The 55741-nt window shown below is 69.7% G+C and carries 55 protein-coding genes, 1 tRNA gene and 2 pseudogenes (2 of these 58 only partly in view); 31 read left to right on the top strand and 27 right to left on the bottom strand.

Annotated elements, in window-relative coordinates:
* Positions 1 to 382, bottom strand: the beginning of a protein-coding gene (gene folP, locus OO69_RS05515) for a dihydropteroate synthase (RefSeq protein WP_234444343.1). The gene continues 590 nt to the left of window position 1, outside the view; the window shows 382 of its 972 coding nt (coding positions 1-382); it begins with the start codon at positions 380 to 382; its stop codon lies off the left edge, out of view.
* A 725-nt stretch (positions 383 to 1107) separates the two neighbouring features.
* Between folP and OO69_RS05520 the strand changes: the two genes are divergently transcribed.
* Together OO69_RS05520 and OO69_RS05525 are read left to right on the top strand one after the other, a co-directional pair.
* Entirely contained in the window at positions 1108 to 2040 is a 933-nt protein-coding gene (locus tag OO69_RS05520; protein ID WP_033279272.1) for a LacI family DNA-binding transcriptional regulator, read from the top strand.
* A 524-nt stretch (positions 2041 to 2564) separates the two neighbouring features.
* Entirely contained in the window at positions 2565 to 3908 is a 1344-nt protein-coding gene (locus OO69_RS05525) for an aminomethyltransferase family protein (protein ID WP_033279273.1), read from the top strand.
* A 235-nt stretch (positions 3909 to 4143) separates the two neighbouring features.
* Here the strand turns inward: OO69_RS05525 and OO69_RS05530 are convergent, their stop codons facing one another.
* Entirely contained in the window at positions 4144 to 5121 is a 978-nt protein-coding gene (locus OO69_RS05530; protein ID WP_234444344.1) for a sugar ABC transporter substrate-binding protein, read from the bottom strand.
* Between the two features lie 701 nt (positions 5122 to 5822).
* On the opposite strand from OO69_RS05530, the gene OO69_RS05535 reads away from it, so the two are divergent.
* Complete coding sequence (locus OO69_RS05535; RefSeq protein ID WP_033279274.1) at positions 5823 to 6212, top strand: ATP-binding protein; 390 nt, start codon at positions 5823 to 5825, stop codon at positions 6210 to 6212.
* Positions 6213 to 6304: 92 nt separating this feature from the next.
* On the opposite strand, the gene OO69_RS49940 is transcribed toward OO69_RS05535, so the two are convergent.
* The gene (locus tag OO69_RS49940; RefSeq protein WP_078652302.1) at positions 6305 to 6481 is read right to left on the bottom strand and encodes a CsbD family protein; all 177 of its coding nucleotides are present in this window, start codon (positions 6479 to 6481) and stop codon (positions 6305 to 6307) included.
* A 181-nt stretch (positions 6482 to 6662) separates the two neighbouring features.
* Here OO69_RS49940 and OO69_RS05540 point away from each other — a divergent pair, with 181 nt between their 5' ends.
* The 3 genes from OO69_RS05540 to OO69_RS05550 all read left to right on the top strand — a co-directional run bounded on the left by OO69_RS05540 (position 6663) and on the right by OO69_RS05550 (position 8328).
* Positions 6663 to 6833 carry a hypothetical protein gene (locus tag OO69_RS05540; protein ID WP_033279275.1) on the top strand — a complete coding sequence of 57 codons (171 nt, stop codon included), beginning with the start codon at positions 6663 to 6665 and terminating at the stop codon, positions 6831 to 6833.
* A gap of 86 nt (positions 6834 to 6919) precedes the next feature.
* Positions 6920 to 7273, top strand: a complete 354-nt coding sequence (locus OO69_RS05545) for a PRC-barrel domain-containing protein (protein WP_033279276.1) — start codon at positions 6920 to 6922, stop codon at positions 7271 to 7273.
* A gap of 200 nt (positions 7274 to 7473) precedes the next feature.
* Positions 7474 to 8328 (top strand): RNA polymerase sigma factor SigF, encoded by an 855-nt coding sequence (locus tag OO69_RS05550; protein ID WP_033279277.1) that lies wholly within the window; start codon positions 7474 to 7476, stop codon positions 8326 to 8328.
* Between the two features lie 132 nt (positions 8329 to 8460).
* Here the strand turns inward: OO69_RS05550 and OO69_RS05555 are convergent, their stop codons facing one another.
* The 4 genes from OO69_RS05555 to OO69_RS05570 form a co-directional block, all read right to left on the bottom strand.
* Positions 8461 to 9627, bottom strand: coding sequence for an AI-2E family transporter (locus OO69_RS05555; protein WP_234444345.1), 1167 nt, complete (start codon positions 9625 to 9627; stop codon positions 8461 to 8463).
* Positions 9628 to 9748: 121 nt separating this feature from the next.
* Positions 9749 to 10765, bottom strand: coding sequence for an iron-containing redox enzyme family protein (locus OO69_RS05560; protein WP_051800787.1), 1017 nt, complete (start codon positions 10763 to 10765; stop codon positions 9749 to 9751).
* Positions 10762 to 10974 (bottom strand): CDGSH iron-sulfur domain-containing protein, encoded by a 213-nt coding sequence (locus OO69_RS05565; RefSeq protein ID WP_033279278.1) that lies wholly within the window; start codon positions 10972 to 10974, stop codon positions 10762 to 10764. The genes OO69_RS05560 and OO69_RS05565 overlap by 4 nt, the downstream gene beginning before the upstream one ends.
* Positions 10955 to 11644, bottom strand: coding sequence for a HemK2/MTQ2 family protein methyltransferase (locus OO69_RS05570; protein WP_199810888.1), 690 nt, complete (start codon positions 11642 to 11644; stop codon positions 10955 to 10957). The genes OO69_RS05565 and OO69_RS05570 overlap by 20 nt, the downstream gene beginning before the upstream one ends.
* 232 nt (positions 11645 to 11876) lie before the next feature.
* Here OO69_RS05570 and OO69_RS05575 point away from each other — a divergent pair, with 232 nt between their 5' ends.
* From OO69_RS05575 to OO69_RS05585, 3 genes are all read left to right on the top strand, one after another.
* The gene (locus OO69_RS05575; RefSeq protein WP_033279279.1) at positions 11877 to 12365 is read left to right on the top strand and encodes a flavin reductase family protein; all 489 of its coding nucleotides are present in this window, start codon (positions 11877 to 11879) and stop codon (positions 12363 to 12365) included.
* 130 nt (positions 12366 to 12495) lie between these two features.
* Positions 12496 to 12666, top strand: coding sequence for a hypothetical protein (locus OO69_RS05580; RefSeq protein ID WP_033279280.1), 171 nt, complete (start codon positions 12496 to 12498; stop codon positions 12664 to 12666).
* Positions 12667 to 12703: 37 nt separating this feature from the next.
* Complete coding sequence (locus OO69_RS05585) at positions 12704 to 12901, top strand: hypothetical protein (RefSeq protein WP_033279281.1); 198 nt, start codon at positions 12704 to 12706, stop codon at positions 12899 to 12901.
* Between the two features lie 8 nt (positions 12902 to 12909).
* Here OO69_RS05585 and OO69_RS52880 read toward each other — a convergent pair.
* Positions 12910 to 12996: pseudogene (locus OO69_RS52880) on the bottom strand (ATP-binding protein); the annotation flags it as partial.
* Positions 12997 to 13220: 224 nt separating this feature from the next.
* Here OO69_RS52880 and OO69_RS05590 point away from each other — a divergent pair.
* From OO69_RS05590 to OO69_RS05615, 6 genes are read left to right on the top strand one after another with little or no spacing between them, the layout of a single operon-like run.
* The gene (locus OO69_RS05590) at positions 13221 to 14072 is read left to right on the top strand and encodes an STAS domain-containing protein (protein ID WP_033279282.1); all 852 of its coding nucleotides are present in this window, start codon (positions 13221 to 13223) and stop codon (positions 14070 to 14072) included.
* Positions 14069 to 14440 (top strand): STAS domain-containing protein, encoded by a 372-nt coding sequence (locus tag OO69_RS05595; RefSeq protein WP_033279283.1) that lies wholly within the window; start codon positions 14069 to 14071, stop codon positions 14438 to 14440. Before OO69_RS05590 ends, OO69_RS05595 begins: the two co-directional genes overlap by 4 nt.
* Entirely contained in the window at positions 14437 to 14859 is a 423-nt protein-coding gene (locus tag OO69_RS05600; RefSeq protein WP_033279284.1) for an anti-sigma regulatory factor, read from the top strand. The genes OO69_RS05595 and OO69_RS05600 overlap by 4 nt, the downstream gene beginning before the upstream one ends.
* Positions 14856 to 15914, top strand: coding sequence for an ATP-binding SpoIIE family protein phosphatase (locus tag OO69_RS05605; protein WP_063744414.1), 1059 nt, complete (start codon positions 14856 to 14858; stop codon positions 15912 to 15914). The genes OO69_RS05600 and OO69_RS05605 overlap by 4 nt, the downstream gene beginning before the upstream one ends.
* 18 nt (positions 15915 to 15932) lie before the next feature.
* Positions 15933 to 17387: a sensor histidine kinase gene (locus tag OO69_RS05610; protein WP_051800788.1), complete on the top strand. Its 1455-nt coding sequence runs from the start codon at positions 15933 to 15935 to the stop codon at positions 17385 to 17387.
* Complete coding sequence (locus OO69_RS05615) at positions 17377 to 18981, top strand: fused response regulator/phosphatase (protein WP_033279286.1); 1605 nt, start codon at positions 17377 to 17379, stop codon at positions 18979 to 18981. Before OO69_RS05610 ends, OO69_RS05615 begins: the two co-directional genes overlap by 11 nt.
* A 103-nt stretch (positions 18982 to 19084) precedes the next feature.
* Here the strand turns inward: OO69_RS05615 and OO69_RS48765 are convergent, their stop codons facing one another.
* The 4 genes from OO69_RS48765 to OO69_RS05635 all read right to left on the bottom strand — a co-directional run bounded on the left by OO69_RS48765 (position 19085) and on the right by OO69_RS05635 (position 20595).
* Positions 19085 to 19459: a hypothetical protein gene (locus OO69_RS48765; RefSeq protein WP_051800789.1), complete on the bottom strand. Its 375-nt coding sequence runs from the start codon at positions 19457 to 19459 to the stop codon at positions 19085 to 19087.
* Between the two features lie 134 nt (positions 19460 to 19593).
* Complete coding sequence (locus OO69_RS52885) at positions 19594 to 19761, bottom strand: hypothetical protein (RefSeq protein ID WP_033279566.1); 168 nt, start codon at positions 19759 to 19761, stop codon at positions 19594 to 19596.
* Positions 19762 to 19877: 116 nt separating this feature from the next.
* A tRNA-Leu gene (locus OO69_RS05630) sits at positions 19878 to 19962 on the bottom strand.
* A gap of 189 nt (positions 19963 to 20151) precedes the next feature.
* A complete protein-coding gene (locus tag OO69_RS05635; RefSeq protein WP_033279287.1) occupies positions 20152 to 20595 on the bottom strand; it encodes a MarR family winged helix-turn-helix transcriptional regulator in 444 nt (147 codons plus the stop codon).
* 72 nt (positions 20596 to 20667) lie between these two features.
* Between OO69_RS05635 and OO69_RS05640 the strand changes: the two genes are divergently transcribed.
* Positions 20668 to 21597, top strand: coding sequence for an LLM class flavin-dependent oxidoreductase (locus tag OO69_RS05640; protein ID WP_033279288.1), 930 nt, complete (start codon positions 20668 to 20670; stop codon positions 21595 to 21597).
* A gap of 32 nt (positions 21598 to 21629) precedes the next feature.
* On the opposite strand, the gene OO69_RS05645 is transcribed toward OO69_RS05640, so the two are convergent.
* The 3 genes from OO69_RS05645 to sucC form a co-directional block, all read right to left on the bottom strand.
* Complete coding sequence (locus OO69_RS05645; protein ID WP_033279289.1) at positions 21630 to 23216, bottom strand: aldehyde dehydrogenase family protein; 1587 nt, start codon at positions 23214 to 23216, stop codon at positions 21630 to 21632.
* Between the two features lie 187 nt (positions 23217 to 23403).
* Positions 23404 to 24285, bottom strand: coding sequence for a succinate--CoA ligase subunit alpha (gene sucD / locus OO69_RS05650; RefSeq protein WP_033279290.1), 882 nt, complete (start codon positions 24283 to 24285; stop codon positions 23404 to 23406).
* Between the two features lie 11 nt (positions 24286 to 24296).
* A complete protein-coding gene (gene sucC / locus OO69_RS05655; protein WP_033279291.1) occupies positions 24297 to 25427 on the bottom strand; it encodes an ADP-forming succinate--CoA ligase subunit beta in 1131 nt (376 codons plus the stop codon).
* 145 nt (positions 25428 to 25572) lie between these two features.
* On the opposite strand from sucC, the gene OO69_RS05660 reads away from it, so the two are divergent.
* The 5 genes from OO69_RS05660 (at position 25573) to OO69_RS05680 (ending at position 33556) form a co-directional block, all read left to right on the top strand.
* Entirely contained in the window at positions 25573 to 27255 is a 1683-nt protein-coding gene (locus tag OO69_RS05660) for a thiamine pyrophosphate-binding protein (protein ID WP_033279292.1), read from the top strand.
* An 11-nt stretch (positions 27256 to 27266) separates the two neighbouring features.
* A complete protein-coding gene (frc, locus tag OO69_RS05665) occupies positions 27267 to 28499 on the top strand; it encodes a formyl-CoA transferase (RefSeq protein WP_033279293.1) in 1233 nt (410 codons plus the stop codon).
* Between the two features lie 4 nt (positions 28500 to 28503).
* Complete coding sequence (locus OO69_RS05670; protein WP_033279567.1) at positions 28504 to 30648, top strand: acetate--CoA ligase family protein; 2145 nt, start codon at positions 28504 to 28506, stop codon at positions 30646 to 30648.
* A 120-nt stretch (positions 30649 to 30768) separates the two neighbouring features.
* Complete coding sequence (locus OO69_RS05675) at positions 30769 to 32157, top strand: OFA family MFS transporter (protein ID WP_033279294.1); 1389 nt, start codon at positions 30769 to 30771, stop codon at positions 32155 to 32157.
* Position 32158: 1 nt separating this feature from the next.
* The gene (locus OO69_RS05680) at positions 32159 to 33556 is read left to right on the top strand and encodes an OFA family MFS transporter (RefSeq protein WP_199810889.1); all 1398 of its coding nucleotides are present in this window, start codon (positions 32159 to 32161) and stop codon (positions 33554 to 33556) included.
* A gap of 116 nt (positions 33557 to 33672) precedes the next feature.
* On the opposite strand, the gene OO69_RS05685 is transcribed toward OO69_RS05680, so the two are convergent.
* From OO69_RS05685 to OO69_RS05700, 5 genes are all read right to left on the bottom strand, one after another.
* Positions 33673 to 34350: a GntR family transcriptional regulator gene (locus OO69_RS05685; protein WP_078652304.1), complete on the bottom strand. Its 678-nt coding sequence runs from the start codon at positions 34348 to 34350 to the stop codon at positions 33673 to 33675.
* A gap of 188 nt (positions 34351 to 34538) precedes the next feature.
* Entirely contained in the window at positions 34539 to 35477 is a 939-nt protein-coding gene (locus tag OO69_RS05690; RefSeq protein WP_033279296.1) for a beta-ketoacyl-ACP synthase III, read from the bottom strand.
* A gap of 150 nt (positions 35478 to 35627) precedes the next feature.
* Positions 35628 to 35762, bottom strand: a complete 135-nt coding sequence (locus tag OO69_RS53475; RefSeq protein WP_019065011.1) for an MFS transporter small subunit — start codon at positions 35760 to 35762, stop codon at positions 35628 to 35630.
* Complete coding sequence (locus OO69_RS05695; protein WP_033279297.1) at positions 35731 to 37068, bottom strand: OFA family MFS transporter; 1338 nt, start codon at positions 37066 to 37068, stop codon at positions 35731 to 35733. The genes OO69_RS53475 and OO69_RS05695 overlap by 32 nt, the downstream gene beginning before the upstream one ends.
* A 179-nt stretch (positions 37069 to 37247) precedes the next feature.
* Positions 37248 to 37772: an ATP-binding protein gene (locus OO69_RS05700; RefSeq protein ID WP_033279298.1), complete on the bottom strand. Its 525-nt coding sequence runs from the start codon at positions 37770 to 37772 to the stop codon at positions 37248 to 37250.
* 223 nt (positions 37773 to 37995) lie between these two features.
* Between OO69_RS05700 and OO69_RS05705 the strand changes: the two genes are divergently transcribed.
* The 3 genes and pseudogenes from OO69_RS05705 to fdhD all read left to right on the top strand — a co-directional run bounded on the left by OO69_RS05705 (position 37996) and on the right by fdhD (position 39970).
* Positions 37996 to 38967: a 2-dehydropantoate 2-reductase gene (locus OO69_RS05705; RefSeq protein WP_033279299.1), complete on the top strand. Its 972-nt coding sequence runs from the start codon at positions 37996 to 37998 to the stop codon at positions 38965 to 38967.
* 24 nt (positions 38968 to 38991) lie between these two features.
* Positions 38992 to 39114 (top strand): annotated as a pseudogene (locus OO69_RS51215) (Fe-S-binding domain-containing protein); the annotation flags it as partial.
* A gap of 7 nt (positions 39115 to 39121) precedes the next feature.
* Positions 39122 to 39970, top strand: coding sequence for a formate dehydrogenase accessory sulfurtransferase FdhD (gene fdhD / locus OO69_RS05710; protein WP_033279300.1), 849 nt, complete (start codon positions 39122 to 39124; stop codon positions 39968 to 39970).
* A 73-nt stretch (positions 39971 to 40043) separates the two neighbouring features.
* Here fdhD and OO69_RS05715 read toward each other — a convergent pair whose 3' ends face one another.
* Positions 40044 to 40862, bottom strand: coding sequence for a LysR family transcriptional regulator (locus OO69_RS05715; RefSeq protein WP_033279301.1), 819 nt, complete (start codon positions 40860 to 40862; stop codon positions 40044 to 40046).
* A gap of 139 nt (positions 40863 to 41001) precedes the next feature.
* On the opposite strand from OO69_RS05715, the gene OO69_RS05720 reads away from it, so the two are divergent.
* A complete protein-coding gene (locus tag OO69_RS05720) occupies positions 41002 to 41721 on the top strand; it encodes an SDR family oxidoreductase (protein WP_033279302.1) in 720 nt (239 codons plus the stop codon).
* 17 nt (positions 41722 to 41738) lie between these two features.
* Here OO69_RS05720 and OO69_RS05725 read toward each other — a convergent pair whose 3' ends face one another.
* Positions 41739 to 42287: an isochorismatase family protein gene (locus tag OO69_RS05725; RefSeq protein WP_051800790.1), complete on the bottom strand. Its 549-nt coding sequence runs from the start codon at positions 42285 to 42287 to the stop codon at positions 41739 to 41741.
* Between the two features lie 19 nt (positions 42288 to 42306).
* Positions 42307 to 42744, bottom strand: a complete 438-nt coding sequence (locus OO69_RS05730; RefSeq protein ID WP_033279303.1) for a MarR family winged helix-turn-helix transcriptional regulator — start codon at positions 42742 to 42744, stop codon at positions 42307 to 42309.
* Between the two features lie 133 nt (positions 42745 to 42877).
* Between OO69_RS05730 and OO69_RS05735 the strand changes: the two genes are divergently transcribed.
* The 3 genes from OO69_RS05735 to OO69_RS05745 all read left to right on the top strand — a co-directional run bounded on the left by OO69_RS05735 (position 42878) and on the right by OO69_RS05745 (position 47101).
* Positions 42878 to 43804, top strand: coding sequence for a quinone oxidoreductase family protein (locus OO69_RS05735; RefSeq protein WP_033279304.1), 927 nt, complete (start codon positions 42878 to 42880; stop codon positions 43802 to 43804).
* Between the two features lie 176 nt (positions 43805 to 43980).
* Entirely contained in the window at positions 43981 to 45852 is a 1872-nt protein-coding gene (locus OO69_RS05740; RefSeq protein ID WP_033279305.1) for a sialidase family protein, read from the top strand.
* A 10-nt stretch (positions 45853 to 45862) separates the two neighbouring features.
* The gene (locus OO69_RS05745; protein ID WP_033279306.1) at positions 45863 to 47101 is read left to right on the top strand and encodes a DUF4185 domain-containing protein; all 1239 of its coding nucleotides are present in this window, start codon (positions 45863 to 45865) and stop codon (positions 47099 to 47101) included.
* Here the strand turns inward: OO69_RS05745 and OO69_RS05750 are convergent.
* Complete coding sequence (locus OO69_RS05750; RefSeq protein ID WP_033279307.1) at positions 47034 to 48050, bottom strand: bile acid:sodium symporter family protein; 1017 nt, start codon at positions 48048 to 48050, stop codon at positions 47034 to 47036. The genes OO69_RS05745 and OO69_RS05750 overlap by 68 nt on opposite strands.
* A gap of 196 nt (positions 48051 to 48246) precedes the next feature.
* Here OO69_RS05750 and OO69_RS05755 point away from each other — a divergent pair, with 196 nt between their 5' ends.
* Positions 48247 to 49116, top strand: coding sequence for a LysR substrate-binding domain-containing protein (locus OO69_RS05755; RefSeq protein ID WP_033279308.1), 870 nt, complete (start codon positions 48247 to 48249; stop codon positions 49114 to 49116).
* Between the two features lie 145 nt (positions 49117 to 49261).
* Here OO69_RS05755 and OO69_RS05760 read toward each other — a convergent pair whose 3' ends face one another.
* Both OO69_RS05760 and OO69_RS05770 read right to left on the bottom strand, forming a co-directional pair.
* Positions 49262 to 50413: a DUF3500 domain-containing protein gene (locus OO69_RS05760; protein ID WP_234444346.1), complete on the bottom strand. Its 1152-nt coding sequence runs from the start codon at positions 50411 to 50413 to the stop codon at positions 49262 to 49264.
* Positions 50414 to 50622: 209 nt separating this feature from the next.
* Positions 50623 to 51636: an Lrp/AsnC family transcriptional regulator gene (locus tag OO69_RS05770; protein WP_106970968.1), complete on the bottom strand. Its 1014-nt coding sequence runs from the start codon at positions 51634 to 51636 to the stop codon at positions 50623 to 50625.
* Between the two features lie 108 nt (positions 51637 to 51744).
* On the opposite strand from OO69_RS05770, the gene OO69_RS05775 reads away from it, so the two are divergent.
* Complete coding sequence (locus OO69_RS05775; RefSeq protein ID WP_033279311.1) at positions 51745 to 53268, top strand: MFS transporter; 1524 nt, start codon at positions 51745 to 51747, stop codon at positions 53266 to 53268.
* A gap of 240 nt (positions 53269 to 53508) precedes the next feature.
* Positions 53509 to 55335: an AMP-dependent synthetase/ligase gene (locus OO69_RS05780; RefSeq protein ID WP_033279312.1), complete on the top strand. Its 1827-nt coding sequence runs from the start codon at positions 53509 to 53511 to the stop codon at positions 55333 to 55335.
* A gap of 12 nt (positions 55336 to 55347) precedes the next feature.
* Here OO69_RS05780 and OO69_RS05785 read toward each other — a convergent pair whose 3' ends face one another.
* Positions 55348 to 55741 carry the end of a PQQ-dependent sugar dehydrogenase gene (locus OO69_RS05785; RefSeq protein ID WP_033279313.1) on the bottom strand. Its footprint extends 1673 nt past the window's final position, so 394 of the gene's 2067 nt are visible here — the last part of the coding sequence; its start codon lies beyond the right edge, outside the window — the gene reads right to left on this strand; it ends in the stop codon at positions 55348 to 55350.

Here is a 55741-nt window from a genome sequence, read left to right on the forward strand (position 1 = left end):
CGCTGACGTCGTTCACCAGACACGCGCCGGCCTCGATCGCGGCGCGGGCGACCGCGGCGCGCATGGTGTCCACGCTGACGGCCACCTCCGCGCGCACCAGTTCCCGCACGACGGGCACCACACGGGCCAACTCCGCCTCCACCGAGACGGGTTGGGCTCCCGGCCGGGTGGACTCGCCGCCCACGTCGACCAGGTCCGCGCCCTGCTCGGCGAGGCGCAGGCCTTGTTCCACGGCCCGTCCGGTCTCGGCGTACCGGCCACCGTCGGAGAACGAGTCGGGAGTCACGTTCAGGATGCCCATCACCAGACACCGGCCGGGTTGCGGGAGCCCCGCCGGGCCTCTCGGGGGTGGTTGCGCGAACGCGCGTCGCATGTCGATCATCGGTCGAACGACCTCCTCCGCCTGCGGGCCGTACGCCCTGCGAGCTGGAAAAGCTAAATCGATATAGCGGGCACGTTACAACGGATTGCTAAATCGTTCTAGTCCTTGGCGGTTCGATTTCGTCGCCGGCCTTCCGACGCCGCCCCTCGACGTGGGCGTAGCGGTCGTGACCGGTCGGAGCGCTGCGGCGCCAGCTGCCGGGCGTGTCCCGGCGGTGGGCGACCACGTCGCCGGGCGGCTCGGCGCGCAGGCGGGCGGGCGACCACATGACCGGCGGCCAGACTGGTCGTGTCACCGACCACCCCCATGGGCGGCAGAGAGCGCGTCTCGGCGATGGTGTCGTCCTCGCCCGCGCGCAGGATGGCCGGTGGGGGGCGACACGCGGCTGGCCTTCCGTTGGCGCGGCGGCGCAGCGCCATCGCCTGTCCCTTCAAGACGGCTCGGCGCACCACCCTCACCCTTCTCTTCAAGACGGCTCTGCGCGACCACGCGAGGGTACGGAGGGACGCGGAACTCCCGGTACGAGCCCGCTTCAGGGTCCTGATCCCCACCGCGCCGTACCGTACGGTTCAGTGCCGCACAAGGCCGGGCAATTCGATCCGCCAGAACCGGTGCACCCGGCGTCCCGTGGCCGCCAGTGCTTCGGCTCCGGTCGGCCTCCTTACAATGAGTGAACGCCGTGTCGCTGGGACTCAGGTGCGCACGACAAGGTCGGAGCATGGGTGATGGGGACGTCCAGAAGAGTCACGCTGAACGACGTGGCCGCGGCGAGCGGTGTCTCCCGCGCGACCGTCAGCTTCGTCCTCAACGACGACCCCCACCAGACGATCTCGGCAGCCACGCGTGACCGGGTGAAGGAAGCGGCCCGGACGCTCGGCTACGTTCCGCACGGCGTGGCGCGAGCGCTGCGCGAAGGGACCTCCCGGGTGGTCGTCCTGAACATCGACGCGGGCATGGAAGGCGCGTACTCCCGCAGCTACATCCACGGCCTCGACGCCGAGTTGGCCGCCCACGACCATGTCCTCCTGGTCCGGCACGGCCGCCACACCGCGCAGTCCACCCAGCAGGTCCTCGACGCCATCGTCCCCCGCGCGGTGATCCGCTTCGGCGAGACGTACCTGACCGGTCACGCCCTCGACGACCTGGGAGGCGGCTGGCGCAACGGTCTCGCCGCGCACACCGCCCTCCAGCTCCGCCACCTCGTCGACCACGGCCACACCCACATCGCCCTGGCGCTGCCGGACACGGAGTCACCGCTCGCCGAGGCCCGCCTGCGCTTCACCGCACACGCCGCGCAGAACCTCGGCATCCCCACTCCGGTACCCTTCGTCGCCCCGCAGGACCGGTCCAAGTCCGCCGACGCCGTCAGCGCGTTCCTCTCCGGCGCCCCCGAGGTGACCGCGATCGCCGGCTTCAACGACGACGTCGCCCTGCGCGTCCTCACCGCCCTGCGCGACCTGGGCCGGCGCGTACCGCACGACACCGCCGTGATCGGCTTCGACGACAACGGCTACGGCGAACACGTCATCCCCTCCCTGACCACGATCAGCGTCGACGGCGAGGCCCACGGCCGGCTCAGCGCCCGACTCGCCCTCGGGCTCGACACCGACGGCCTGGAGCCCCCGCCCGCACGGGTCGTCGTCCGCGAGTCGGTCTGACGGGGCGGGCCACTCCACGGTTGCGGCTTCGCCGTCCCGCGTTGGTGACTGCGGTCCCGTCGTGGTGACTGCGGTCTCCGTCGCGGGGCGGAGCTCCGCGTCATGACGGTGTGCCGCACGCCGTCTCCCGGAAGGTACGCGCTTCAGCTTCACGTGCACGCGTTCACCACCGGGAGCGTCAGCCGTGACCGCCGCCGGGAACTTCCCAACCGGGCCAACGGAGGCGACCCGTAAAGGCGCAGGTCCGAAGCTCGTACGATCCGGAACGTGACCTGCGGCCCACCCGCCGCCGTCCATCCCCTCCAGAAATTCCGCGCCAGGTCCCTTGAGCGCATCGGAGGTGTACCGTACCGTACCGTACCGTACGGTTTACGCCGCCGACGAAGGCTTCCGCTCCTCTCGGCGTGCCCGCCCGTCACTCACGACGCCAGGCGCCGCAAACGGCTACGCCCCGCCGCCACAACGGCCGGCCCCACGCCCTCACCGGCACCCCCCTTACGCATCGCGACGACATGGAGATACCGATGGCACACCTCGAAGACCAACTCCAGGCGGCCGGAGGCCCGTTGGGGCTGCTGCGCAGCGGCCGTTCCGGCGCGTATCCGTTCCCGATCAAGGCCGAGTTCACCAACTGGCGTGACGAGCAGGAGAGTTGGCGCACCTCGGCGGCGCTGATGGACCTCTCCCACCACATGACCGACCTCACGGTCCAAGGACCCGACTGCTACCGGCTGTTGGCCGACGTCGGCGCCAACACCTTCCAGGGCTTCGGCCCGATGAAGGCCAAGCAGTTCATCGCGGTCAACCACGACGGCAACATGATCGGCGACTGCATCCTCTTCTGCCTCGCCGACGACGACGTCCGCCTCGTCGGCCGCCCGCCGGCCCTCAACTGGGTCCAGTTCCACGCCGAGACCGGCGGCTACGACGTCACCCTGCGCCGCGACGAACGCACCGCGCAGAACCCGGACGGCCGTGAGTTCTTCCGGCTCCAGCTCCAGGGCCCGCGCGCCTCGGCGATCTTCGAGAAGGTCAACGGCGGCCCCATGCCCGACATCCCCTTCTTCAGCATGGGCAAGTTCACCATCGGCAAGCACGAGGTCACCGCCCTCAACCACCGTATGTCGGGCTTCCCCGGGCTGGAGTTCTTCGGCCCGTACGAACACATCGACGACATCCGCGACGCCGTCCTCGAAGCCGGCGAGCCCTTCGGAGTCCGTCAGATCGGCGCCCGCGCCTACGCCTCCGTGGCCACCGAGTCCGGCTGGATCGCCAACACCGTCCCCGCCGTGTACTCGGGCGAGAGCATGAAGACCTACCGCGAGTGGCTCGGCGCCAGGACCTTCGAGGCCAACCTCTCCCTCGGCGGCAGCTTCGCCTCCGACCGCGTCGAGGACTACTACGTCACCCCCTGGGACCTCGGCTACGGACACATCCTCAAGTTCGACCACGACTTCATCGGCCGCGAGGCCCTGGAACGCCGGAAGAGCGAGAAGCACCGCCGGAAGGCATGGCTCGCCTGGCACCGCGACGACGTGGCCCGGGTCTTCGCCTCCCAGTACGAACAGGGTGACCGGCGCTTCAAGCACATCGAGATGCCCGCCGCCTTCTACGCCGCCTCCCAGTTCGACCGCGTCGAGAGCAACGGCCGGCTCGTCGGCATCTCGACGCTGTGCAGTTACACCGCCAACGTCCGCGGCTGGATCTCCGTCGTGATGATCGACGACGACGTGCACTACGGCCAGCAGGTCGACCTGGTCTGGGGCGAGCCCGACGGCGGCTCCGCCAACCCCACCGTCGAACGCCACGCCCAGACCACCATCCGCGCCACCGTCACCCGCAGGCCTTTCACCGGCAACAAAGGCTGACAGCGGTCGGCTACGGCGTCTCCCCCGCTCCCGGCGGGGCACCAGGCAGGCGGCTCCCGCCTGGTGCCCCGCCCGCACGACTCCCGCCCGCACAACTCCCCCGCGCACGTGGCGAAGGCGTACCAAGAACTCCTCGCCGGCAACCCCGAGCGACCGACCCCGACCACCTGACATCCCGCGAGGCGCCGAGGCTGAAGCCGACGGCCTCCTCGACGCCTTGACCTGGCCGATCAGTTCAGTCATCCGTATCGCAATACACGGGCGCGGTGTCCGCGTTGGCCTTGGTCACCAGACGGGCATCGATGTGTTCGACCTTGTCTTTCTCATCCCCTCGCAGCAGGGCGAGCGTGTGTGTCACGGCCAGTGCTCCCAGGTCCTGGACCGAGTTGGAGACCGTCGCCGCGAACTTCCCGTCCTTGAGTGCGGCGAGTCCCTGGTCCGTGCCGTTGACGGTCACGATCTTCACGCTGTGCGCACCCGCCGCGTCGAACGCCTGCCGCACGCCGAAGGCCATGTCCTCGTTGGCCACGAACGCGTACTGGAGGTCGGGGTGAGCCTGGATCATCCTGGCCGCGGCGGCCTTGGCCGTCGCCCGGACGAACATGCCCCGCTCGTCCCCCACCACCTGAACGTTGTCCGCCAGGTTCTTGGTGAATCCGTCGACCATCAGGTTGGACGACGTACTCCCGTCGCCGGAGATCACACCGGCCTCGACCGGTTTTCCGGCGGCGTCGTCGTCGACCCACTGGGCGTCCAACTTGCCTATCCCGGGCAGGTCGCTGACGACGGCTCCGAGGATCTCGCTGTCGTCCGAAGGCGTCACCGCGATCAGCGCGATGGGGATCTTCGCCTTCCGCGCCGCGGCGATGTCGGCGTCCAGGGCACTGGCGTCCACGCTGAGCAGGATGATGGCGTCGACCTTGTGCGCGATCATGTCCCGCACGTTGCGCAGTTCCGCGGACTTGCTCCCGTTCGAGTCGGCGGTCCGCAGTTTTGCCAGGTTGTTCGACGTGGTCTTCGTGACCGCCGTCCGCAGACAGGTGTGGAACGACGTGGTGCCCCCGTTGATGAACCCTAAGACGACAGGGCCGGTGGTGTGGGTGCTGTCGGTGGGAACCAGGGTGCATCCGGTGGCCAGGAGACCGAGGCCAACGGCCGTTGCGAGCAGTCGTCTGCTGGACAGGGGCATGAGGAGGGAGCCTTTCTGCTGCACGTGACGTCGGTGTCGAGGCAGACAGCGCTGGGCTGTTGCAGGGGAACCCTGCGATGGGGGAAGAGGAGGTACGGGGCCGCCGTCGCCGAGGCGGACGACGGTGACGCGGATCCGGGCGAGGGCACACGGTCGACTTGGCGACGCGCGGACGGGTCGCAGGATGGGCGTGAATTGCTCAACGGGGCCCATGGGGCGGTGGCGCGGCCGTGAAGAAGGCCGAAGTCGAACACGCCGCGGTTCTGACGCCGGGGCACCCGCGCACCCGGTTCCGCCCCTTTGCCCCGGCGTAAAGCGATGCCGTCCTGAAGCGCGGCCGTTCTCACGAGGCTCGCTTTCTTCCGGCGTTCGCCCAGCCATGAACTGGAACGTTCTAGTGGAAACGCAGAAAAATCCTTCTCCGCGTGATTGACATGAAGGAGACGGGGCAGAATTCACCGCTGAATTCGGCCCAGGCGGGAAGCTAGCAGAGCGAATCTCCGGATGGCGAGGGCACGGTGGCGCAACCTTTGCTTGCGTTCCGCGCATGCTCGCGCTCCGTACCGCACCACCCGCCGGCGAAGCCAACGTCGCGTCTCCCGGTGCGCACGTCCGCAGCCGAAGCCTGGACCGAGGGGCTGCCCCGCCTGGTTAACGAGCCGCAGGCGGGGGCACAAGATCCGGCAGGCAGAACCGGACGACGATCCAGAGACCGGGGAGACCTGATGAACACGATGAGCGTCAACGTGGCAACCGTCCGCTCCGCGACGTCCCTCGCCGACGCGCGCGAAAGAGCCCGGGACTTCCTCGGAGGTCTCGACCGGCCGATCGCGGCCGAGGCCGCCGACACCGTGGCCCTGGTCGTCTCGGAACTCGTCACCAACGCCCTGCGCCACGGCGGCGGCACCTGCACCCTCGACCTGACCGCGCACCCGGACGGCATCGAGGTCGCCGTGCACGACCGCAGCCCCCAGACGCCGCGCATGCGCACCCCCGACCTGAACGGCGGCACCGGAGGCTTCGGCTGGCCCATGGTCAACCGCCTCGCCCGGGCCACCACCGTGACCAGCCGGGCCGCCGGCGGCAAGACCGTGAGCGCCCTCCTCGCCCGGTGACGCCGGTGCCTTGAAACAGCAGCCGGGGCCTTGAATCAGCAACTGGTCCCGGCAGCCAACGGGCTGCCGGGACCAGGATCAGGAGTGGTGCCCTACTTGGGCTTGATGGCGTCCTTGGCCTTCTCCTTGGCCGCGCGCAGATTGCCCTTGGTCTCCTCGGCACGGCCCTCGGCCTTGAGGGACGCGTTGCCCACCGCTCCGCCGACGACCTTCTTGACCTTGCCCTTGGTCTGCTCGACCTTCGCCTTGGCCTTCTCGTTCGCAGCCACAACCACTCACCCCTGCCTGTCTCGAATCGGGTTCGCCACCCGTCTCACCGCGGATTCCGCCTTCAAACCGGACAGTTTCCGTACGCACTTCCAGCAGCGCCGGGCCGTCCAGAAAACACAGAGGACACGCAGGAATACAGGTCATTCCGCGGGGCACACGAGGGGGCGGAGGTTGATAACAATGGTTCCTATTCTTCTTGTTCTTCTGCTTGCCCTGATTCTCTTCGGTGCCGGTTTCGCACTCAAGGCCCTGTGGTGGATCGCCGTCATCGTGCTGGTCGTGTGGGTCCTGGGCTTCGTTATCCGCCCCGCGGCAAGCGGTGGTAAGCGCGGCCGCTGGTACCGCTGGTAGGCGGGCACCGAATTCGACAGCACCCGCAAGACCCCACGGTTCGACTGCGGGAACAACACATAATCTCGATGAGGGAGCCGTTCTTTATGAGTGACAACATCTGGGGCTACGAGCCGACCACCGGCCACACCGCGGGCACCGACCTGATCGGCTACACGGTCGAGGCCACCGACGGCAGCATCGGCAAGGTCGACAAGTACTCGGACGACGTCGCCTCCGCGTATCTCGTCGTCGACACCGGCGTGTGGATCTTCGGCAAGCACGTCCTGCTGCCCGCCGGAACCGTGAAGACGCTCGACCCGGCCGAGCGCAAGATCTACGTCGGCCTCACGAAGGACCAGATCAGGGAGTCCCCGGAGTTCGACAAGGACAAGCACGTCGGTGACGCCGGCTACCACGAGCAGGTCGCCAGTTACTACCAGACCCAGCGAGTCGTCTGACCTCAGCATCAGCCCGAAGGGGCCGGCCGGAGCTACTCCGGCCGGCCCCTTCGGGCGTCCGGGGGACCGGGTCCGGAGGCTGCCTTCGAACCCACTCCGAAGTCACCCGGTATGCATTCTCCGAACCGGGGTAGGCCGATTGTTGTCGGCGGACAAGGAACCGGCGGCACGGCGACTGGATCACACGGGAGGGGCCTGACATGACGGTGACGAAGACGGCAGAGACACAGACCGCAGAGGCACAGACCGGGGTGCTGCCGGAGATCGCGGACCCCTCGCGGGTCGCCCCCAAGGACGCCCGCCAGCTGACCAGGCTGTTCTTCGACCAGCTCGCCGTCCTCGAAGAGGGCACGCACGAGTACCAGTACGCGCGCAACACGCTCATCGAAATGAACGTCACGCTCGTCCGGTACGCGGCTTCGCGGTTCCGCAGCCGCGGCCAGGACGAGATGGAGGACATCGTCCAGGTCGGCACGATCGGGCTGATCAAGGCCATCGACCGGTTCGAACTCACCCGCGAAGTCGAGTTCACCTCCTTCGCCGTCCCCTACATCGTCGGCGAGATCAAGCGCTTCTTCCGCGACACCTCATGGGCCGTCCACGTCCCGCGCCGTCTCCAGGAAGCCCGCATCCAGCTCGCCCAGGCCAACGAAGAGCTCCGTAGCCGGCTCGGCCGTATGCCCACCGTCAAGGAACTCTCCGAGCTGATGTGCCTCAGCGAGGAAGAGGTCAACGAGGCACGTCTCGCCTCCAACGGCTACAGCTCCGCCTCCCTCGACGCGGCCATCAGCTCCAGCGAGGACGGCGAAGCCGCGCTGGCCGACTTCATCGGCCTCGACGACAACGCCCTCGAACTCGTCGAGGACTTCAACGCCCTGGCCCCCCTGATCGCCGAACTCGACGACCGCGAACGGCAGATCATCCACATGCGGTTCGTCGACGAACTCACCCAGGCCCAGATCGGCGAGCACCTCGGCGTCTCCCAGATGCACGTCTCCCGCCTCCTCTCGCGCACCCTCGCCAAACTCCGCGCGGGCATGCTCACCACGAACTGACCACACCGGTGTCCGAGGAGGCCGCGGGGTCCTGGCAGACAGCCCGGGCCCCGCGGCCTTCAGGCCCGTCCCGAGCCGGTGTCGCCGACGAACACGGCCCGCCTGCCCGGCACGTCCACTGCCGACGCGGCATCACTTCCGCTCCTTCTCGGGAAAGACGTACTCGTCGAGGAGCAGGCCGGCCGCGACGGCTGCCGGGATGGCGACGAGGGCGCCGATGATGCCCAGGAGCGCGCCGCCGACCAGCACCGCGAGGACGGTGACCAGCGGATGGACGTCGACGGCGAACTTCATGGCCCTCGGCACGATGAGGTAGTCCTCGGCGAGGCGGAAGACGACGTAGAAGACCGCGGTCGCGATCGCGATGGGCAGGGAGACGGAGAGCGCGACGAGGCTGACGACGATTCCGGCGAGGGTGGAGCCGACGATCGGGATCAGGTCCATCAGGGCGGTGAAGATGCCCAGCGCGGCGGCATACGGGACGCCGGTGGCCGCGCACCAGCCGAAGGTCGCCACTCCGGCGATCCCCGAGGTGACCAGGTTGCCGAGCATGAACTTGCCGATGCGGTTCATGATTTCCTCGGCCACGCCCTCGACGCGCTCGCGGCGGCTGGCCGCCACGAAGCGGTAGCCGAACTGCTTGATCGTCGGCAGGGCCGCCATGCAGTACAGGGTCACCGTGATCACGATCGCCGTGGACGTGACCGTGCTCAGAACCAGCTGCCCGGCACCCAGGACGCCTCCCGCCAGACCGGACGCTCCGGATCCCGAGCCGATCTGCTCCTTGGCCTTCTCGACCACGTGGTAGCGGTCCTCCAGGCGGCCGATCGTGGACTGGTGGTTGTGGAGCTGCTCCAGCCAGCCGGGCACCGCGTCGACCAGCGCGCTGATCTCCTTGGCGACCGGCGGAATGACCAGCGCCAGGAATCCCGCGAGCACGACGACGAATCCCGTCAGTACGATCGCGACGGCCCAGCCGCGCCGCAGACCCCGGCGCGTGAACCAGACGACGAGTGGTTCCAGGCTGATCGCGATGAACACGGCCAGCAGGAGCAGGGTCAGCATCGAGCTGACCCGCAGCACGGTCTGGACGGTGAGCCAGGCCAGACTCGCCCCCAGCCCCAGAGCGAAGCCGACCGTCACCCAGGACCGCCTGCGCCCGCCGCGTGATGCTCGTTGCGGAGGCTGCCGGAACTCCCGTACGGCGTCGGCCGGTCCGTCGTCGGAGCCGTTCAGGTCCGCCCCTTCCGGCCCGCCGTGCTCGTCCCGGGTGGACCCGGACTCGGACTGCGCAGACATCGTGACGCCTTTCCTCGGCTGCCTCCAATGGGTGGGTGGCACCGTTCCCGGGTACCCAGGCACTCCGCTCGTACCGCGTACGCGCGGAGCCCGTCTGTCCGGCCGATGCGCCGGGAGCCGGTCACAGGGGCGTACGCAGTGAACTACGGCCGTCCCGCCAGGCGTTGAGGAGATGGTTCCCGAGCCGGTTCTCGGTCCATTCGGTGGCGTCGGCGCCGAAGGCGATGTCCTCGTCGAGCGAGGGATCGCTTTCGAGGAGGCCGCCTACGACGTCCCGGCGGACGATCTGCTCGTGGACCGCGTCGGCCTCGACGTGCTCGGCGTAGAAGTGGACGGCGGCAGCACCCGCGCCGATGCGGCGCAGGCCGTGGGCGAGACGTCGTGAGCCGGGCGACGAGGTGGTCTCCACGGCCGCGAAGTGGCCCACCAGGGCTCCGCGCAGCACCCGGTGCAGTCCGAACAGGGACATGAGGTTGACGTTCGTCAGCATCTCCGCGCCGGCCGCGTCGAGATAGTGCCCGTACGCGGTGTCGAGGCCGAGGTCCGTCATCAGGTCGGCGAACAGCCGGGCGTGGATGCGCTCGGCCCGTCCGGCGCCGAACTCGTCGTACTCCACGGCGACCATCGCGGCCTTCGCGCGTCCCGTCAGCCGCGGGATGACCCAGGCGTGCGGATCGGCTTCCTTCAGGTGATAGAGGGAGCGCTGCGCCGCGTACTCCCGGAAATGCCACAACTCCCCTTGTTCCTTGAGGAATTGGGAGGGTCCTTCGGGCTCGGCGGGTTCCACGAGCAGGTCCGCGAGCGCGTCCTCCGCCCCTCTCGGCGGGCCGACGTCGGCGCGCAACGCGGACAGGAAGCGGTGCTCCATCTCCGCCCGCAGCCGCAGCAGGCCGGGGTCCCACTCCCACCCGGGTTCGACGCCGGCGAAGCCGCGGTAGTGCAGCTCGTAGCAGAGGTAGAGGGCGAGTTGCAGATCGTCGCCGTACGGGTCGGCGTACGCCGCCGTCACCCGCTGCGGCAGCGGCGTCCCGGCGGGGCGGGTCAGGGCCTGGCGGACCGTACGGGAGAGGTCGCCCCTGCTGCGGGGCAGCGCGGGGCCCGTGGTGTGGTCCCGGGTGGGCGGTGCGGTGGTGGTCATGGGGTCCGCCTCTTGGCTCGGGCACGGTGGCTGGTGTCGCACCAGGGGTAGGAGCGGCTGCGGCGGCAGACGCAGAGGGCGACGACGAAGCGGTCCGAACACACGGTGGTGCCGTCGTCGAGCACGACCTCGACCGGTCCTTCGAGGAGGATCGGCCCGTCGTTCGTCAGCGTGACGCGGTGCGCGGGCTCAGCGGGTCCGTTCGGCACGGATGATCACCAGCTCTTCCTTCTCCTCGCCGGCGTCGACGAGCCCCTGCTCCCGCAGCCACGGGGTGCGCGAGCGGAGTACGGGACCGAAGGGCACCAGACGCCGGTCGGTCACCCGGGCCTCGAGTCCCGACCGCTCCAGGGCGGCCAGGGTCGGCGCGATGCCGCACAGGGTGGAGTGCACGAGCAGCAGCGCGCCGCCGGGACGCAGCGACGTGTGCGCCCTGCGGCAGATCCGGTCCAGCAGGAGGCGTCCGTCGGCACCCGCGTCCCACGCCACCGCGGCACGATGGCGGCCGGGAGCGGCTCCGGGTGCCGGGACGTAGGGCGGATTGCTCACGACGAGGTCGAACCGGCGGCCGGCGACCGGGCCGAACAGGTCACCGCGGAGGACTTCGACGGACAGGCGCGCGAGCCGGGCGTTGAGGCGGGTGGCGAGGACCGCCCGGTAGGTCCGGTCCACGGCGGTGACGTGGGCGCCCCGCCGGGCGGCGGCCAGGGCGAGGGCACCGGAACCGGTTCCCAGGTCCAGGACCGCGCCTCCGGCGCCGACGCGCTCCCGGTCCAGTGCCCGCGTCAGCAGTTCGGTGTCGTGCTGGGGGGCGTACACCCGCCACGGCGCCAGTACCGTGGCACCCCCGCCGTCGTCTCGCGCCGTCGTGCTGAACACCCGTACACCTCACAGCCCGCGCCCCGAGCGTGTCACCGGACGCACCCGTCGGGTGGTTCCATGCGAGGAGGCGCCTCACGGGCGAACCTCATAGGGAACACCCGACCAATGCGTCACTGCGCCGAGTGCCCGGCAATCCGGACCTCACACGGCACAACGGACACTTCTACGATCATCAGGGCGTCGGAGCCGCGCACCGGCGTCCGATCTCCTGAGGCGGGAGCCAGGCACCGTGACCGATCTCGACCCCTTCACCGACCTGCTCGACTATCCGATGTACGTCGTGACCGCCGAGGCCGCCGGGGAACGAGCCGGCTGTCTGGTCGGATTCGCCTCGCAGTGCTCGATCGAGCCCGCCCGATTCATGGTCTGGCTGTCCCGGGCCAACCGGACGTACCGGGTCGCCGAGCACGCCGAACGCCTCACGGTCCACCTCCTGCGCCACGACCAGGACCGGCTGGCCCGGCACTTCGGCGGCGAGACCGGCGACCGCACCGACAAGTTCGCGGACGTCCCGTGGCATCCGGGACCGGGCGGATCAGTGATCCTCGACGAGGCCCCCGCCTGGTTCGTCGGCCGGGTGGAGAACCGCGTCGACGGCGGCGACCACGTCGGTTTCCTGCTCGCTCCGGAGGCGGCGGAGAACTTCGCGGACGACCGAACCCCTCTGCTGACCCTGAACGACACCCAGGGCATCGCCCCGGGCCACCCGGCGGACTGAGCACGGGGGACCCGAGGGCGGCCCCGCCGGCACACGGTCCGAACCGGAAGGGCCCGACCATCGAGATCGGCCGCCGTCAGGGCGTCTGACCTGAACGATTCAGGGCACTCGGCGGTCAGGAGGTTCAATCATGGTTCCCATCCTGCTGGTGTTGCTCGTGGTGCTGATTCTCTTCGGCGCCGGTTTCGCGGTCCAGATTCTCTGGTGGATCGCCCTGGTCGTACTCGTCCTCTGGCTCCTGGGGTTCCTCGTGCGCGGAACGAGCGCGAGCGGAAGTCGGGGGCGCTGGTATCGCTGGTAGTCCTCCGCACAGCCCTCACGCACCAACTGGAGCAACGATGACCAAGCACGAACACGCACGTCCCACCCCTCCGTCGCAGGCTCCCGGGGAGGACGGCGACCCGGAGGCCCGGGAGGAGGCGGAGGAAGCGGCCCGTCCCCGCACACCGGAGGACGCTTCCGCATCGGGCGGCGCCGAGGAACGGCCCTCCGGGGAGAGCACCCAGGCTGCCGTACCGGATGAACCGGACGCATAGCAGCGGGCCGGAGCGTGTCTGCGGGCGTTGGTGACCGCCTCGCTGACCACCAGGCGCGTGAGGTCCATGGCCCGGGCGGAGACGGCCACCCCGTGTCACCTTCCGTTCCCGTCGTCGGGCCGACGCCCACCCGGCCCGACGTACCTCATGTTCCTGCCGGTCGAATTGACCGCGTGTCAGAGCGCGGCTCCCCCTGCCGTCCCTCATTTCCCGCCTGCGCATCGTGCGCCGGGCAATGGAGAAATGACCTCCACACACGTGCCGTAGGCTGCACCGGTCAGTCCTGACACCTACATGTGAATATCGAAGGAGTACCTGAATGGTGAAGCGAGACAACGCCGTGGACCTGGTGGGGCTCCTGTCGGTCGAAGGGCAGGATCTGGCCGCGTCCTGGGTCGGAGAGGTGACCGGGTCACTCGGCGGCCGCGTCAGCGCGGCAGAGCTCAATCGTGAACTGCGTGAGCTGTACGAAGCCCTGGTGGACGCGCTGCGAAAGGGCGCCACGGATGTCCACTCGGAGCACATGTCCGAAGTCCGCGCCCATTTGACGGAATTGTCGAGAAACCGTGCCCGGCAGGGATTTTCGCCGAGCGAGACCGCCGTCAGCGTATTCGCGCTGAAACGCGTCCTCGAACCCGTGCTGGAAAAGGGCACCGCGGAAGACATACGCGCTTATCTGCGGCTTGCCCGAATACTCGACAGTCTGGGGCTCTTCACGATCGAGACCTATACACAGACACGGGACGAACTCATCACCGCGCAGGCGGAGCAGTTGCTGGAGCTGTCCACGCCGGTGGTGCGGCTGTGGGACGGGGTCATCGCCGTACCGCTGGTCGGCACCCTGGACTCGGCGCGGACCCAGGTGGTGATGGAGAAGCTGCTGCAGGCCCTCGTGGACACCGGCTCGGAGCAGGCGATCATCGACATCACGGGCGTTCCCGCGGTGGACACCCAGGTCGCCCAGCACCTGCTCAAGACCATCGTCGCCGCCCGGCTGATGGGCGCCGAGTGCACGGTGTCCGGCATCAGTCCGCAGATCGCGCAGACCATCGTCGCGCTGGGGATCGAGTTCGACGGCATCGTGACGAAGGCGAGCCTGGCGGACGCCCTCAAGCTGGCCCTGCGCAGGTCGGGCGTGGACCTGGTCGCGCACACCGGCGCGCAGCGATGAGCGAGCGCATTCCGATCCTGCGGATCGGGGACACCCTGGTGGTGTCCGTCCAGTTCGACCTGGAGGACCAGACGGTCCTCAATCTCCAGGAGGATCTGGCCGACCAGATCGTGGCCAAGTCCGCCCAGGGCGTCATCATCGACATCAGCGCTCTGGAGATCGTCGACTCCTTCGTGGGGCGCATGCTGGCGACGGTGGCGGCCATCTCGCGGGTGCTCGACGCCAGGACCGTGGTCGTGGGCATGCGCCCGGCCGTCGCCATCACCCTGGTCGAGCTGGGTCTCTCGCTCGGCGGTGTCAGCACCGCTCTCGATCTGGAGAAGGGGCTGGCGAAGCTGAGCCGGTCCACCAGTACGGGCCCCAGGTGACAGCGCCCTGGACAGCCGACGAAGAGCCGCAGGTCTACGCCGTCGAGCGCAGCGGTGATCTCGTCCACGTCCGCCAGGCGATCCGGGCGCTGGCCCAGCGGTGCGGTCTGTCCCTGGTCGACCAGACGAAGATGATCACCGCGGCCAGTGAACTCGCCCGCAACACACTGACCTACGGCGGCGGGGGCACGGTCAGAGCCGGGCTGGTGAGCGCGAACAGCAGACGGGGGGTGGGCGCGGTCTTCGAGGACACCGGCCCGGGGATCCCCGACGTCGAGCAGGCCATGACGGACGGCTGGACCTCGGGCGGCGGCCTGGGGCTGGGCCTGAGCGGTGCCAAGCGGCTCGTCGACGACTTCAAGCTCCGTACCGCGCCCGGCGAGGGCACGGCCGTCACCATCATCAAGTGGGCGCGATGAGTACCACGACCCTCCTGGAGTCCGAGGACCTCGCGTGGTTCCGGGACGGACCGTCCCTGTCGGTGGCCGCCCGGGGCGCGGCCACCGCGCTGGCCCGGCGCATCGGGCTCAGCGGCCATCGGTCGGGCGAGGTCGCCCTCGCCGTCACCGAGGCCGCCACGAACGTACAGCGGCACGCCGTGGACGGTGCCCTGCTGCTGCGGGTGGTGCGCTCCGGGGACACGGCCGGGGTGGAGTTCCTCACCGTGGACTCGGGGCCCGGGATGACGAACGTGTCCGCCGCGCTCGCCGACGGGACGTCCAGCGCGGGCACCCTGGGCATCGGCCTGGGCGCGGTCTCCCGCCTCGCCGACCACTTCGACCTGCACTCGGTGCCCGGCCGCGGCACGGTCATGGCCGCCCGGTTCTGGCCGCGCACCGGGGACGGCAGAGCCGTCGTGGACTCCCCCGGCGACTCCCCCGCCGCTGGCGTGACCAGGCCGATCAGCGGGGAGACCGTGTGCGGGGACGCCTGGGCCGTACGCGCGGTGGGCGGTGACGGCGACGGGGACCACCCCGTGCTCCTGGTCATGCTCTGCGACGGTCTGGGCCACGGACCGCTCGCGGAGCGCGCGAGCCAAGCCGCGGTCAGGGCGTTCCACGCCACGCAGGATCTCAGTCCGGAGGGTGTCCTCAACGCCGTACACCGCGCGCTGCGCGGGACGCGGGGCGGGGCGGTCGCGGTGGCACGGATCGAGCCCGCCGCGGGACGGCTGCTGTACTGCGGCATCGGCAACGTCAGTGGCTTCCTCGTCGACGACGGTGGCCGCCGCGCGCTGTTGTCGGCCCCCGGGATCGTCGGCGCGCACATGCGGCGGCTGCGGACGTTCGAGGAGCCGCTGCCCGCGCACGGCGCCCTGGTCATGCACTCCGACGGGCTGACCGAACGCTGGGACCCGGCGGCCCTGCCGGGCCTTCTGGGTCACTCACCGCTCGTCATGGCCGGGCAGTTGCTGCGCGAGGCGGCCGTACGGCTGGACGACGCGTGTGCGGTCGTGGTCAAGGGCGCCTGGTGACCGGGGAGAGGAGCGGGCATGCCGGCCGACACGGCTGAGCCGGGCCCGCGCGGCGGGGCACTGCGCCACGACCGCTCGCCGGACGCCGGCCGGGTGGCGTCCCTCGGTCTCGCCACGCCTCAGGACGTGTTCGGCCTGCGGCGCAGCGCCCAACAGGCCGCGGCCGCCGTGGCGTTGGACCACCAGGACCAGGTCCGGCTGGCCACCGCGCTGAGCGAACTGGGCCGCGACCGGCTCGGCTGCCGCGGCCTGGAAGTCGCCTTCGGCCTGGACGCCGCGGCGCAGCCGATGGCCCTCGTCATCACGTTCGTCTGGATCGGCGGACCGCCGCCGGCCCGGGACACGCTCGACCTGGCGGCCAAGCTCGTGCGGGTCGACCACGAGGCCGGTGCCACGGTCAGCCGTATCGTCGTCACCCAGCCGCTCACCGCACAGGGGCTGACGGCGGCCGACCTGCGCGCACGTCTGGTCAAAGTGCTCGCCGGCGGCGCCCGCTCCACCGAGGCGGACGATCTGCGCGCCCAGACCCGCGACCTGGTCGCCGCCCTGGAGGAGACCCGCGCCCAGCGGGAGGAACTCCTCCATCTGAACGAGGAGTTGGAGGAGACCAACCGCGGAGTGCTCGCGCTCTACTCGGAGTTGACCCAGGAGCTGGAGACCACGAACAGTGGCGTACTGGCCCTGCACTCCGAACTGGAGGACAAGCGGCACCAGTTGCTGGCGGCGAGCGAGGCCAAGACCCGGTTCTGGACCAACATCAGCCACGAACTGCGCACTCCGGTCAACTCCGTGGTCGGCCTCTCCGCCCTGCTGCTGGCGACCGGTTCACCACCGCTCACCGAGGAGCAGCGGGAACAGGTCGACCTCATCGCGTCCTCCGGCCACACCCTCCTGTCGCTGGTGAACGACCTGCTGGACGTCGCCAAGGCCGAGGCCGGTCACCTCGACATCCATCCTCAACCGGTTGATCTGCGGCTGCTGTTCGCCCACCTCGGCAGCCTCCTCATGAGCAGCGCCGACCACGACCAGGTCACCCTCGTCACCCCTGGTCTGGAAGAACAGCCCGCCCTGGTGACCGACGAGACACTGCTGATCCGCATCCTGCGCAACCTCCTGTCCAACGCCCTGAAGTTCACCGAGCGGGGCGAGGTGCGCCTGGACGTCGCCGTCGACCCCGAACTCTCCCCGCACGCCGTCCTGTTCACCGTCACGGACACGGGAGTGGGGATCCCCGCCGACGAACTCGGCCGGGTCTTCGAGGCGTTCTACCAGGTCCGCGGCCCCCACCAGCGGGGCCGCCCCGGCACCGGCCTGGGCCTGCCCTACGCCCGCACGCTCACCGAACTGCTCGGCGGTTCCCTCACCCTCACCAGCACCGCGGGGGTCGGCACCCGGGTACAGGTACGCCTCCCGGATCTCGGCCGGGAACCCGCGAAAGAACCGGACACCGGAGGGTCGGGTCATGACCGATAACGTCCAGGATCCCTCACCCGCGACCGTCCTGGTCATCGACGACAACGCGACGAACCGCTACGTCCTCACCAGTTGGCTCCGGCGCGCGGGACACACCGTCGTCGGCGCCGCCACCGGTGAACAGGGGCTCGCACGGCTGCACTCCACCGAGAGCGCGCTGCCGGACCTCGCCATCGTCGATGTACGGCTGCCCGACATGAGCGGCTTCGAGGTCAGCGAACGCATCAAGGACGACCCGCGGACGGTCCATCTGCCGGTCATCCAGATCTCCGCCGCCGCCACCAGCGCCGACGACCACGCCGAGGGACTGCGCCGGGGCGCGGACGCCTACCTCGACCAGCCCATCGACCCCGGCGAACTCCTCGCCACCGTCACCGCCACCCTGCGCTACGCCCGGGCCCGCCAGCGCGCCGAACGGCTCACGCGACGCCTCATCGCCCTGAACACGGCGACGCTGGACGTGTACAGCGCCGTGGGCTTCCACTCCTTCGCCTCGGCGGCCACCGGCGGCGCGGCCGGAGTGCTGGACAGTCCGGCGAGCGCGGTGTTCCTCTCGCCCCAGGCGCAGGCCGTGCACAGCATGATCGACGACCCGCGGACCCCCGTACGCACACATCCGGCCCATCCCGGCCTCCTGGACCGACTGGCGGCGCAGGGCCTGAACCAGGACACCGGGGTCGCGGTCGTCCGTGTGCCGCAGGACCGGTGGCGAGCCCTGCTGCCGGCCGACCACCTGCCCGGCGAGATAGCGCTCGCGGTCGCCCGCACCAAACGCGGCCGTCCTCCCGTCTGCCTGGCGGTCCCCGCGGCCGCCCTGGCCGGCCCCGACGACGAGCAGCTCTTCCAGCAGCTGGCCAACGCGAGCGCCCTGGCCCTGGAGGCCCTGCGCACGTACAACGAGGAACACGCCCTGGGCCTGGCCCTGCAACGCTCCTTCCTCCCCAAGGAGTTGCCGACGGTCCCCGGCGTCGAACTGGCCTTCCGCTACCTCCCGGCCTCCGAACACGCCGAGATCGGCGGGGACTTCTACGAATCCGTGCGGACCGTCGACGGCCTGCTGCTCGCCATCGGAGACGTGGTCGGGCACTCGGTGACGGCGGCGACCGTGATGGGCGAGGTACGTCACGCGTTGCGCGCCTACGCCATCGAGGGCCACCCTCCCCACCACATCCTGGAACGCCTGGAAACGCTGCTCGGCCAGTCGCAGCCCGGCGTCACGGTCACCCTCTGCCTCGCCCTCGTCACCCCGCACGACCGCCGACTGCACATCGCCAACGCCGGTCACATTCCCCCGCTGTTGATCGACCCGGACCACGGGCCACGCTTCCACCACCCTCACGGCCCGCTCCTCGGCATGGGACTCCCGCATCCCCCGCCCACCGTCGTACCGGCCCCGCCCGGCACCCGCCTGCTCATGGTCACGGACGGCCTCGTGGAGGTACGCACCGCCCATCTCGACACCACACTCGGCGAGTTCAGCGACGCGGTCACCGAAGGCCCCGACGATCTCGAGGAGTTGTGCGATCTGCTGCTCGCGCGTTTCGGGCACAACAAGGACGACGACATCGCCCTGATCGCCGCCCTGTTCTCGTAGGCGGCCGACCTCGTCGCCGACCGGCTTCGTACGACGGGGCATGCGAGAGCCCCGGGACTCCTCGCGGAATCCCGGGGCCGTGGTGCTCGCGGCAGTTGCCGGATCAGACGAGCGGGCCGCCGAAGGGACCGCCGCCGCCCGTGCCGTAGTACGTGCCGACCTGGTCGTGGTAACCGCGGTCGCCGAGGTGCTTCTCCCGGTTGAACTCCGGGGCGTCCTTGATCTGTTGCTTGGTGAGGCCGACGGAGACCTTCTTCTCGTTCGGGTCGATGCTCACGACCGTGCTCGCCGGGAGCAGGACCTCCTTGCCGAAGATCCACACACCCGTGTCGACCACCAGGTAGGAGTCGTCGACCTCGTCGGAGTGCTTGTCGACCTTGCCGATACTGCCGTCCGTCGCCTCGACCTTGAATCCGGTCAGATCAGTGCCCGGCTGGTGGCCCGACTCGGCCTGGTAACCCCATACGTTGTCCGTCATGCGAAACCTCCCCTTGCAGTGCGCGAATACCGAGGAAGCCCGTCCGGTATTCCGGTGGGCGCCCCTCGGCAGGTCGAGTGCCCACCGTTTTCCGTCCCACACAATTTTAATGTTCGACTACGCACCGCGCGAGGTCACCACCGGTACCAACGGCCCCTCGACCCACCGCATCCGGCACTCCGGAAGACGAATCCCAGCAGCCACAGAACGGCCACGACAACGATCCACCACAGAATATGAGGAGCGAATCCGGCGCCACCCAATATGAGGGCGAGGAGAATCAGAAGAATCAACGCACCAATACGGATCCCCCTTTCCGGAAGACCCTGGCGCCCTCGGTGCCGCATGACATACGACCACGAAAAAAGGATGGTGTTGACTGGAGCCCAGCCAACACCATCCACATGCACAGAGCTTGTGTCCGAGGGGGGACTTGAACCCCCACGCCCGATAAAGGGCACTAGCACCTCAAGCTAGCGCGTCTGCCATTCCGCCACCCGGACCAGGTGTCTGCCGCCTGGCCGGGGGGTGTTCCCCGCGGCGACATGGACAACAATACCAAGCTTTCGGAGTGCCCTTCACCTGCATATCCACCCCTGGGAGCGCGGACCGCGGAGCACCCGCGACCTGCGGAAACCCACCACTGCGGGTGAACGGTCGACTACGAACGCAGGCCGGATCCCGCCACCCGCTCACTCCCGCTCCGTGAGCACCAGCGCCTGCAGCGCCCGGACGAGCGACGCCGCCGCTTCCTCGTCCAGCGGCGCGAGGAAACGGCGCTCCGCCGCACGGCGTGCCCGCTCGGCCTGACGCAGGCAGTCCCGGCCCTCCGGGGTCAGTTCGACGATGTTCTTACGGCGGTCCTGCGGGCTGCGGCGCCGCTCCACCAGACCGTGGTCCTCCAGGCCGTCGATCAACGACACCATCGTGGTCCGGTCGACCCCGAGCCGCCCGGCCGCCTCGACCTGCGACAACGGCTCCCCCGCGGCGAGCACCACCAGTACGGCCAACTCGTGGCCGTCCACTCCGTGCGGCGCCAGCGCCTCCGCCGACGTCCTGGCCAGTCTGGCCTGGGCGTGCTTGAGGAGGTAGCCGAGCCGGGACTCCAGGGGCGCGGGTTGCTGATCGTTGGCCATTCGTCGACTGTATCCCCACTGAATCCCTCATCTGATCGTCAGCGCTCCTGATGATTTACTATACTGACGGCCATGGCAGACAACGCGGACGTCATGACCCCCACTACCACGGTGCGCTTCGGAATCAAGACCACCCCCATGCATGTGCCGTACGAGGACATCCGGCGGGTCTTACTGGAGGCCGACACCGTGCCGGAGATCGCGGATGCCTGGCTGTGGGACCACCTGCTGCCGGTCGCCGGGCCGAAGGACGGGCAGATACACGAGAGTTGGACCCTGCTGAGCGCGCTCGCCGCGCAGACGGAGCGGCTGCGGCTCGGGCTCCTCGTCACCAGCAACCGCATCCGGCCGCCGGCCGTGCTCGGCAAGATGGCGTCCACGGTGGACGTGATCTCTGGTGGGCGTCTCGTGCTCGGACTGGGCGTCGGCGGCACGCATCAGCCGCCGGGGGCCGGGGGAATCGAGGGCGCCAATCCGGCGATCGCCGAGTACGAGGCGTACGGTCTCTCGCTCGTCCCGCCCGGCGAGGGCCTCGCGCGGCTCGCGGAGACCGTCGAGATCCTGAAGGGGATGTGGACCCGGGACGTCTTCGACTTCGAGGGCCGCCACTACCGGCTCCGCGGCACACGGTGCGAGCCGAAGCCCGTGCAGCGACTGGGTCCCCCGCTGCTCATCGGCGGCTGGGGCACCCGGCTGCTACGGCTGGTCGCCGAGCACGCAGATATTTGGAACGTTCCAGGACCGCCGCACAACACCGTCGACCACGTCGCCGAGCGCGCCCGCGTCCTCGACGCGCACTGCGCCGAACTGGGCCGCGACCCGGGCGAGATCACACGCTCGGTGCAGCTCTTGGTGTCGTACGACGATCCGGCCGCGACACGGGAGACGGTCCGGCGGCTCGTCGACGCCGGGATGAACCACATCGTGCTGAGTCTGCCGCGCCCCTATCCGCGGGGCGTGGCCCGGTGGCTGGCCGACGAGATCATCGCCGGGCGGCACTGACCAGGTGGACGCGAGTGCTGCCCGGCCGCAGATCACGGCATGAGCTGATACTCCGGGAAGTTGCCCGGCAGCCGCTCCCCCACCGGCCCGTGTGTCACCGCCCGGATGAGGAGTTCGCCGCCGACGAAGGCGCCGCGCCAGGACGCGCCGAAGCCGCCGAACAGTTCGTCGCGGTCGCCTCGGGAGCGTGGTGTGCCGTGGCCGACCTTGAACGCCCGTATCTGCGGGGCCAGTCGGTCGTAGGTCGCGCGGTCGTCGGTGGACAGGGTGGCGACCAGCGCACCGTTGGACGCGTTCATCGCGGCCAGCAGCTCCGCCTCCGTGTCGACCAGGACGATGGTGTCGACCGGGCCGAACGGTTCCGCGTGGTGCAGCGGGGACGACGGAGGCGGGTTGAGGAGCGTGACGGGGCGGACGTACGCCGAAGTGTCCTGCCCGGGAAGGAAGTTGGCCTCGGACAACTTGCCGCGGTGCAGCGGTACGGCGCCGCGGTCGATCGCCTCGGCCACCTGGTCGTGCAGTTCCTTGGCCTTGGCCGCGTTGATGACCGGCCCGAAGTCCAGTTCCGGGTAGGGGTCTTGAGCGTGCTGGACCGCAAGAGGGTGGCCGACACGGAGAGTTCGGACCGCGGGGAGGTAGGCGGTGAGGAACTCGTCGAACAGCTCACGCTGGACGACGAAGCGCGGATACGCCGTGCAGCGCTGCTTGCCGTAGTCGAAGAGCTTGGGGATGATCGCGGTGAGCGTGTCCCAGTCGGTGTGGTTCCAGATGCCCCAGGTGTTGAGTCCTTCCTGCTCGAGGATGTGCCGCTTGCCCAGGTCGGCTACGGCTGTTGCCACGGCGGCCCCGGTGTCGCGCCCGCCGACGAAGGAGACGCAGCCGATCTCGGGCGCACGCACCAGCGCCTCCGACAGCTCGCCTCCGCTGCCGCTGACGAGGGTGACGGGAATCCCCTCGCGCGCGGCCAGCGCGGCGGCCAGGGTGAGGCAGGCGACGCCGCCGTCGGTCGGGGTCTTGGCGATGACCGCGTTTCCGGCCAGCGCCTGGACCAGCATGGCGTGGACGAGCACGCTCATCGGGTAGTTCCAGCTCGCGATGTTGGACACCGGGCCGTCGAGCGGGGTGCGGCCGGCGAGCATCGGCTCGATGCCGTCGACGTACCAGCGCACACCGTCGATGGACCGGTCCACATCCGCCTGCGCGAGCCGCCACGGTTTGCCGATCTCCCAGACCAGCAGCAGCGCGAGGAGTTCGCGGTGCTCGGTCAGGGCGTCCAGCGTGGCGGCGACGCGGGCGCGCCGCTCGTCGAGCGGGACGTGGCGCCAGGCGCGGTGCTGGTCGAGGGAGGCGCGTACGGCCTGGTGGGCGGTGGACCGGTCCAAGCGGGGCGGGCCGGCGATAGGGCTGCCGTCGACGGGTGTGGTGGCGGGCAGGGCCCGGCCGTCCCGCTGCCAGGCCGCGTTCCAGAGGTTGAGGACACGGTCGTCCTGGAACGCCTCGGGCGCGACGGCGAGACAACGCCGCCAGGCGTCACTCCAGGACGTGCCCGCCTTAAGCGTCGGGGGGTGAAGGGAGGGGGTGGAGGTGGGGCCGGGGTTGGGGCTGAGGGTTGATGCCATGCTTCTGCTCCGCTCTCGGTGCACAGTCGGGGCGGGGTGAGGCAGGAACGGTCCAACTCGCGAACTGTCGTACAGGTGAGGCTAGTTGCGCTCGAAGGAGCGCGACAGTGACGGCACATCAACTATGAGTGACATCACGTGCCGCTCGCGGGAGCGCCAGTGCCTCTTGCCTGAGGTCCAGCGCCTCTCACCGGAGATTCAACCGGTCCAACACCAACCGGGCGGTCTCCGTCGGCGTACGTCCGACCTTCACTCCTACGGCCTCCAGCGCCTCCTTCTTCGCCGCCGCCGTACCCGAGGAGCCGGACACGATGGCGCCCGCGTGGCCCATCGTCTTGCCCTCGGGTGCGGTGAAGCCGGCGATGTAGCCGACGACGGGTTTGGTGACGTGGTCGCGGATGTAGGCGGCGGCGCGTTCCTCGGCGTCGCCGCCGATCTCGCCGATGAGGACGACGAGTTCGGTGTCGGGGTCGTCCTGGAACGCGGCGAGGCAGTCGATGTGACTCGTACCGACGACGGGGTCTCCGCCGATGCCGACGCAGGTCGAGAAGCCGATGTCCCGTAGTTCGTACATGAGTTGATAGGTAAGCGTGCCCGACTTGGACACCAGGCCGACGCGGCCCGGCTTGGTGATGTCGGCGGGGATGATGCCCGCATTGGCCTGGCCGGGGGTGATCAGACCGGGGCAGTTGGGGCCGATGATCCGGGTGCCCTTCAACGCGGCGTACGCCGTGAACGCCACCGAGTCGTGGACCGGGATGCCCTCGGTGATGACGACGGCGAGGCCGATGCCCGCGTCGGCCGCCTCGATCACCGCCGCCTTGGCGAAGGCGGGCGGCACGAACACGACACTGACATCGGCTCCCGTCGACCGCATACCGTCGGCGACCGACCCGAAGACCGGTACGGCCCGGTCGTCGAAGTCGACGGTACGGCCGGCCTTGCGCGGGTTGACGCCGCCGACGACGTTCGTGCCCGCCGCGAGCATCCGGCGGGTGTGCTTCATGCCCTCCCCGCCGGTCATGCCCTGGACGAGGACCTTGCTCTCCTTGGTGAGGTAGATCGCCATGTCCCGGCTCCTTAGCGTGCGTTGGCGAGGTCGGCGGCGCGGCGGGCGGCGCCGTCCATGGTGGTGGCCTGCTGGACCAGCGGATGGGCGTGCCCGTCGAGGATGGCTCGACCCCGGGCCGCGTTGTTGCCGTCGAGCCGGACGACCAGCGGCTTGGTCAACTGGACGGTTTCCAGGGCCCGTACGATGCCGTCGGCCACCGCGTCGCACGCGGTGATCCCGCCGAAGACGTTGACGAACACCGACTTCACGGCCGGGTCGGAGAGGATGACGGACAGTCCGTCGGCCATGATCTGGGCCGACGCCCCGCCGCCGATGTCGAGGAAATTGGCGGGGCGGGCACCGCACCCGGCGACCACGTCGAGCGTCGACATGACCAGGCCCGCGCCGTTGCCGATGACGCCGACCTCGCCGTCGAGCTTGACGTAGTTGAGCCCCTTCGCCGCGGCCGCCGCCTCCAGCGGATCGTCGTGTGCCGCACCCTCGGCACCCCAACGCGCCTGCCGGAAAAGGGCGTTGTCGTCGAGGGTGACCTTGCCGTCGAGGGCGAGGATCTGCCCCCGCTTCGTCCGCACGAGCGGGTTCACCTCGACGAGGACGGCGTCCTCGCGGACCAGCACCTCCCACAGTCGCACAAGGACGTCGACGGTCTGCGGCGGCAGGCCGGCCGCCTCGGCGATCTCGCCCGCCTTGGCCGAGGTGACGCCCTCCGTCGGGTCGATGTGTATACGGGCGACCGCATCCGGTCGACCGGCGGCGATCTCCTCGATCTCCATACCGCCCTCGGCGGACGCGATCGCGAGGAAGCGGCCCGCGGCGCGGTCGAGGACGTAGGAGACGTAGAACTCGCTCTCGATTTTGACGGGTTGGGCCAGCATCACCTTGCCGACCGTGTGGCCCTTGATGTCCATGCCGAGGATCTGGCGTGCCGTGAGCTCGGCGGCGGCCGGGTCCGCGGCGAACTTCACTCCCCCCGCCTTGCCTCGCCCGCCGGTCTTGACCTGCGCCTTCACCACGACGCGTCCGCCCAGCCTGCGGGCGATCTCGCGTGCCTCCTTGGACGAGGCGGTGACCTCGGCCCGGGGCACCAAGATGCCGTGTTCCTCGAAGAGTTCCCTTGCCTGGTGCTCGTACAGATCCATCCGGGCTCCTCACCTAAAAGTGCCGCACGCCCCCTGGACACCACCCACCGGATGCGGGATAACAAGTTTCATACAGTATTCGTCGACTGTATGCAATGTACCGCGAGAGCGTTCCAACCCCCCTACGAAGGGACAGGACTTCGCCATGCCCGACGACACCCAGGACGTGATTTCCGGTGGTCATCTCGTCGCCAAAGCCCTGAAGGCCGAGGGGGTCGACCGCATCTACACCCTGTGCGGCGGCCACATCATCGACATCTACGACGGCTGCGTCGACGAGGGCATAGAAGTCGTCGACGTACGCCACGAACAGGTGGCAGCCCACGCGGCGGACGGCTACGCGCGGATCACCGGCAGGCCGGGGTGCGCGGTGGTCACCGCGGGTCCCGGTACGACCGACGCCGTCACCGGTGTCGCCAACGCCTTCCGCGCGGAGTCCCCGATGCTGCTGATCGGCGGTCAAGGGGCCCTGACCCAGCACAAGATGGGGTCGCTGCAGGATCTGCCGCACGTCGACATGATGACGCCGATCACCAAGTTCGCGGCGACCGTGCCGGACACGGCGCGCGCCGCCGACATGGTGTCGATGGCGTTCCGCGAGTGCTATCACGGCGCGCCGGGGCCCTCGTTCCTGGAGATCCCGCGCGATGTCCTCGACGCGAAGGTGCCGGTGGGCAAGGCCCGGGTGCCCAAGCCCGGCTCCTACCGCGCCTCGACCCGCTCCCCCGGCGACCCCGAGGCGATCGAGAAGCTCGCCGATCTGCTGGTCCACGCCGAGAAGCCGGCGATCCTGTTGGGCAGCCAGGTGTGGACAACTCGCGGCACCGAGGCGGCCATTGACCTCGTCCGCACCCTCAACATCCCCGCGTACATGAACGGCGCGGGACGCGGCACCCTCCCGCCCGGCGACCCGCACCATTTCCAGCTGTCGCGCCGGTACGCCTTCTCCAACGCCGACGTCATCGTCATCGTCGGCACGCCCTTCGACTTCCGCATGGGCTACGGCAAGCGCCTCTCCCCCGACGCGACCGTCGTGCAGATCGACCTCGACTACCGCACCGTCGGCAAGAACCGCGACATCGACCTCGGCATTGTCGGCGACGCGGGACTCGTCCTGAAGTCGGTCGCCGAGGCCGCTTCTGGACGCGTCAACGGCGGTGCAGGCAGGCGCAAGGAGTGGCTCGACGAGCTGCGGGCCGTCGAACAGGCCGCGATCGAGAAGCGGTTGCCCAGTCTGAGGTCGGACGCGTCACCGATCCACCCCTACCGCCTGGTCAGCGAGATCAACGACTTCCTCACCGAGGACTCCATCTACATCGGCGACGGCGGCGACATCGTCACCTTCTCCGGCCAGGTCGTGCAGCCCAAGTCGCCCGGCCACTGGATGGATCCGGGCCCGCTCGGCACCCTCGGCGTCGGCGTCCCGTTCGTCCTCGCGGCCAAGCAGGCCCGCCCCGACAAGGAGGTCGTCGCGCTCTTCGGCGACGGCGCGTTCTCCCTCACCGGCTGGGACTTCGAAACGCTCGTCCGCTACGACCTCCCGTTCGTCGGCATCGTCGGCAACAACTCCTCGATGAACCAGATCCGTTACGGCCAGGCCGCCAAGTACGGCCTGGAACGCGAACGGGTCGGCAACACCCTCGGCGACGTCCACTACGACAAGTTCGCCCAGATGCTGGGGGGTTACGGCGAGGAGGTCCGAGACCCCGCCGACATCGCCCCCGCGCTGCAGCGCGCCCGGGAGTCGGGCAAGCCGTCGCTGATCAACGTCTGGGTCGACCCGGACGCGTACGCCCCCGGAACCATGAACCAGACGATGTACAAGTGAGGTGAACGGCCATGACCGCCAGGGCACTTGAGGGCATCCGCGTCCTCGACATGACGCACGTCCAGTCCGGCCCCTCCGCCACCCAACTCCTCGCCTGGCTCGGCGCCGACGTCGTCAAGCTGGAGGCACCGACCGGCGACATCACGCGCAAGCAGCTGCGAGACCTCCCGGACGTCGACTCGCTCTACTTCACGATGCTCAACTGCAACAAGCGGAGCATCACCCTCAACACCAAGACCGAGCGCGGCAAGGAGATCCTCACCGAGCTGATCCGGCGCTCCGACGTCATGGTCGAGAACTTCGGGCCGGGCGCGGTCGACCGTATGGGGTTCACCTGGGATCGCATACAGGAGATCAATCCCCGCATCGTGTATGCGTCCATCAAGGGCTTCGGGGACGGCCCGTACACCAACTTCAAGGCGTACGAGGTCGTCGCGCAGGCCATGGGCGGTTCGATGTCGACCACCGGCTTCGAGGACGGCCCGCCACTGGCCACGGGCGCTCAGATCGGTGATTCAGGCACAGGAGTGCATACAGTAGCCGGGATATTGGCGGCACTCTTCCAGCGCGAACACACCGGCCGGGGCCAGCGCGTCAACGTGGCCATGCAGCACGCCGTGCTCAACCTGTGCCGGGTGAAGCTCCGCGACCAGCAGCGCCTGGCGCACGGGCCGCTCGCCGAGTACCCGAACGACGACTTCGGTGACGAGGTGCCCCGCTCGGGCAACGCGTCCGGCGGCGGGCAGCCCGGCTGGGCGGTCAAGTGCGCGCCGGGCGGCCCGAACGACTACGTGTACGTGATCGTGCAGCCCGTCGGCTGGAAGCCGCTGACCGAGCTGATCGGTCGGCCCGAGCTGGCCGACGATCCCGAGTGGGCGACGCCCGAGGCCCGGTTGCCGCAGCTCTCCAAGATGTTCCAGCTGATCGAGGAGTGGTCGTCCACGCTGCCCAAGTGGGAGGTGCTGGAGCGGCTCAACGCCCACAACATCCCGTGCGGGCCGATCCTGTCGACCAGGGAGATCATCGAGGACGAGTCGCTGGTCGCCAACGAGATGGTGGTGACGGTGCCGCACCCCGAGCGCGGCGAGTTCGTCACCGTGGGCAGCCCGCTCAAGCTCTCCGACTCCCCTGTGGACGTGACCAGTTCACCGCTGCTCGGCGAGCACAACGAAGAGGTCTACATCGGCGAACTCGGGCTGGGCGACGAAGAGTTGCGCCTCCTCAAGTCGAACGGGGTGATCTGACGTGATGGCAGAGGACCGGACCCTGAGGGTGCGCGCACTCCTCGACTCCGTGCGGGCCGAGGGACGGTTCGCGCTCACGGCGCCGGAGGGCAAGGTGATCGCCGACGCGTACGGGATCGCCGTACCCGGCGAGGAGTTGGCGACGGACGTCGACGAGGCGGTGGCGTTCGCGGCGCGGTTCGGCGGGCCCGTCGTCATGAAGATCGTCTCGCCCGACATCCTGCACAAGACCGACGCCGGCGGAGTCGTCGTCGGGGTCGAGGGCGCTGCGGACGTACGGGCCGCGTTCCACAAGATCGTCGACAACGCGCGTGCCTACGACGCCGACGCCCGTATCGAGGGCGTCCAGGTACAGGAGTTGCTGCCGCAGGGACAGGAGGTGATCGTCGGCGCGGTGACCGACCCGACGTTCGGCAAGGTCGTCGCGTTCGGGCTCGGCGGGGTGCTCGTCGAGGTGCTGAAGGACGTGACGTTCCGGCTCGCGCCCGTGACCCCCGACGAGGCGTTGTCGATGCTCGACTCGATCCGGGCGGCGGAGATCCTGCGCGGGGTGCGCGGCGCGCCGGCCGTCGACCGGTGGGCGATCGCCGAGCAGATCCGCCGGGTCTCCCAACTGGTCGCGGACTTCCCGGAGATCGCCGAGGTGGACCTCAACCCGGTGATCGCGACACCGGAGGGCGCGGTCGCGGCAGACATCCGGGTGATCCTCGCCGAGTCGCAGCCGGTAGCCCGTCGACGGTATACGCGCGACGAAATCCTGACGACCATGCGCCACCTCATGGAGCCGACCTCGGTCGCCGTGATCGGTGCCTCGAACGAGCAGGGCAAGATCGGCAATTCGGTGATGCGCAACCTCGTCGACGGCGGCTTCGCCGGGGAGATCCACCCGGTGAACCCCAAGGCCGATGACATCCTCGGCCGCAAGGCGTACAAGAGTGTCACGGACGTTCCCGGTGAGGTGGATGTGGCCGTCTTCGCCATTCCCGCCAAGTTCGTGGCAGCGGCACTGGAGGAGGTGGGACGCAAGAACATCCCCAATGCCGTCCTCATCCCCTCCGGGTTCGCGGAGACCGGTGAGGTCCAACTCCAGGAAGAGATAGTCGAGATCGCCGAGCGCTACGGCGTCCGTCTCCTCGGCCCGAACATCTACGGCTACTACTCGACCTGGCAGGACCTGTGCGCCACGTTCTGCACGCCGTACGACGTGAAGGGCGGGGTGGCGCTGACCTCGCAGTCCGGTGGCATCGGGATGGCCATCCTCGGCTTCGCGCGGACCACGAAGACCGGGGTGTCGGCGATCGTCGGGCTCGGCAACAAGTCGGACCTGGACGAGGACGACCTGCTGACCTGGTTCGGCGAGGACCCGCACACCGAGTGCATCGCGATGCACCTGGAGGACCTCAAGGACGGCCGCGCGTTCGTGGAAGCGGCCCGAAAGACCGTGCCCCGTAAGCCAGTTGTGGTGCTGAAGGCGGGCCGTACGGCGGCGGGTGCGAAGGCCGCCGGGTCGCACACGGGCGCGCTGGCCGGCGACGACGCCGTGTACAGCGACATCCTCAAGCAGGCCGGTGTCATCCGCGCCCCCGGGCTCAACGACATGCTGGAGTACGCGCGCGGCCTGCCCGTGCTGCCAACTCCCCAGGGAGACAACGTCGTTATCATCACCGGCGCCGGCGGCAGCGGCGTGCTGCTCTCCGACGCGGTGACCGACAACGGCCTTTCCCTGATGGAGATTCCGGCCGATCTGGACGCGTCCTTCCGGAAGTTCATCCCGCCGTTCGGGGCCGCGGGCAACCCGGTCGACATCACCGGGGGCGAGCCGCCGTCGACGTACGAGGCGACGATCCGACTGGGGCTTGAGGACCCGCGCATCCACGCGCTGGTGCTGGGCTACTGGCACACCATCGTGACTCCCCCGATGGTCTTCGCGGAGCTGACCGCGCGTGTGGTCGCCGAGTTCAAGGAACGCGGGATCGAGAAGCCGGTGGTGGCGTCGCTCGCGGGTGACGTCGAGGTCGAGGAGGCCTGCCAGTACCTGTACGAGCGCGGGGTCGTGGCGTACCCGTACACGACGGAGAAGCCGGTGGCCGTGCTCGGCGCGAAGTACCAATGGGCGCGCGCGGCAGGGCTGTTGGGCGGTGGTTCATGACGTGAGCCGACGCGGGGCCGGCCGACAGTGCGGTCGGCCGGCCCCTGGGACCCGTGCGCACGCGAAAGGCATTGGACAGGGGGCGCTGGCCAGAACTTTCGACGCAAGGGGCACTGAGCGATGGCAAGAACGGACTACCAAACGTCCGCCCCCTACAGGGAGGTGACGGATCGTCACGGCCGCGTGTACCGCATCGGTGAGTCCGATGTCGACATCATGGGCCGGGCGCGCAAGTGGATGGTCGTCCTGCCCTGGGTGGGCATGATGGGCATCAGTTCCGCCGAGTACGCGTTCACGTCGGCGGAGGACACGCTCCACGACGCGCATCTGTGGAGCAGTGGGCACATCTTCTGGCTGATGGGCGTCTGGGTGTTCTTCCAGGCGGCCGTGGCCTTCCCGGCCGGGCGGTTGCGCGAGAGCGGCCAACTCCCTGCCCGTACGGCCATGTTGCTCGGCGCGCTCGGTACCCTGCTGGGCTATCTGGCGCTCGCGTTCGCGCCGAACGTGCTCGTCGCCTACTTCGGCTTCGGCATGTGCAGCGGGATCGGCGCCGGTCTGGTGTACGCGACCTGCGTGAACATGGTCGGCAAGTGGTATCCGGAGCGCAAGGGCGGCAAGACGGGCTTCGTCAACGGCGGATTCGCCTACGGGTCCGTGCCGTTCGTGTTCCTCTTCACCTCCGTGCTCGACCTCGGCAACTACAAGGTGCTGCTGAGCCTGGTCGGCGTAGGACTGTGTCTGGTGGTGGCGTCAGCGGGCTGGTTCTTCCGCGATCCGCCGAAGAACTGGTGGCCCGCGCACGTCGATCCGCTGAAGGCGGCCCAAGACCCCAGGATCCGGCGGGCGTTGGAGAAGAACCCGCCGGCGGTCAAGCAGTACACACCCAAGGAGGCCGCCCGTACCCCCGTGCTCTGGATGATGTGGTTCTGTCTGCTCTGCACGGCCGGCATCAACATCTTCGGCATCGCCTTCCAGGTGCCGTTCGGCAAGGACATGGGCTTCGCGGGCGGGATCGTGGCCACGGCGATGTCCCTCAAGGCGATCGTGAACGGCACCGGGCGCGGGGTCATCGGCTGGATCTCCGACCGCTACGGCCGCCGCCACACGCTGATCATCGTGTGTCTCGTGCTCGGCACCGCCCAGTTCGGCGTGCTGGTCTCGGGCCAGATGGGCAGCATGCCGTTCTTCCTGTTCTGCTCCATGGTCTCGGGTTTCGGCGGCGGTGCGATCTTCCCGCTGTTCGCCGCCATGACGGCCGACTACTTCGGTGAGAACAACAACGCCAGCAACTACGGGATGGTCTACAGCTCGAAGCTGATCTCGGGGCTCGTCGGCTCCGGTCTGGGCGCGGTCGTCGTCGGTGAGTGGGACTACCACGGCGCGTTCGTCCTGGCCGGTTCGGTGGGCCTGGCCTCCGCGGTGCTGGCGCTCTTCCTCAAGGCGCCGGGCAGGCCCGACTCCCGGCGCATCGTGCCCAATCCGCACCCGCTCGGCGAGGAGATGGCGTGACATGACCGCAGATCCCATCACCACGAACGAATCCGGCGCCGCGAACCGTCCCTACCGTGAAGTGACCGACGCCCACGGCCGCGTCTACCGCGTCGGCGAGACCGACCGCGACATCCTCGGCCACTCACGCAAAATCATGGTCTACCTCCCCTGGATCGCCATGATGGCGATCAGTGTCTTCGAGTACGCGTACGGCTCCGCGGAGGACACCCTGTCCAGCGCGCACGGCTGGACGCAGAGCAACACCTTCTGGATCCTGAGCATTTGGGTGTTCTTCCAGGCCGGCATCGCCTTCCCGGCGGGCTGGATGCGCGAGAAGGGCATCCTCACGGCACGCCGGGCGATGTACATCGGCTCGGTGCTGTGCGTCATCGGCTTCCTGGCCCTGTCGCACCTGAGCAATGTGTGGCTGGCGATCATCGGCTTCGGCGTCATCGGCGGTGTCGGCGCCGGTCTCGTCTACGCGACCTGCATCAACATGGTCGGCAAGTGGTTCCCCGAACGGCGGGGCGCCCGCACCGGGTTCGTGAACGGCGGCTTCGCCTACGGCTCGCTGCCGTTCATCTTCATCTTCAACTACGCCTTCGACACCGGGAATTACCACCGGGTCCTGGATCTGATCGGGTGTTACATCCTGATCGTGGTGTTCGGCTGCGCGTTCTTCTTCAAGGACCCGCCGCAGAACTGGTGGCCCGCCGACATCGACCCGCTGACCTACGGCGGCAACGACAAGAGCGCGACGAGCCTCGCCAAGAACCCGCCCGCCGTAAAGCAGTTCACGCCCAAAGAGGCCATCCGTACCGGCATGCTGCCCCTGATGTGGCTGTCGATCGTGCTGACCGCGGGAGTGTCGATCTTCGGGATCTCGTTCCAGGTCGACTTCGCCAAGGACGTCGGCTTCGGCCCGCTGGTCGCGGCCTCGTCGATGGGCATCATGGCCGTCATCAACGGCATCGGCCGCGCGGTCGTCGGCTGGCTGTCGGACCTGTGGGGCCGCAAACTCACCCTGGTCTTCGTCATCTTGGTCCTGGGCCTCGCCCAGTTCGGCGTGATCTGGGCCGGCCATCTGCGCAGCGAGTGGCTGTTCCTGTTCTTCGCCTTCCTCTCCGGCTTCGGCGGCGGCGCCTTCTACCCGATGTTCGCCGCCCTGACCCCGGACTACTTCGGCGAGAACTTCAACGCCACCAACTACGGCCTGGTGTACAGCGGAAAGCTCGTCAGCGGCCTGTTCGGCGGCGGCCTCGGCTCGATGGTGGTCGCGGCCTGGGGCTACAACGGCGCGTACGCACTCGCCGGCGGGGTCTCGATGGTGGCGGCGGCCATCGCGTTGCTACTGCGTCAACCAGGGCGGGGGGACAGGGAGTTGACCAAGGTTCCCCAACCGCAGCCCGCTGCCTGACAGTTCGTACGTCACGGTCGTCGGACCAGCTGGTGGCCCTCCCCGGTCGGGAGGGCCATCGCGCCGCGTCGGCGCCTGAACAGCGGACCGCCTCCGCGCCAACAGCCGTCCCAGGATCAGGACTTGGCGCGCTCGTGGTACGACCGCCGGGTGTGCTCGGTGTGTTCGCGCATCAGCAGACTGGCGCGCAGTTCGTCGCGGGCGGTGATCGCGCCGATCAGGGCGCGGTGCTCGATCCAGGACGTCAGGCCGCGCTGACGGGCCACCGGGGTGTAGTACCAGCGGACCCTGCGGTCGACCTGCGCGGCGAGTTCGGCGAGGACGGCGTTGCCCGCGAGCTCCATGACCTTCGCGTGGAAGCGGGCGTTCATGGCGACGGCGGCGTCCACGTCGTCGGCGTCGACGGCGCGCTCACCCTCCGCGCACAGTTCCTCCAGGACGGCGATCCCGGCGCTGCCCGCGTTGACGGCGGCGAGCCGGGCGGCCTCGGCCTCCAACAGCGTGCGCACGGTGAGGAGTTGGTCGGCCTCCTCCTCCGTCGGCTCGTGCACGAACGCGCCCTGTGCGGGCCGTAGATCGACCCAGCCCTCGGTGTTGAGCCGCTGCAGCGCCTCACGCACCGGCTGCCGGGACACGCCCAGGTGCCCGGCGAGTTCGCTCTCGACGAGATGCTGACCGGGCTGCAGGGCGCGCGTGGTGATGAGTTCGAGCAGCGCCTCGTAGACGCGGTCGCGCAGCGGGCCCGGACGTTCGAGCTTGGGCACAGCCCCCTGCGGCAGTCCTGGCGACAACATCGCGGTCCCCCTCCTGGGCAACATCGGCACTTTGCAGACTGTGGACAGTAGACGGCAGCCAGTCGCCGTACCTGGCCGTACGACCAAGTATTGATTGTCTATCGTCTACAGTCTACGGCGCACAGTAGCCAGAGAGTACGGGAGTCAGCCTCGTCACATCCGGGGGCGGATCCGGGCGGGTGCGCAGGTCACGGGCACCGGACGACCTGGCCGGCGTACGACAGGTTCCCGCCGAAGCCGAACAGCAGGACGGGGTCGCCGGTGCGGACGGCGCCCTGTTCGACGAGTTTCGAGAACGCTAGCGGGATGCTGGCGGCCGAGGTGTTGCCCGATTGGACGACATCGCGGGCGACGACCGCGTTGACGGCGCCGATCTTCTCGGCGAGGGGCTCGATGATGCGCAGGTTCGCCTGGTGCAGGACGACACCGGCGAGGTCGGCCGGGGTCAGGCCCGCCTTCTCGCAGGCCTTGCGGGCGATGGGCGGGAGCTGGGTGGTGGCCCAGCGGTAGACGCTCTGGCCCTCCTGCGCGAACCGCGGGGGCGTGCCCTCGATCCGTACCGCGTGCCCCATCTCGGGCACGGAACCCCACAGGACCGGTCCGATGCCGGGTTCGTCGGCGGCCTCGACGACGGCGGCCCCCGCTCCGTCGCCGACGAGGACACAGGTCGTACGGTCGCTCCAGTCGGTGACCTCGGACATCTTGTCGGCGCCGATGACCAGGGCGCGGGTGGCCGCTCCCGCACGGACGGTGTGGTCGGCGGTGGCCAGGGCGTGGGTGAAGCCGGCGCACACGACGTTGATGTCCATGGCGGCGGGCGACGGGATGCCGAGGCGGGCGGCGACGCGCGCGGCCATGTTCGGGGAGCGGTCGATGGCCGTGGAGGTGGCGACGAGCACCAGGTCGATGTCCCCGGGCGTCAGGCCCGCGGCGGCGAGGGCCTTGGCGGCGGCGTGCGCGGCCAGCTCGTCGACCGGTTCGTCGGGCCCGGCGATGTGTCGCGTCTTGATGCCCACCCGGGAGGTGATCCACTCGTGGCTGGTGTCGACCATGCCCGCCAGGTCCTCGTTGGTGAGTACCTTGGCGGGCTGGTAGTGACCGACGGCGGCGATCCGCGTGCCGTTCATTGGGTGGTCCCCCTCGTTGCCTTGGGTAGCGGGATCCACCAGTCTTGCCAGTGACTCGCGGGTACGACGGCAGGTGATGCCACAGGAAACAACGGTCCGGGTTGTCGGCTTCTGTCATCCATCCTGTGATGGACGGTGTCGCCCGAACATTCAGCCGGTGAACAGCTGCTTCGCCTTGAGGACGAGTTCGTACAGGCCGTACACAAGGGGCGCGCCCACCCAGAGCCAGGCGAAGGCGATGAGCGGCCGTCGGTCAGGCGGACTCTGACTGCTGTCGTTCGACATCGGCGGCCTCCCTCGGGGCGGGGATGTGGTGGCGGGCGTCGACGGGCCGGACGAGTTCGTTGGCGACGAACCCGATGACGAGCAGCCCGATCATGATGATGAAGGACGTGTCGTAGAGGGACGCGCCGTGCTTGCCGGCGGCCTTCTGGTGGTCGGCGATCCAGTTCACGATCAGCGGTCCGAGGACACCGGCCAGGGACCAGGCGGTGAGCAGCCGGCCATGGATCGCGCCGACCTGGTAGGTCCCGAAGAGGTCCTTCAGGTAGGCGGGCACGGTCGCGAAGCCGCCGCCGTAGAAGGAGAGGATCACCAGCGCGCACAGGATGAACAGCGGCTTCGAGGAGTCGCCGAACAGTGCGATGAGCGCGTACATGACCGCGCCGATGCCGAGGTAGACGCGGTAGATGTTCTTGCGGCCGATCAGGTCGGAGGTCGAGGACCAGCCGATACGGCCCGCCATGTTGGCGGCGGAGAGCAGCGCGACGAAGCCGGCGGCGGCCGATACCGAGACGGGGGTTGAGGTGCCCGCGAAGAAGTCCGTGATCATCGGGGCGGCCTTCTCCAGGATGCCGATGCCCGCGGTCACGTTCATGCACAGGACGACCCACAGGCACCAGAACTGCGGGGTGCGGACGGCGCTGTTGGCGGAGACCTGCACGCCCGTGAGGACGCTGGGCGCGCTCGCTGTGTCCTTGTGGTCGTCGGTGCGCGGAACCCGCACGAGGAACACGCCGAGTGTCATGAATACCGCATACGAAAGACCGAGTACGAGGAACGACTGGGCGATGCCCGTGTTGTCGGAGCCGAACGACTTCAGCATCTGGGCCGACCACGGGGAGGCGATGAGCGCGCCGCCGCCGAAGCCCATGATGGCGATGCCGGTGGCCATGCCGGGGCGGTCCGGGAACCACTTGATCAGGGTCGACACCGGTGAGATGTAGCCGATGCCGAGGCCGATCCCGCCGACGAAGCCGTAGCCGAGGACGATCAGCCAGAACTGTTTCGTCTCCGCCCCGAGCGCGGAGATCAGGAAGCCGGAGGAGAAGCAGACCAGGGCGACGGTCATCGCCCAGCGCGGCCCGTTGCGTTCGACGAGGGTGCCGCCGAACGCGGCCGACAGGCCGAGCATGACGATCGCGAGCTGGAAGGGCAGGGCGCTCTGTGTGCCGCTGAGGTTCAGTGAGGACTCGAGCGGCGGCTTGAAGACGCTCCAGGCGTAGGCCTGGCCGATGGAGAGGTGTACCGAGAGGGCGGCGGGCGGAACCATCCAGCGGCTCCACGCCGGGGGTGCGACTGGGGGACTCATGATCCCGGACGGTAGGGAGTGGCAAGGGAGTTGAGAAGGCGGCGCGTCGACCGTATGCGATGAGCGGTATGCAGAGTGCGCCGAACGGTCGGCGCGGACTTCCAACTCCCGTTCCCGCACGGGTCCCCGCGCCTGAACTCGCTCCTCTCCCGGGCCAGTTCTCGTGCGGCGGGCCAGCCTCAGCCCTGGACGGACTCCGCGATCCGCCGTGCGGCCTCGGCGGGGGTGAGGTGCGTGGTGTCGACGACCTCGGCCTCACGGTGCAGCCAGGTGCGGGCCGCTTCGGCGTAGGGCTCCAGGTATCGCAGACGGAACGGCGAGTCGGGGCCGAGGACAGTGTCACCCGCGATGCGCCCGCGGAGCGTGTCCTGGTCGGCGTGGAGGACGAAGTGCCGTACGGGGATGGCGTGTTGGGCGAGGCCCGCGCTGATCTCGCGCCAGTACCGCTCGACCAGGACCGTCATGGGGATCACCAGCGTGCCGCCGGTGTAGTCGAGTACGCGGCGGGCGGTCTCGACGACCAGCGGGCGCCAGGGCGGCCAGTGCTGGAAGTTGTCCGTCGCGGGCAGCCCCGGCGTGATGTCCATGAGCGTCTCGCCGACCTTCTCGGCGTCGAACACCCGTGAATCCGGGATCAGTTGCTGCACCAGCGGACTGGTCGTCGTCTTGCCCGCTCCGTGCGTGCCGTTGAGCCATACGATCATGGACCCGACGCTAGCGCGGCCCGGGCCGCGGGCTCAGGGATTCAGCACGATCAGGGGCGCAGCGCACAGTCCCTGCCCGAACCCTTGCCGACCCCTCCTCCATACTGTAGACAATATTCAGTCGACACTGTTCGACGCCGCCCAGCGCTGTCCGGCTCCGCCCGGCACGGCCCGGACGGCACCCACCTCCGCGGTACTCCCTCGACCGAACGGAGAGTCTCCAGTGAGAGTCGCAGTCCTCGGCGCCGGTGCGATCGGTGCCTATGTCGGCGCCGCGCTGCACCGTGCGGGCGCCGATGTGCATCTCGTCGCCCGTGGACCGCATCTCGCGGCCATGAGGCAGCACGGCGTCCAGGTCCTCAGCCCGCGCGGCGACTTCACCGCCCGCGCCCACGCCACCGACGACCCGGCCGAGATCGGCCCGGTCGACTTCGTCCTGCTCGGCCTGAAGGCCAACTCGTACGCGGCGTGCGGGCTGCTGATCGAGCCGCTGCTGCACGACACCACGGCGGTCGTGGCCGCCCAGAACGGCATCCCCTGGTGGTACTTCCACTCGCACGGCGGCCCCTACGACGGGCAGCGCGTCGAGAGCGTGGACCCGGACGGCGCGGTCAGTGCGGTGCTCGCGCCCGAACGGGCCGTCGGCTGTGTCGTCTACGCGGCAACGGAGCTTGCTGGACCGGGAGTTGTGCGCCATCTCGAAGGCACCCGGTTCTCCATCGGCGAGCCGGATCGCAGCGTCTCGGCGCGCTGTCTGGCACTGAGCGAGGCCATGCGGGCGGGCGGTTTGAAGTGCCCGGTCGAGCCGGAGCTGCGCAACGACATCTGGCTCAAGCTGCTCGGCAACATCTCCTTCAACCCGATCAGCGCGCTGGCCCGCGCCACCATGCGGCAGATGTGTCTGCACGGCGGTACCCGCAAGGTCATCGAGACCATGATGACCGAGACGCTGTCCGTCGCCGAGGCGCTGGGCTGCGAGGTCGGCGTCTCCATCGAACGGCGGCTCGCGGGCGCGGAACGCGTCGGCGACCACCGCACCTCGACGCTCCAGGACCTGGAGCGCGGCAAGCCGCTCGAACTCGACGTACTCCTCGCGGCCGTGGTCGAGTTGGCGGAGATCACCGGCGTGGAGGTGCCCACCCTGCGCACCGTGCACGCCATCTCGGACCTGCTCGCGCTGAGGAGTGCCGCATGAGGAGACGCGAGTGGCCGCGAGCCCACTCCGCACATGCAGGACAATGAGAGCGAGCAGGTCACCTCGCCGCACGACGGCCCGGTGACCCGCGGCACCCTCCGCAGCAAGGGCCGTTTCGGCCACCAGCACGTACAGAACCGGGGCTGATCAGGACATGGGACGAGTCACGGAACGACGCAAGGTGACCCGGATCCGGGACGGCGTGGTCACCACCCGCCCGGACACGCTCGTCGCCGAGGAACCCCTGGAGATCCGGCTCAACGGCAAGCCGCTCGCGATCACCATGCGCACCCCCGGCGACGACTTCGCGCTCGCGGCCGGGTTCCTGGTCAGCGAAGGTGTACTGGCGAACGCATACGATCTGCAGAACATCGTGTACTGCGCGGGGGCGACCGTAGACGGTTCGAACTCCTACAACGTCGTGGACGTACGGACCGCCCCCGACGTGGTGATGCCGGACATCACGTTGGAGCGCAACGTGTATACGACGTCCTCGTGCGGTCTGTGCGGCAAGGCAAGCCTGGACGCGGTCCGTACGACGGCGCGCTGGCCCATCGCCGACACTCCCCCGGTCCGTGTCGAGCCCTCGCTGCTCGCGGCCCTCCCCGACCGGCTGCGCGCGGCCCAGCAGGTCTTCGACCGGACCGGGGGTCTGCACGCGGCGGCCCTGTTCAGCGAGGAGGGCGAGCTGCTGGACGTACGGGAGGACGTGGGCCGGCACAACGCGGTCGACAAGCTGGTCGGCCGAGCCCTGCAGAACGGGGACCTGCCGCTGTCCCGGGTGATCCTGCTGGTGTCGGGCCGGGCCTCCTTCGAGCTGGCGCAGAAGGCCGTGATGGCCGGGATCCCGGTGCTGGCGGCGGTGTCGGCGCCCTCGTCGCTGGCCGTGGACCTGGCGGCGGAGACGGGCCTGACCCTGGTGGGCTTCCTGCGGGGCAGCAACATGAACGTGTACGCGGGCGAGGACCGCATCGCCCTGCGGGCCGCGGCCGCCCAGGGCTGAGATCCGCGCCCCGCGTCACGGCGGCGGGGCCCCGACCGGCGGGGAGCGCCCCCTGCGCCGCAGGGGCCCCGCCTCAGCCCCGCACGCCCTGCGCGGTCTCCACGAACGCCGTGATCAAGGGTGACCGGCGGGCCGCCTCCCAGGCCAGGATCACCTCGTCGGGTTCGGCGTCGGTGACGGGGACGTAGGTGATGTCGGGGCGGGAGTACTTCTCGGCGACGGAGACGGGCACGAGGGTGATGCCCGCGCCGGAGGCCACGGCCTCGAACTTCTCCTCGATGCTGCGGATCGGGACGTCGTCCGGGCCGGGGTTGGCGTACCGCAGCCAGGCCTCGCCGTCTAGGTCGGCCCGCACGAGGTCCTGCTTGCCGGCGAGGCGGTGGTCGGCGGGCAGCATCGCGACCCGGGTCTCGGTGAACAGCGGCAGCAGGGTGAGGCCCTGCTCGCGGATCGGGCGGCGCAGATAGGCGAGGTCGACGGTGCCGTCGAGGATCAGCTGCTCCTGGTCGTCCCATTCGACCCGGCGGGCCTTCACCTCGATGCCGGGGTGGGCGGCGCCGTAGGCCCGCAGCGTGCGGGTGATCACGACGCCCGCGCGGAAGCCGACGACGAGCCGGTGCGGACCCCGCGCGGACCGCTGCACCCTACGGCGCGTCGCATCAGCCGAGGCGAGCAACGCCCGCCCGTCGTCGAGGAGTTGGCGCCCGGCAGCCGTCAACGACACGCCGTGACTGTCCCGTTCGAAGAGCGCGGAGTCCAAGTCCTTTTCCAGGGCCCGGATCTGACGGCTCAACACCGGCTGCGCGATGTGCAACTGCTCGGCCGCGCGCCCGAAGTGCAGCAGCTCGGCCACCGCGACGAAGTAGCGGACCTTCCGCAGGTCGAGGTCCATGGGGGGCCGCCCTTCCGTACGCCGTCGGCGATGCCTTCAGGGTATCGCCACGGCCGAAAGAGGTCTTGGACGGCGGGGCGACCACGGCCGCAGGCTGGGTGACGTCACAGCAACGCGCACAACCCGAGAGGGGCAGGACATGGGACTGCGAGGACAGCGGATCGTCGTCATCGGCGGTACGGCGGGGATCGGGTTCGCGGTCGCGGAGGCGGCCGCGCGGGAGGGCGCCCGGGTGGTCGTCGCCTCGCGCCGGCAGCAGAGCGTGGACGCGGCGCTGAAACGGCTCCCGGAGGACGCCGAGGGGCAGGTCCTCGACGCGAGCGACGAGGAGGCGGTGCGGGCCTTCTTCGCGGGGCTCGGCGGCTACGACCACCTGGTCTACACGGCCGGTGAGGCGCTGCTGATGGGGAGCCTCGCCGAGTCCGACCTCGGGCGGGCCCGCGCCTTCCTGGACACCCGGCTGTGGGGCGCCTACACGGCGGTGAAGTACGGCGCCCCGTCGATCCGGGAGGGCGGTTCCGTGGTCCTGACGACGGGCACCGCCGGACGCAGGCCGATCCCCGGCACGACCGTCGCCGCCGCCCTGTGCGGGGCGATGGAGTCGCTGACCCGGGCACTTGCCCTGGAGCTGGCGCCGCTGCGGGTCAACGTGGTCGCCCCCGGTGTCGTACGCACCGAACTCTGGCGGGAGTTGGACGACGAGCAGCGCGACGGGCTGTTCGAGTCCGTCGCCGGGTCGCTGCCGGTCGGCCGGATCGGCGAGCCGGAGGACATCGCCGAGGCGTATCTGTATCTGATGCGTGGCGGCTACACGACCGGTTCGACGGTGGTCGTGGACGGCGGCACGGTCCTCGTCTGACCGCTCGGCCGCCGGGGTCAGCCGCCCGCCGCGAACCGCACCTCCCCCGCCGCGACCACCAACCCCAGGCGCGGGAAGTCGAGTTTGACCGACGCCTGGTGCTCGGCGGCGGTGAGCGCGCTCATCGCGTCCTCGACGAAGACGAGTTGGTGGCCGAGGTCGCCGGCGGCACGCGCGGTGGACTCCACGCCGAGGTTGGTGGCGATCCCGCCGAACACCAGGGTGTCGACGCCCCGTTCACGCAGCCGCTCCTCAAGTCCCGTGCCCTGGAAGCCCCCGATCGTCCGCTTCACGATCTCCAGGTCCCCTTCCCGGAACAGCCCGTCGGCGAGTCCACTGCCGGCGGGCTGCTCGGCGATGCCGGGACGTTCGACCCGGATCAGCACGACGAGCGCACCGGCGGAACGGAAGACGCCGGCCAACTCCTCGGCCACGGCGAGGACTTCGGGACCCTTGTACGGTTCGAGCGGCAGCGCGACGATGCGGTCCATCAGGTCGACGAGGACCAGGGCGGTGCGTTCGGGGTCGAGGGCGAGCAGGGATTCGGGAGTCCGGGGTGGGGTCATGACGGAACGTTAGCCCCCGTCAGCCGTCCGTACCGGAAATCCGGATCAACAGGCCCATGAACTGGTCGCGTTCGGCCTCCGACAGCGGGGCGAGAAGTTCCTCGTTGGCCGCACGGGCCGCCTTCTCGGAGCGCTTGAGCAGCCGCGCGCCCTCCGGCGTGAGCGACACCGCGTTCTTACGGCGGTCCTTCGCGTCCGGCTCCCGTACGACCGAGCCGGCGGCCTGGAGGTCGTTCAGCACGCCGACCAGGTCCTTGGGGTCGAGCCCGACACCGCGGCCGAGGTCGGCCTGAGCAATGGGCGCGAGGTCACGGACGGCGGAGAGCACCACGTGGTGCCACATCTTCAGCCCCTCGACCGCCAGCGCGTCGGCGACGAGGGCACGCCCACGGGCGGCTGCCCGGCCGAGCAGCCAGCTGGGGAGGGCGCGGATCACGGGGAGGGGTGCTTCGGCCATGCGGGCAGCCTAGCGAAAAGTCGTTGGACTTCCCAATGAAACCGTGAATATCATTGGGCCCCCCAACGATCCCCACGACCCCCGATGGTCCCCGCTGATCCCCTCAAGCGCTGTCACGATCCCTGGAGGTGCGATGCGTCGCGTCCGGTACGACTCCACCGGCGGCCCGCTGTTCGTGGAGGAGGTCCCCGTCCCCGCACCGGGGCCCGGTGAACTCCTCGTCCGTACCGAGGCGATCGGAGTCACCTTGCCCGTCGTCCGCAAGGTGACCGAGGCGGCCGAGCCGATCCCGCTCGGCGGCGAGATCGCGGGCGAGGTGGTCGCCGTAGGACAGGACGTGACCCGGTGCCGGGCGGGCGAGCGGGTGACCGGGCTGTGCTTCGGGCACGGGTACGCCGACTTCGCGGTCCTCCACGAGGGCATGGCCTCCCCCGTGCCCGATACCGCCTCCGCCGTCGACGCGGTCGCGCTCGTCCGCAGCGGGCTGGTGGCCCTGGGCGCGCTGGACGCGGCCCGACCCGAACCCGATGAGGCCGTGCTGATCACGGCCGCGGCGAGTGGAGTCGGCCATCTGGCAGTGCAGTTGGCGAGGGCGCGGGGTGCCGGGCGGGTCGTGGGCGCGGTGTCCGATCCGGCGAAGGGCGACTTCGTGCGCGCGCTGGGCGCCGACGAGGTGATCACCTACGACCAGTTGGACCGGCCGGGCTGGGGCGAGCCCGTCGACTACGTACTCGACGCGGTGGGCGGCGAGTTGCTCACCCCGGCCGTCGCGGCACTCGCCCCGGGCGGGCGGCTCGTGGCGTACAGCTCGGGCGGCGGGACGATCCAGGCGTACGACCTTCTCGTGGGCGCCAAGTCCGTGATCGGGTTCCAGATGGCGCGGATCGCGCGCGGGAAGCCGGAGTTGTACGAACGGTGGCGGCGGGAGCTGTGGCGGCTGTTCGCGGAGGGCGCCCTGAAACCGTCCGTGCACGGCGAGTTCGCGCTGGCGGAGGCGGAGAAGGCGCACGAGGTGATCGAGTCGCGCAGCAACCTCGGCAAGGTCGTACTGCGCCCCTGAATCACCCCGCCGAACCTGACGGTCGGTCACGGCCGGTGCGGTGTTGCGAAGTTATGGAGTGACGGGCACTGCACGCTTCTTGTGAGGCGCCGGAGGCCGCAACTAACGTCTGTGACACGCCCGTTGGACGTGGGATGTCCGGATGTCCAGACGAATGAAGGGCAGGTAGCACCACCATGCCGTCGAGTCTTCGCGCACGTCTGAGATCCACCCTCACCGCCGCACTCACCCTGGCCGCGCTGCTCATGCTCCCGAGCCACGCGCACGCCACCGCCCAAACCACCTCCCCCACCCCCGAGTTCGACCAACAGGTCCTCTTCAAGGCTCCCCAGGACGCGGGCTACGCCTGCTTCCGGATCCCGGCCATGGTGAGGACCAACGACGGCACCCTGCTCGCGTTCGCCGAGGGCCGGGTGCTCAACTGCGGTGACGCAGCCGACATCGACATCGTCGTCAAGCGCTCCACGGACGACGGCGTCACCTGGAGCCCGTTGCAGGTCGTCAACCACGGCGGCGGCGACACGCACGGCAACCCGGCACCCATCGTGGACCGGAAGACGGGCCGCATCCTGATCGCCGAGACGTACAACACGGGCCGTACGGACAGCGCCAGTTGCTCGGTCCCCTGCGACCGCACCCCGCACCTGCAGTACAGCGACGACGACGGCCTCACCTGGTCGCAGCCGCGTGACCTGAGTGACGAGATCCTGCCCCCGACCTGGAACTCCTGGTACGCCACAGGACCCGTGCACGGCATCCAGCTCACCCGTGGCAAGCACCGGGGCCGGCTCGTGTTCGGCGTCAACACCGAGACCTGGGACGGGAGTCGGGTCACCGCGAACAACGCGGCGCTGATCGTGAGCGACGACGGCGGCGACCACTGGAAGATCGGCGCGACCGACTCGTATCCGATCGCGGCAGACGGGACCTGGCGGCAGAAGCCGTCCGAGGTGACGCTGACGGAGCGCACCGACGGTTCGATCCTGGTGAGCGGCCGCGAGCAGGACGGCACCGACCTCGGGCAGCGCACCCAGGCGGTCAGCCGCGACGGCGGCGACAGCTTCACCGCGCCCTTCCACGCCCTGCCCGACCTGTACGCGCCGCAGGTCCAGTGCTCGACGCTCGGCGTCGGCTCCCGCATCCTGCTGGCCTGCGACGCCGACCCCGACCGCCGCCGCACGATGATGATCCGCTCCTCCTACGACGGCGGCCGCACCTGGGACAGCGTGGACCGCGGCACGGTCGTGACGAAGGACTGGTCGGGCTACTCCGACATGGCGCGCATCGACGGCGACACGGTGGGCCTGCTCTACGAGGGCGGCGCCGTGACCGCGACCGACGAGATCCGCTTCGCGCGCTTCAACGAGGCCTGGCTGCAACCGCGTCGGGGCCCGGACCCGACGACCGCCGACCTCGCCCCGTACGCGAAGCGGGCAGCGGTCCTCGGCGGCGCCCAGGAGACCGACGGCGTGTCCGGCGGCGCCCTGTCCTTCGACGGCGTGGACGACGCCGTGCGCCTGCCGTACAGCGACCGACTCCCGCTGGGGACAAAGGACTTCACGGTGTCGCTCTGGTTCCGCTACACCGCGACGACCGGTGATCAGCCGTTCCTGTGGATGGGCGGGGTCGGCACCACCGAGCCGCAGGTGTGGCTGCGCGGTGAGCCCGCGGGCAACCACGTGCGGGCGCTGATCACCACCCGGGTCGGCGCGACGACCGTCCACACCACCTCCGTGGTGACCGCCGGCGCCTACAACGACGGCCAGTGGCACCAGGCCGTACTGCGGCGCGGCGGTGGGCAGTTGACCCTGTCCGTCGACGGTACGACGGTGAGTACCGCGGACATCGTGGGCTCGGTCAGCCGCAACTCGCCGTTCGGTGTGCACATCGGCCAACGCATGGACAGCATGCAGTACTTCACCGGGTCGATCGACGAAGTCCACGTCTGGGACCGGCTGTTGACGGACGACGAACTCGCCGCCCAGCACCCGTCCCCCGCCGGGACCGTCCTGTGGCTGCCCATGGACCATGTGAGCGGCAGCCACTAACGTCCCGGGCGTGCCCGAGGACCGACGAGCACGACAGCGCCTGGGAGCCGGGGTCGGCCTGCTGCTGACCCTGGCTCTCGCGGCCGTGCTGCTCACCGCCCTCCCCAAGGACCACCACGGGGAGAGCGGCGGCGCGTGCACGGCCCGAACGGTGCGCAGTTGGTCGCCGGACGCGCAGCTCACCAACTCCTTTGCCGCGTACGGCGACGACGAGTCCCGCGCCGACGACTGGACCGGCGGCGACGGCACGCACTCGGTCAGGCTGCCGGACGGCCGGGTGCTGTGGCTGTTCTCCGACACCTACCTCGGTCAGGTGTACGCCCCGCCCAACCCGGTCGGCGAGTCGTACGCCTGGCGGGACACGACCGCGCCGCTGGTACGCAACTCGGCGGTGGTGATGCGCGACGGCCACCCCCAACTCACGCTCCCCGCCCCGCTGTTCCCCGACCCCGCCCCGAACGAGTGGCGTTGGCCGGTGGCGGCCCGCGTCGAGCCCCGCTCCCCCGGCTCGCCCGAGTCCGTCGTACGGGTGCTGCTGTGGACGCGCACAGCGGGGGCGTACCCGTGGATCTACGGCGTGCCGCTCGCGACCGAGGTCGCCACGCTGTCGCTGCCGGATCTGCGGGTGGAGTCGATCGTGAAGGTCTTCGGCCAGGAGCTGGTCCAAGACCCGTCCCGGCGCGTGCAGTTCGGGACGACGATGGTCTCGGTGGGCGGCTGGACGTACGTCTTCGGCGGGAACGACGCGCAGGCCGCGGCCCGGCCGACCTCCTCGGCGTATGTGGCACGGGTGCCGGACGGACGGCTCGGGGAACCGGGCGCCTGGGAGTACTGGGACGGCTCGGCGTGGACGGCCCGGGCCGGGCCGCGAACGGTGCTCGGGGACGGCCAACACAGCGGTGTGGGAAGCGCGTTCTCGGTGGTGCGGGACGGCGGGACGTACGTCCTGTTCACGATGGCGGCGGGCAGCCGGGGGCTCACCACCGTCACCTCGTACTGGGCCTGTTCGCCCACCGGACCCTGGCACGGACCGACCCGGAGCTTCAGCCCGCCGCTGCCGCCGGGCCAGGTCGCCGCGTACAACCCGCAAGTACACACGGAGTTGAGTGACGGCGACCGGCTCGTCCTCAGTTACGACGTCAACTGGCTGGACGCGACGGCCACTTCGGCCGCGCTGAACCTCAGCCGGAACGTGTCGCTGTACCGACCGCGGTTCGTGACCCTGCGGTTGGGGCCGCCGGCTCGGTGACCTCGGGCAGCGGATCGCGGGCGCGGCGCTTTGCGATGACCGCGCACACCATCAGCTGCATCTGGTGGAAGAGCATCAGCGGCAGCACGGCCAGGGAGGCGTGGGCGCCGAACAGGACGCTGGCCATGGGCAGTCCGGAGGCGAGGGACTTCTTCGAACCGGCGAACTGGATGGCGATCCGGTCCTCCCGGTCGAAGCGCAGCGCCTTGCCGCCGTACCAGGTCAGGGTGAGCATCACGGCGAGGACGACGGCCTCGACGGCGAGGAGTCCGGCGAGGCGGACCGCGCTGACCTGGTGCCAGATGCCCTGGACCATGCCCTCGCTGAACGCGGTGTAGACGACGAGCAGGATCGAGCCGCGGTCGACGTAGCCGAGGATCTTCTTGTGCCGGGTGATGAACCCGCCGATCCAGCGCCGCAGCACCTGCCCGGCCAGGAACGGCACGAGGAGTTGCAGCACGATCTTGAGGAGTGAATCGGCGGAGAAACCACCGCCGTTGTTGCCGAGCAGCGCCGCCGCGAGCAGCGGGGTGATGACGATGCCGGCGAGCGAGGAGAAAGAGCCCGCGCAGATCGCGGCGGGCACGTTGCCGCGCGCGATCGAGGTGAACGCGATCGACGACTGGACGGTCGACGGGACCAGGGTGAGGAACAGCAGCCCCTGGTAGAGGGGGTGGGTCAGGATCACCGGGACGAGACCGCGGGCGGCCAGGCCGAGCAGCGGGAAGACGACGAAGGTGCAGGCCAGGACGGTGGTGTGCAGCCGCCAGTGCTTGAGGCCGTCCAGTGCCTCACGCGTCGACAGGCGGGCGCCGTAGAGGAAGAAGAGGAAGGCGATCGCGGCCGTGGAGGCGCCCGAGGCGACGTCGGCGCCCGTGCCTCTCGCGGGGAGGAGCGCGGCGAGGCCCACCGTCCCGAGCAGCAGCAGGATGTAGGGGTCGACCGGCATCCGACTCGGCCATCGCAGGCGTTTCACTGTGCTCCACTGTCTCGCGTGTCTCGCTGTACGTCCGGTCCGTCTTCCGGCACGGACCCGTGCCCTCCCCATCCTCCTCTCCGGACTCTTGATCGGGAATCCGTCATACCGCTCTGACTGCCATCACGTTTCGCGATAAGCGGTTACCGTGTATGCCATGGTGTATGCCATGTACGACCTCTCCCACCTGCGGACCTTCCTCGCGGTGTCCCAGACGCTGAGCTTCACGCAGGCCGCCCGCCGGCTCGGGCTGCGCCAGTCCACGGTGAGCCAGCACGTGCGGCGGCTGGAGGACGCGACGGGGCGGCAGCTGTTCACCCGGGACACGCACTCGGTGGAGCTGACGGAGGACGGTGAGGCGATGCTCGGCTTCGCGCGCCGCATCCTGGAGGTGCAGGAACAGGCGTCGGCGTTCTTCACCGGCACCCGGTTGCGCGGCCGCCTGCGCTTCGGCGCCTCCGAGGACTTCGTCCTCACCCGGCTGCCCGAGATCCTGGAGGGCTTTCGCTACGACCATCCCGAGGTGGACCTGGAGCTGACGGTCGAGCTGTCCGGCACGCTGCACGAGCAACTGGCTGCCGGGAAGCTGGACTTGGTGCTGGCGAAGCGTCGCTCCGAGGATCCGCGGGGCGAACTGGTCTGGCACGACAAGCTCGTGTGGATCGGTGCGGAACGGCTCCGCCTGGACGCGGATCGGCCGGTGCCGCTGATCGTCTATCCGCCGCCCGGCATCACACGGGCGCTCGCGCTGGAGGCGCTGGAGCGGCAGGGGCGGGCGTGGCGCATCGCGTGCACGAGCGGGAGCCTGAACGGCCTGATCGCCGCGGCCCGGGCGGGACTGGGGGTGATGGCCCACTCGCGGGGGCTGGTGCCGCCGGGGTTGGTGCGGATGCCGGAGCGGGCGGGGCTGCCGGAGCTGGGCGAGGTGGACTTCGTGCTGGTGCACGGGCGGCGCAGGGTGTCGGCGCAGGGGGCCGCGGACGCGTTGGCGGCGGCGATTCTGGCGGGTGGGGATCGATTGCACCGGCGCGGTCCGTAATCCCGGTTTTTCATTACGGAAAACGTGAGCCGGCTTCTACAACAATACCGACGTCCATGAATTTCTCGGCCGACCGTGCGGGAATTCCCGACAGCGGGCGGCGCTGCCGGAAGCAGCGCCGCCCGTTATGTCATCGGCGGGCAGTTCAGGAGAACGAGAATTCCCCTCCGTAATCGGTGTCGTGATCGCGGTACACGGAGCTGTAGTTGAGCTGACCGGTGTCGACCACGCCGTCCTTGACCGAGAACTCGATCCAGACGCCGGGTCCGTCGATGCGGACGTAGTCGCCCGCGGTGTCCAGCGCGGTGGTGCCGGAGTACGAGATGTAGGTGTCGTCGAGTTCCGACTTGTAGGTGCTCAGGGTGGACGCGGCGGTCGTGTCGTCCGCGGCCTCGACCCACGGCGTGATGGCGTCGAGCACCAACTGCTGCTGGTCGTCGGTCAGTTCGCTGACCGCGAGGCCCTCCTTGGTGTCGGGGAAGTCGCCGTCCTCGTCCGGGCCGAGCACCACGCCGGTGGTGGAGTCGGAGAGTTTCGCCTCCGACAGCTCGTCGTCGCTCAGGCCTTCGAGCATCGACTCCACGCCGTCGTGCATCCCGGACAGGGGTGCGTAGGTGGTGCCGTCGTCGTCGGTCCAGGTGGCGGGTTCCACGCCGGCGAAGTACGGGGTGGTGCCCACGACCTCCCCGTCCTTGTAGGTGAGGTTGACGGCCAACTGGTCGCCGCCGAAGTGGAGTTGCCAGGTCCCGGAGGTGCTCGGGGTGCCCAGGAAGGCGAGGTAGTAGTTGCCGCTGCCGTAGCTGCTGTCGGTCTCGCCGAGGACGTCGTCCGCGGCCAGGATCTGGCTGATCTGGTCGTAGCCGGTGCCGGTCCCGGTGCCCGTGGCCGCCTCGACCACCGCCTCGGCGGCGGCGAGCTGGGTGTCGCTGAGCGTGCTCAGCTCGATGCCGACCCGGCAGTCCGCGCCGCACGCCTCGTTCGACCAGGCGGTGGCGTTCGCCTGCGTGAAGTCGAGGAGTACGGAGGCCTGTTGGTCGTCGTCCAGGGTCTTCAGGAACGCGTCGGCGGCGTCGACCACGTCGGAGACGGACGAGCCCGTACCGGCCGTGCCGGTGGGCGCGGGGGCGGTTGCGGAGGCCGGCGTGGACGGGGAGGTGGATCCTCCAGGAGTGGTCGGGGACGTCGATCCCGGGGTGGTCGGGGACGCGCTGGTGGACGGGTCGGGTGTGACGGACGCGGCGTTCGCGTTGGCGTACATCGCGCCGCCGAGGAGGGTCGTCGCCGCGGCTAAGGCCATGACGATCTTCCTGCGGCGACCCAGCGACCTGCGGTGAGCGTTTTGGGGCTTCAATTCGATATTCCCTTCACGGGGCTCACCGGAAGGACTTCCGAAGACTATTTCTAAAAGATCTTTCGGGAAATCCCTGCGGCATCGGTTTGGACGAGCCACAGTCGATCGCCGAACACTGTGATTCCCATCTCCGGGTGCTTGGTTTTGCGCATGATTTATCTTGAACTTACTTTGAGGGAGGGCGAGTTGAGAGGGAGCGTCCGATACGTCAGCTGTTTGACCCTGCGCAGGAACGGACTCGCCTCCACATGCCGAATCCCGTCCAGCTGCCCGAGCGGCCCGCTGAGGTAGTCGTACAGTCCCGCCGTGTCCCTCACGACCGCGGTCACGACGATGTTGGACGTGCCGGCCGTCGCGGAGGCGTACGCGACCTCGTCGTGCGTGGCCAGCGCCTCGCCGACCGAGTGCAGTGCGGCCGGGGTCGCCGTGATCCACAGCACCGCCGCACGCGTGTACCCGAACACCTCCGAGTCGTACTCGACGTCGATGTACACCGCCCCCGAGCCGATCAGCGAGGCGAGCCGGCGTTTGACGGCGGACTCGGAGCGGCCGGTGGCGCGCTGGAGCTCGGGGTACGTGGCGCGGCCGTCGCGTTCCAGGACGGTGACCAGGGCCTCGTCCTCCGGGGTGATGCGGGCGGGGCCCGGTGCGGGCGCCGGTTCGGGGAGGAGCGCGGCGATCTGGTCGTCGGCGAGCACCTTGAAGCGGCGCAGCCAGCCCGTCGGGCCGCCGTAGAAGCGGTGCAGGAGTTGGTGGGCGCGGATGTCCAGGACGCTGGGGGTGCGCGGGAGTTTGCCGAGGAGGAGGTCGTCGTAGTCGCCGGGGCTGCGGGGGCGGGTCAGGCAGACGATCTCGGTGCCGCCCGACGCGAGGCCGATCCAGGCGGTGTCGGGGCGCTTGGCGAGGGCGTCGGCGATGTTGAGGGCGTTGTCGGGGGCGCTGCGCAGGCGGAGCATCCACTGGTCCTGGCCCAGGAGTTCGGGGTCCCGGATCGCGACGACCCGCAGGCCCGCCTCGGCGGTGAGTCGGCGGAAGCGGCGGGCGATCGTCTGGTCGGAGACGCCGAGGACCGTGCCGAGACGGCTGAAGGAGGCCCGGCCGTTGACCTCCAGCGCGGTCAGCAGTTGCAGGTCGAGCTGGTCAAGAGTATCGGATTCCATCTCCAGCATGCCTGCTCCTGTCGGATTCCGGCGGCGAGGTGTCCAACACGGCGCTGATCGTCCGGGTGGAGCCCATCGTACGGAGAACCGCACATCCGGGACAGGGGAGTTGAGGTCATGCGTACATGGGGGCCGCTCACGGCGGTGTGCCTGGGCACGTTCATGTTGTTGCTGGACGTGACGATCGTGGTCGTCGCGCTGCCGGACATGGCGCGGTCGTTGCACGCGTCGTTGAGTGATCTGCAGTGGGTGGTCGACGGGTACGCGCTGGCATTGGCCGCGCTGCTGCTGGGAGTTGGTGCCGCCGCCGACATTCTGGGGCGGCGGCGGGTGCACGTGGTGGGGGTCGTGCTGTTCGCGGTGGCGTCACTGCTGTGCGGGCTCGCGGGCGGGCCGGACGCGCTCGTGGCCGCGCGGGCCGTGCAGGGTGTCGGGGCCGCGGCGATGCTGGCGACGACGTTGCCGTTGCTCGGGTCCGTCTACCAGGGGCGGCAGCGGTCGGTGGCGCTCGGGGTGTGGGGCGCGGTCAGCGGTGGCGCGGCCGCGGTCGGTCCGGTGCTGGGCGGGGTGCTCACCGAGGGGCCGGGATGGCGGTGGATCTTCTTCGTGAACCTGCCGGTGAGCGTGGCCGCGGTGTGGCTGACGCTGCGGGTGGTGCCGGAGTCGAGGGGGCCGCGCGGGATGCGGATCGACTGGCTCGGCACGGTCGCGTTCGCCGGGTTCGCGGGCGGGGTGACGTATGCGGTGGTGCGGGCCGGTGAGGACGGTTGGGGTGCGTCGGTGACGCTCGGGTCGTTCGCCGTCGCGGCCCTCGCGCTGGTCTGCTTCGTGCTGGTGGAGCGGCGGGTGGCGCATCCGCTGCTCGACCTGTCGCTGCTGCGGAAGCCTGCCTTCGTGGGCGTGATGGCGGGGGCGCTCGCCTTCAACGGGGTGGCGTTCGGCGGGATGCCGTATCTGTCGATCTGGCTGCAGACGGTGCTGGGGATGAGCCCGGTGCGCGGCGGCCTGACGCTGCTGCCGCTGACGGGTGCGGCGGTCGTGGTGTCGGTCCTAGCCGGGAAGCTGCTGCACGGGGTGCCGGCGCGGCTGACCGTCGGCGGCGGGCTGCTGCTGATCGGCACGGGCTGCTTCTGCCAGGCCGTCCTCGGCGCCGGTTCGGACTGGACGGCGCTGGTGCCGGGGCTCGTCCTGGTGGGCATCGGTACGGGTCTGGTGGCGCCCGGGATAGCCGGGGCGGCCCTCGCGGCGGTGCCGACCGAGCGTGCGGGCATGGCGGGCGGCGTGGTGAATACCGTACGGCAGTTGGGGTATGCACTCGGCGTCGCCGTGTCGGGGACCGTACTCACTTCGCGGATGCGGGACACGCTCCCGCACGACGCGGCGCACACGCTGGCGGGCGGCGGGGCCGGGGCGCTGCGCGGAACGTTCCCGGAACACGTGCTGCGGGCCGCGTTCGCGTCGGGGCTCGACTCGGCGCTCGTGACGGCCGGCTTCGTCGGTACGGCGGCGGGCGCGCTGGTGCTCGCCCTGGTCGGGGCGGGTCGCGCGGAGCGGACCGGCGGGACGGCGGGCACGGCACCGGGAGTGACGGAGAGCGCCGCGCGGAGGCCCTCCGGGGAGGAGACGACGTCGCCCCGGTGACGTGGTGTGACCGGACGCCGGGGGTAATCGGGTCGTACAGATTCAGTGGAGATTACGGGCCCGAAACCTACGGAACCGTAAGGATTTCTGTCCGACCCTTCCCCTTGTGAGGGCATTTTCCGCCGCTGACCAGTGCGGACGTGAACACCGCTCCTTTTCCCACCCCCTCCCGCCCTTCGGCCCGGTGGGGTAGCTTTCACGGCGCTGTAGGGGAGTGCCAACAGGAGCGGGGAGCGGGGTTTGCGCGAGTACAACAACCCTCCGTTGGCGTTGGCACCGCCGGTGGGCGGTCTGGCCGACGTCGTCTTCGAGCGTGCCCAGGACGACCCCCTCCACGTCTCCCTCGGCCGCAAGAACGAGCAGGACGAGTGGCGGGACGTGACCGCCGCCGAGTTCCGCGACGAGGTCCTCGCCCTCGCCAAGGGCCTGCTCGCCCAGGGCATCCGCTTCGGCGACCGGGTCGCGATCATGTCCCGTACCCGCTACGAGTGGACGCTGTTCGACTTCGCGCTGTGGACGATCGGCGCCCAGGTGGTGCCGATCTACCCGACCTCGTCGGCCGAGCAGTGCTTCTGGATGCTGCACGACGCGCAGGTCTCGGCGGCGATGGTCGAGCACGAGGACCACGCGATGACCATCGCCACCGTCATCGACCGCCTCCCCGCGCTGCACCAGCTGTGGCAGCTCGACACGGGCGCCGTGCAGCGGCTGTACGACGCCGGCGCGCACATCGAGGACGAGGTGGTGCACCGGCACCGCCAGGCCGTCACCCCGGACTCGACCGCGACGATCATCTACACCTCGGGTACCACGGGCAGACCCAAGGGCTGTGTCATCTCGCACGGCAACTTCATGTACGAGGCGGACACGGTCATCGACACCTGGGAGTCCGTCTTCCACTCGAAGCGGGGCGAGGAGGTGGCGACCCTGTTGTTCCTGCCGCTCGCGCACGTCTTCGGGCGGATGGTGGAGGTCGCGGCGATCCGCGGCGGCGTCCGCTTCGGCCACCAGCCGCAGCTGAACGCCGCAGCACTGCTGCCGGACCTCGTCGCCTTCAAGCCGACGTTCATCCTGGCCGTGCCGTACATCTTCGAGAAGGTCTTCAACGCGGCCCGCCGCAAGGCCGAGAAGGACGGCAAGGCCGGGCCGTTCGAGAAGGCCGTCGAGATCGCGGTGAAGTACGCGGACGCGATCGAGGCGAAGGCCTGGGGCATCGGCCCCGGCCCCTCGGCGGGCCTGCGCATGCAGCACCAGCTCTTCGACAAGCTCGTGTACTCCAAGGTGCGGGCCGCCATGGGCGGCCGGATCCGCAACGCCATGTCCGGCGGGTCGGCCATGGACCGCCGCCTCGGACTGTTCTTCGCGGGCGCGGGCGTCCAGATCTACGAGGGCTACGGCCTCACCGAGTCGACGGCCGCCGCGACCGCCAACCCGCCCGACCGCACCCGCTACGGCACGGTCGGCCAGGCCATCCCCGGTGTCACCGTGCACATCGCGGACGACGGCGAGATCTGGCTCAACGGCCCCAATGTCTTCCAGGGTTACCTCAACAACCAGAAGGCCACCGACGAGACCCTGCACGACGGCTGGCTCGCCACCGGTGACCTGGGCTCCCTGGACGAGGACGGCTATCTGACCATCACCGGGCGCAAGAAGGAGATCCTGGTGACCTCCGGCGGCAAGAGCGTCGCGCCCGGGCTGCTGGAGGAGCGGGTGCGCGACCATCCACTGGTCTCGCAGTGCATCGTCGTCGGCAACGACCGCCCCTACATCGCCGCGCTCGTCACCCTCGACCACGAGGCCGTCGAGCACTGGCTCACCATGCGCGGCAAGCCGCAGATGTCGCCGGCCGAGCTGGTGCGCGACGCCGACCTGGAGACCGAGGTGCGGCGCGCGGTCGTAGCCGCCAACACCTTGGTCTCGCAGGCCGAGTCGATCCGCACCTTCCGGATACTGGCCCAGCCGTTCACCGAGGAACACGGTCTGCTGACCCCGTCCCTGAAGCTGAAGCGCAAGGCCATCGAGAACACGTACGCGAACGAGGTCGAGGCGCTGTACCGGGCCTGAACTCCCCCTTCCCTAGCCGATGTTCACCCGGAAGATCTTGTCGGAGCCGTCCGGCTGGTTGCCGTTGTTGTCGCAGTTGGTGGTCGACAGCCACAGCTGGTCGGCGCCGGGGACCTTGGTGACCGTGCGCAGGCGTCCGTAGGTCCCGACGTAGTACGCCGTCGGGGTGCCGACGCTCTCGGTGTCGCCGTTGATCGGGACGCGCCACAGGCGTTCGCCGCGCAGGGACGCCATGTAGACGACGTTGCGGACGATGGCGATCCCGCTGGGCGAGGCCTCGTCGACGTTCCAGGTGGCCTTGGGGTTGGTCATCCCGGCGACGCTGCAACTCCCTTCGCAGGTGGGCCAGCCGTAGTTCGCGCCCGGCTTGATGAGGTTGAGTTCGTCCTTGGAGCTGTTGCCGAAC

It is taken from the genome of Streptomyces sp. NRRL F-525 (genome assembly GCF_000716605.1).
Taxonomy (GTDB): domain Bacteria; phylum Actinomycetota; class Actinomycetes; order Streptomycetales; family Streptomycetaceae; genus Streptomyces.

Excerpts from the sequence above, each read along its gene's own strand:
- OO69_RS05735 (WP_033279304.1), top strand. The coding sequence starts at position 42,878 with ATGCGTCGCGTCCGGTACGACTCCACCGGCGGCCCGCTGTTCGTGGAG.
- frc (WP_033279293.1), top strand. The coding sequence starts at position 27,267 with ATGACCGCCAGGGCACTTGAGGGCATCCGCGTCCTCGACATGACGCAC.
- OO69_RS05580 (WP_033279280.1), top strand. The coding sequence starts at position 12,496 with ATGGTTCCCATCCTGCTGGTGTTGCTCGTGGTGCTGATTCTCTTCGGC.
- fdhD (WP_033279300.1), top strand. The coding sequence starts at position 39,122 with ATGGGACGAGTCACGGAACGACGCAAGGTGACCCGGATCCGGGACGGC.
- OO69_RS05670 (WP_033279567.1), top strand. The coding sequence starts at position 28,504 with ATGGCAGAGGACCGGACCCTGAGGGTGCGCGCACTCCTCGACTCCGTG.
- OO69_RS05550 (WP_033279277.1), top strand. The coding sequence starts at position 7,474 with ATGACGGTGACGAAGACGGCAGAGACACAGACCGCAGAGGCACAGACC.
- OO69_RS05585 (WP_033279281.1), top strand. The coding sequence starts at position 12,704 with ATGACCAAGCACGAACACGCACGTCCCACCCCTCCGTCGCAGGCTCCC.
- OO69_RS05605 (WP_063744414.1), top strand. The coding sequence starts at position 14,856 with ATGAGTACCACGACCCTCCTGGAGTCCGAGGACCTCGCGTGGTTCCGG.
- OO69_RS05700 (WP_033279298.1), bottom strand. The coding sequence starts at position 37,772 with ATGATCGTATGGCTCAACGGCACGCACGGAGCGGGCAAGACGACGACC.
- OO69_RS05640 (WP_033279288.1), top strand. The coding sequence starts at position 20,668 with ATGGCAGACAACGCGGACGTCATGACCCCCACTACCACGGTGCGCTTC.
- OO69_RS05725 (WP_051800790.1), bottom strand. The coding sequence starts at position 42,287 with ATGACCCCACCCCGGACTCCCGAATCCCTGCTCGCCCTCGACCCCGAA.
- OO69_RS05590 (WP_033279282.1), top strand. The coding sequence starts at position 13,221 with ATGGTGAAGCGAGACAACGCCGTGGACCTGGTGGGGCTCCTGTCGGTC.
- OO69_RS05520 (WP_033279272.1), top strand. The coding sequence starts at position 1,108 with ATGGGGACGTCCAGAAGAGTCACGCTGAACGACGTGGCCGCGGCGAGC.
- OO69_RS05615 (WP_033279286.1), top strand. The coding sequence starts at position 17,377 with ATGACCGATAACGTCCAGGATCCCTCACCCGCGACCGTCCTGGTCATC.
- OO69_RS05685 (WP_078652304.1), bottom strand. The coding sequence starts at position 34,350 with ATGTTGTCGCCAGGACTGCCGCAGGGGGCTGTGCCCAAGCTCGAACGT.
- sucD (WP_033279290.1), bottom strand. The coding sequence starts at position 24,285 with ATGGCGATCTACCTCACCAAGGAGAGCAAGGTCCTCGTCCAGGGCATG.
- OO69_RS05755 (WP_033279308.1), top strand. The coding sequence starts at position 48,247 with ATGTACGACCTCTCCCACCTGCGGACCTTCCTCGCGGTGTCCCAGACG.
- OO69_RS05540 (WP_033279275.1), top strand. The coding sequence starts at position 6,663 with ATGGTTCCTATTCTTCTTGTTCTTCTGCTTGCCCTGATTCTCTTCGGT.
- OO69_RS05695 (WP_033279297.1), bottom strand. The coding sequence starts at position 37,068 with ATGAGTCCCCCAGTCGCACCCCCGGCGTGGAGCCGCTGGATGGTTCCG.
- OO69_RS48765 (WP_051800789.1), bottom strand. The coding sequence starts at position 19,459 with ATGACGGACAACGTATGGGGTTACCAGGCCGAGTCGGGCCACCAGCCG.
- OO69_RS05535 (WP_033279274.1), top strand. The coding sequence starts at position 5,823 with ATGAACACGATGAGCGTCAACGTGGCAACCGTCCGCTCCGCGACGTCC.
- OO69_RS05545 (WP_033279276.1), top strand. The coding sequence starts at position 6,920 with ATGAGTGACAACATCTGGGGCTACGAGCCGACCACCGGCCACACCGCG.
- OO69_RS53475 (WP_019065011.1), bottom strand. The coding sequence starts at position 35,762 with ATGTCGAACGACAGCAGTCAGAGTCCGCCTGACCGACGGCCGCTCATC.
- OO69_RS05675 (WP_033279294.1), top strand. The coding sequence starts at position 30,769 with ATGGCAAGAACGGACTACCAAACGTCCGCCCCCTACAGGGAGGTGACG.
- OO69_RS05660 (WP_033279292.1), top strand. The coding sequence starts at position 25,573 with ATGCCCGACGACACCCAGGACGTGATTTCCGGTGGTCATCTCGTCGCC.
- OO69_RS05610 (WP_051800788.1), top strand. The coding sequence starts at position 15,933 with ATGCCGGCCGACACGGCTGAGCCGGGCCCGCGCGGCGGGGCACTGCGC.
- OO69_RS05560 (WP_051800787.1), bottom strand. The coding sequence starts at position 10,765 with ATGACCACCACCGCACCGCCCACCCGGGACCACACCACGGGCCCCGCG.
- OO69_RS05715 (WP_033279301.1), bottom strand. The coding sequence starts at position 40,862 with ATGGACCTCGACCTGCGGAAGGTCCGCTACTTCGTCGCGGTGGCCGAG.
- OO69_RS05645 (WP_033279289.1), bottom strand. The coding sequence starts at position 23,216 with ATGGCATCAACCCTCAGCCCCAACCCCGGCCCCACCTCCACCCCCTCC.
- OO69_RS05525 (WP_033279273.1), top strand. The coding sequence starts at position 2,565 with ATGGCACACCTCGAAGACCAACTCCAGGCGGCCGGAGGCCCGTTGGGG.
- OO69_RS05680 (WP_199810889.1), top strand. The coding sequence starts at position 32,159 with ATGACCGCAGATCCCATCACCACGAACGAATCCGGCGCCGCGAACCGT.
- OO69_RS05720 (WP_033279302.1), top strand. The coding sequence starts at position 41,002 with ATGGGACTGCGAGGACAGCGGATCGTCGTCATCGGCGGTACGGCGGGG.
- OO69_RS05750 (WP_033279307.1), bottom strand. The coding sequence starts at position 48,050 with ATGCCGGTCGACCCCTACATCCTGCTGCTGCTCGGGACGGTGGGCCTC.
- sucC (WP_033279291.1), bottom strand. The coding sequence starts at position 25,427 with ATGGATCTGTACGAGCACCAGGCAAGGGAACTCTTCGAGGAACACGGC.
- OO69_RS05730 (WP_033279303.1), bottom strand. The coding sequence starts at position 42,744 with ATGGCCGAAGCACCCCTCCCCGTGATCCGCGCCCTCCCCAGCTGGCTG.
- OO69_RS05690 (WP_033279296.1), bottom strand. The coding sequence starts at position 35,477 with ATGAACGGCACGCGGATCGCCGCCGTCGGTCACTACCAGCCCGCCAAG.
- OO69_RS05635 (WP_033279287.1), bottom strand. The coding sequence starts at position 20,595 with ATGGCCAACGATCAGCAACCCGCGCCCCTGGAGTCCCGGCTCGGCTAC.
- OO69_RS05770 (WP_106970968.1), bottom strand. The coding sequence starts at position 51,636 with ATGCTGGAGATGGAATCCGATACTCTTGACCAGCTCGACCTGCAACTG.
- OO69_RS05760 (WP_234444346.1), bottom strand. The coding sequence starts at position 50,413 with ATGGCCTTAGCCGCGGCGACGACCCTCCTCGGCGGCGCGATGTACGCC.
- OO69_RS05555 (WP_234444345.1), bottom strand. The coding sequence starts at position 9,627 with ATGTCTGCGCAGTCCGAGTCCGGGTCCACCCGGGACGAGCACGGCGGG.
- OO69_RS05775 (WP_033279311.1), top strand. The coding sequence starts at position 51,745 with ATGCGTACATGGGGGCCGCTCACGGCGGTGTGCCTGGGCACGTTCATG.
- OO69_RS05740 (WP_033279305.1), top strand. The coding sequence starts at position 43,981 with ATGCCGTCGAGTCTTCGCGCACGTCTGAGATCCACCCTCACCGCCGCA.
- OO69_RS05595 (WP_033279283.1), top strand. The coding sequence starts at position 14,069 with ATGAGCGAGCGCATTCCGATCCTGCGGATCGGGGACACCCTGGTGGTG.